Source organism: Geitlerinema sp. PCC 7407 (assembly GCF_000317045.1).
Classification (GTDB): Bacteria; Cyanobacteriota; Cyanobacteriia; order PCC-7407; family PCC-7407; genus PCC-7407.
This window is the reverse complement of sequence record NC_019703.1, coordinates 1050579-1108249: the sequence shown is the minus strand read 5'-3', so window position 1 is coordinate 1108249 and position 57671 is coordinate 1050579. Positions and strand designations below refer to the sequence as shown.

The 57671-nt window shown below is 59.4% G+C and carries 45 protein-coding genes (2 of these 45 cut by a window edge); 22 read left to right on the top strand and 23 right to left on the bottom strand.

The genetic code is table 11. The annotated features are described in order from the left end of the window. From clpB to psbD, 3 genes are all read right to left on the bottom strand, one after another. Positions 1 to 1031 carry the 5' portion of an ATP-dependent chaperone ClpB gene (clpB, locus tag GEI7407_RS04745; protein WP_015170993.1) on the bottom strand. Its footprint begins 1627 nt before the window's first position, so the window shows 1031 of its 2658 coding nt (coding positions 1-1031); it begins with the start codon at positions 1029 to 1031; the stop codon falls past the left edge of the window. Between the two features lie 233 nt (positions 1032 to 1264). Continuing rightward, the gene (gene psbC / locus GEI7407_RS04740) at positions 1265 to 2650 is read right to left on the bottom strand and encodes a photosystem II reaction center protein CP43 (RefSeq protein WP_015170992.1); all 1386 of its coding nucleotides are present in this window, start codon (positions 2648 to 2650) and stop codon (positions 1265 to 1267) included. Further along, complete coding sequence (gene psbD / locus GEI7407_RS04735) at positions 2634 to 3692, bottom strand: photosystem II D2 protein (photosystem q(a) protein) (protein ID WP_015170991.1); 1059 nt, start codon at positions 3690 to 3692, stop codon at positions 2634 to 2636. Before psbD ends, psbC begins: the two co-directional genes overlap by 17 nt. A gap of 425 nt (positions 3693 to 4117) precedes the next feature. On the opposite strand from psbD, the gene GEI7407_RS04730 reads away from it, so the two are divergent. The 3 genes from GEI7407_RS04730 (at position 4118) to GEI7407_RS04720 (ending at position 6927) form a co-directional block, all read left to right on the top strand. Continuing rightward, positions 4118 to 4681, top strand: a complete 564-nt coding sequence (locus GEI7407_RS04730) for a photosystem I assembly protein Ycf4 (protein WP_015170990.1) — start codon at positions 4118 to 4120, stop codon at positions 4679 to 4681. Between the two features lie 248 nt (positions 4682 to 4929). Continuing rightward, positions 4930 to 5760: a peptidylprolyl isomerase gene (locus tag GEI7407_RS04725; RefSeq protein ID WP_051030836.1), complete on the top strand. Its 831-nt coding sequence runs from the start codon at positions 4930 to 4932 to the stop codon at positions 5758 to 5760. 30 nt (positions 5761 to 5790) lie between these two features. Next, a complete protein-coding gene (locus GEI7407_RS04720; RefSeq protein ID WP_015170988.1) occupies positions 5791 to 6927 on the top strand; it encodes a beta-ketoacyl-ACP synthase in 1137 nt (378 codons plus the stop codon). Positions 6928 to 6947: 20 nt separating this feature from the next. Here GEI7407_RS04720 and GEI7407_RS04715 read toward each other — a convergent pair whose 3' ends face one another. The 6 genes from GEI7407_RS04715 to GEI7407_RS04685 form a co-directional block, all read right to left on the bottom strand. Beyond that, positions 6948 to 7940, bottom strand: coding sequence for a glycosyltransferase family 2 protein (locus GEI7407_RS04715; RefSeq protein WP_015170987.1), 993 nt, complete (start codon positions 7938 to 7940; stop codon positions 6948 to 6950). Between the two features lie 129 nt (positions 7941 to 8069). Further along, entirely contained in the window at positions 8070 to 9584 is a 1515-nt protein-coding gene (locus GEI7407_RS04710; protein WP_015170986.1) for a carotenoid oxygenase family protein, read from the bottom strand. A gap of 81 nt (positions 9585 to 9665) precedes the next feature. Beyond that, complete coding sequence (locus tag GEI7407_RS04705) at positions 9666 to 11108, bottom strand: folate/biopterin family MFS transporter (RefSeq protein ID WP_015170985.1); 1443 nt, start codon at positions 11106 to 11108, stop codon at positions 9666 to 9668. A 237-nt stretch (positions 11109 to 11345) separates the two neighbouring features. After that, positions 11346 to 11987, bottom strand: a complete 642-nt coding sequence (gene hisB, locus GEI7407_RS04700) for an imidazoleglycerol-phosphate dehydratase HisB (RefSeq protein ID WP_015170984.1) — start codon at positions 11985 to 11987, stop codon at positions 11346 to 11348. A gap of 99 nt (positions 11988 to 12086) precedes the next feature. After that, the gene (gene fabI / locus GEI7407_RS04695) at positions 12087 to 12863 is read right to left on the bottom strand and encodes an enoyl-ACP reductase FabI (RefSeq protein WP_015170983.1); all 777 of its coding nucleotides are present in this window, start codon (positions 12861 to 12863) and stop codon (positions 12087 to 12089) included. A 783-nt stretch (positions 12864 to 13646) separates the two neighbouring features. Next, on the bottom strand, positions 13647 to 13859 hold the full coding sequence (locus tag GEI7407_RS04685) for a hypothetical protein (RefSeq protein WP_015170980.1): 213 nt from the start codon (positions 13857 to 13859) through the stop codon (positions 13647 to 13649). Between the two features lie 88 nt (positions 13860 to 13947). Between GEI7407_RS04685 and sds the strand changes: the two genes are divergently transcribed. Beyond that, positions 13948 to 14919, top strand: a complete 972-nt coding sequence (gene sds / locus GEI7407_RS04680) for a solanesyl diphosphate synthase (protein ID WP_015170979.1) — start codon at positions 13948 to 13950, stop codon at positions 14917 to 14919. A 35-nt stretch (positions 14920 to 14954) separates the two neighbouring features. Here sds and GEI7407_RS04675 read toward each other — a convergent pair whose 3' ends face one another. Further along, positions 14955 to 15425, bottom strand: a complete 471-nt coding sequence (locus GEI7407_RS04675; protein WP_015170978.1) for a hypothetical protein — start codon at positions 15423 to 15425, stop codon at positions 14955 to 14957. Between the two features lie 413 nt (positions 15426 to 15838). On the opposite strand from GEI7407_RS04675, the gene hetZ reads away from it, so the two are divergent. The 7 genes from hetZ (at position 15839) to GEI7407_RS04635 (ending at position 26037) form a co-directional block, all read left to right on the top strand. Further along, positions 15839 to 16981, top strand: a complete 1143-nt coding sequence (gene hetZ / locus GEI7407_RS04665; protein WP_190274175.1) for a heterocyst differentiation protein HetZ — start codon at positions 15839 to 15841, stop codon at positions 16979 to 16981. Between the two features lie 322 nt (positions 16982 to 17303). Then, positions 17304 to 18128 carry a PatU gene (locus tag GEI7407_RS04660; protein ID WP_150109721.1) on the top strand — a complete coding sequence of 275 codons (825 nt, stop codon included), beginning with the start codon at positions 17304 to 17306 and terminating at the stop codon, positions 18126 to 18128. A 107-nt stretch (positions 18129 to 18235) separates the two neighbouring features. After that, positions 18236 to 20557, top strand: a complete 2322-nt coding sequence (locus tag GEI7407_RS04655) for a DUF3488 and DUF4129 domain-containing transglutaminase family protein (protein WP_041268272.1) — start codon at positions 18236 to 18238, stop codon at positions 20555 to 20557. Between the two features lie 235 nt (positions 20558 to 20792). Beyond that, positions 20793 to 21635 carry a pentapeptide repeat-containing protein gene (locus tag GEI7407_RS19335; protein WP_015170974.1) on the top strand — a complete coding sequence of 281 codons (843 nt, stop codon included), beginning with the start codon at positions 20793 to 20795 and terminating at the stop codon, positions 21633 to 21635. A 185-nt stretch (positions 21636 to 21820) separates the two neighbouring features. Further along, a complete protein-coding gene (locus GEI7407_RS04645; RefSeq protein ID WP_015170973.1) occupies positions 21821 to 23338 on the top strand; it encodes an MBOAT family protein in 1518 nt (505 codons plus the stop codon). A gap of 370 nt (positions 23339 to 23708) precedes the next feature. Beyond that, positions 23709 to 24791 (top strand): photosystem II q(b) protein, encoded by a 1083-nt coding sequence (psbA, locus tag GEI7407_RS04640; protein WP_015170972.1) that lies wholly within the window; start codon positions 23709 to 23711, stop codon positions 24789 to 24791. Positions 24792 to 24978: 187 nt separating this feature from the next. Next, positions 24979 to 26037 carry a glucokinase gene (locus GEI7407_RS04635; protein WP_015170971.1) on the top strand — a complete coding sequence of 353 codons (1059 nt, stop codon included), beginning with the start codon at positions 24979 to 24981 and terminating at the stop codon, positions 26035 to 26037. Here GEI7407_RS04635 and GEI7407_RS04630 read toward each other — a convergent pair. Then, entirely contained in the window at positions 26034 to 27398 is a 1365-nt protein-coding gene (locus GEI7407_RS04630) for an ABC transporter substrate-binding protein (RefSeq protein WP_015170970.1), read from the bottom strand. The genes GEI7407_RS04635 and GEI7407_RS04630 overlap by 4 nt on opposite strands. A 230-nt stretch (positions 27399 to 27628) precedes the next feature. Between GEI7407_RS04630 and GEI7407_RS04625 the strand changes: the two genes are divergently transcribed. Both GEI7407_RS04625 and GEI7407_RS04620 read left to right on the top strand, forming a co-directional pair. Continuing rightward, positions 27629 to 28399, top strand: a complete 771-nt coding sequence (locus GEI7407_RS04625; protein WP_015170969.1) for a YebC/PmpR family DNA-binding transcriptional regulator — start codon at positions 27629 to 27631, stop codon at positions 28397 to 28399. 204 nt (positions 28400 to 28603) lie between these two features. Further along, positions 28604 to 29872 (top strand): FAD-dependent hydroxylase, encoded by a 1269-nt coding sequence (locus GEI7407_RS04620; RefSeq protein ID WP_015170968.1) that lies wholly within the window; start codon positions 28604 to 28606, stop codon positions 29870 to 29872. Here the strand turns inward: GEI7407_RS04620 and GEI7407_RS04615 are convergent. From GEI7407_RS04615 to GEI7407_RS04595, 5 genes are all read right to left on the bottom strand, one after another. Then, positions 29869 to 30711, bottom strand: a complete 843-nt coding sequence (locus GEI7407_RS04615; protein WP_015170967.1) for a slipin family protein — start codon at positions 30709 to 30711, stop codon at positions 29869 to 29871. The two genes, GEI7407_RS04620 and GEI7407_RS04615, sit on opposite strands and share 4 nt — an antisense overlap. 106 nt (positions 30712 to 30817) lie before the next feature. Continuing rightward, entirely contained in the window at positions 30818 to 31696 is an 879-nt protein-coding gene (locus tag GEI7407_RS19330) for a hypothetical protein (RefSeq protein WP_015170966.1), read from the bottom strand. An 81-nt stretch (positions 31697 to 31777) separates the two neighbouring features. Next, a complete protein-coding gene (locus GEI7407_RS19325) occupies positions 31778 to 32818 on the bottom strand; it encodes a hypothetical protein (RefSeq protein ID WP_051030680.1) in 1041 nt (346 codons plus the stop codon). Between the two features lie 160 nt (positions 32819 to 32978). Beyond that, complete coding sequence (locus GEI7407_RS04600; RefSeq protein WP_015170964.1) at positions 32979 to 33869, bottom strand: hypothetical protein; 891 nt, start codon at positions 33867 to 33869, stop codon at positions 32979 to 32981. A gap of 967 nt (positions 33870 to 34836) precedes the next feature. After that, positions 34837 to 36768 carry an EAL domain-containing protein gene (locus GEI7407_RS04595; RefSeq protein ID WP_015170962.1) on the bottom strand — a complete coding sequence of 644 codons (1932 nt, stop codon included), beginning with the start codon at positions 36766 to 36768 and terminating at the stop codon, positions 34837 to 34839. A gap of 352 nt (positions 36769 to 37120) precedes the next feature. Between GEI7407_RS04595 and GEI7407_RS04590 the strand changes: the two genes are divergently transcribed. Further along, entirely contained in the window at positions 37121 to 37759 is a 639-nt protein-coding gene (locus GEI7407_RS04590) for a molybdenum cofactor guanylyltransferase (RefSeq protein ID WP_015170961.1), read from the top strand. Here GEI7407_RS04590 and GEI7407_RS04585 read toward each other — a convergent pair. From GEI7407_RS04585 to GEI7407_RS04560, 6 genes are all read right to left on the bottom strand, one after another. Beyond that, positions 37756 to 39147: a sorbosone dehydrogenase family protein gene (locus GEI7407_RS04585; protein WP_015170960.1), complete on the bottom strand. Its 1392-nt coding sequence runs from the start codon at positions 39145 to 39147 to the stop codon at positions 37756 to 37758. The two genes, GEI7407_RS04590 and GEI7407_RS04585, sit on opposite strands and share 4 nt — an antisense overlap. A 175-nt stretch (positions 39148 to 39322) precedes the next feature. Then, positions 39323 to 39910: a DUF4178 domain-containing protein gene (locus tag GEI7407_RS04580; protein WP_015170959.1), complete on the bottom strand. Its 588-nt coding sequence runs from the start codon at positions 39908 to 39910 to the stop codon at positions 39323 to 39325. Between the two features lie 71 nt (positions 39911 to 39981). Continuing rightward, on the bottom strand, positions 39982 to 41562 hold the full coding sequence (locus GEI7407_RS04575) for a polyamine aminopropyltransferase (protein WP_015170958.1): 1581 nt from the start codon (positions 41560 to 41562) through the stop codon (positions 39982 to 39984). 89 nt (positions 41563 to 41651) lie between these two features. Beyond that, positions 41652 to 41882 (bottom strand): hypothetical protein, encoded by a 231-nt coding sequence (locus GEI7407_RS04570; RefSeq protein WP_015170957.1) that lies wholly within the window; start codon positions 41880 to 41882, stop codon positions 41652 to 41654. Positions 41883 to 41963: 81 nt separating this feature from the next. Further along, complete coding sequence (locus GEI7407_RS04565) at positions 41964 to 42965, bottom strand: hypothetical protein (protein WP_015170956.1); 1002 nt, start codon at positions 42963 to 42965, stop codon at positions 41964 to 41966. Between the two features lie 183 nt (positions 42966 to 43148). Continuing rightward, positions 43149 to 43292 carry a chlorophyll a/b-binding protein gene (locus GEI7407_RS04560; RefSeq protein WP_015170955.1) on the bottom strand — a complete coding sequence of 48 codons (144 nt, stop codon included), beginning with the start codon at positions 43290 to 43292 and terminating at the stop codon, positions 43149 to 43151. Positions 43293 to 43860: 568 nt separating this feature from the next. Between GEI7407_RS04560 and GEI7407_RS04550 the strand changes: the two genes are divergently transcribed. From GEI7407_RS04550 to cysE, 7 genes are all read left to right on the top strand, one after another. Next, positions 43861 to 44796, top strand: a complete 936-nt coding sequence (locus GEI7407_RS04550) for a DMT family transporter (RefSeq protein WP_015170954.1) — start codon at positions 43861 to 43863, stop codon at positions 44794 to 44796. A 55-nt stretch (positions 44797 to 44851) separates the two neighbouring features. Beyond that, complete coding sequence (trmFO, locus tag GEI7407_RS04545; protein WP_051030678.1) at positions 44852 to 46234, top strand: FADH(2)-oxidizing methylenetetrahydrofolate--tRNA-(uracil(54)-C(5))-methyltransferase TrmFO; 1383 nt, start codon at positions 44852 to 44854, stop codon at positions 46232 to 46234. A gap of 126 nt (positions 46235 to 46360) precedes the next feature. Beyond that, a complete protein-coding gene (gene metH / locus GEI7407_RS04540; RefSeq protein ID WP_015170952.1) occupies positions 46361 to 49960 on the top strand; it encodes a methionine synthase in 3600 nt (1199 codons plus the stop codon). Positions 49961 to 50360: 400 nt separating this feature from the next. Continuing rightward, positions 50361 to 50633 carry a hypothetical protein gene (locus tag GEI7407_RS04535; RefSeq protein ID WP_015170951.1) on the top strand — a complete coding sequence of 91 codons (273 nt, stop codon included), beginning with the start codon at positions 50361 to 50363 and terminating at the stop codon, positions 50631 to 50633. 558 nt (positions 50634 to 51191) lie between these two features. Then, the gene (locus GEI7407_RS19320) at positions 51192 to 51848 is read left to right on the top strand and encodes a hypothetical protein (protein ID WP_015170950.1); all 657 of its coding nucleotides are present in this window, start codon (positions 51192 to 51194) and stop codon (positions 51846 to 51848) included. Positions 51849 to 52107: 259 nt separating this feature from the next. After that, positions 52108 to 52587, top strand: a complete 480-nt coding sequence (locus GEI7407_RS04525; protein WP_015170949.1) for a hypothetical protein — start codon at positions 52108 to 52110, stop codon at positions 52585 to 52587. Between the two features lie 194 nt (positions 52588 to 52781). Continuing rightward, positions 52782 to 53549 carry a serine O-acetyltransferase gene (cysE, locus tag GEI7407_RS04520; protein ID WP_015170948.1) on the top strand — a complete coding sequence of 256 codons (768 nt, stop codon included), beginning with the start codon at positions 52782 to 52784 and terminating at the stop codon, positions 53547 to 53549. 125 nt (positions 53550 to 53674) lie between these two features. Here the strand turns inward: cysE and GEI7407_RS04515 are convergent, their stop codons facing one another. After that, positions 53675 to 54253, bottom strand: a complete 579-nt coding sequence (locus GEI7407_RS04515; RefSeq protein WP_015170947.1) for an Npun_F5749 family FMN-dependent PPOX-type flavoprotein — start codon at positions 54251 to 54253, stop codon at positions 53675 to 53677. Positions 54254 to 54578: 325 nt separating this feature from the next. Between GEI7407_RS04515 and nrdJ the strand changes: the two genes are divergently transcribed. After that, positions 54579 to 57671: the 5' portion of a ribonucleoside-triphosphate reductase, adenosylcobalamin-dependent gene (gene nrdJ / locus GEI7407_RS04510; protein WP_015170946.1), read on the top strand. Its footprint extends 1161 nt past the window's final position; 3093 of the gene's 4254 nt are visible here — the first part of the coding sequence; the start codon lies at positions 54579 to 54581; its stop codon lies off the right edge, out of view.

Here is a 57671-nt window from a genome sequence, read left to right as displayed (position 1 = left end):
GTCGGCTGATCGACATAGACCTGCTGGAAGCGCCGCTCTAGGGCTGCATCTTTCTCGATGTACTTGCGGTACTCGTCGAGGGTCGTAGCGCCAATGCAGCGCAGCTCTCCCCGGGCCAGCATGGGCTTGAGCAGGTTGCCTGCGTCCATGGCGCCTTGAGTCGCCCCAGCCCCCACCACCGTATGAATTTCGTCAATAAATAGAATAATTTGACCGCCGGACTCGGTGACTTCCTTGAGCACTGCCTTGAGGCGCTCCTCAAACTCACCGCGATACTTGGCGCCGGCGATCAGGGCTCCCATATCCAGCGCAATCAGGCGGCGATCGCGCAGCGACTGCGGCACATCTCCGCTCACAATTCGCTGGGCCAAGCCTTCGGCGATCGCCGTTTTGCCCACCCCTGGCTCTCCGATCAGCACTGGATTATTTTTAGTGCGGCGAGACAAGATTTGGATCGTCCGCCGAATTTCATCATCCCGGCCAATCACCGGGTCTAGCTTGCCTTCTCGAGCATAGGCCGTCAAGTCTCGCCCATACTTCTCGAGAGACTGATACTTACCCTCGGGGTTTTGGTCCGTGACCTTTTGGTTACCGCGAATGTCGTTCACAATTTTCCTAAGTGAGGGCTCATCTAGCTTAAATTCTTGACATAGAGCCTTGCCGAAGCGATCGTCCTTGGGATAGCTCAGCAGCAAGTGCTCGACAGAAATATACTCATCACCAAACTCTTTGCGGTGGGCCTCAGCCCGATCGAGCAGCGTATCGAGCGATCGCCCCAGATAAACCGCGTCGCTACTACCCGACACCTTCGGCTGGCGAGCAATAAACTCCTCCGTGCGATCGCGCCAGCGCTGCACCTGGATGCCCGCCTTATTCAAAACACTTGCAACCAGTCCCTCCTGCTCCAGCAGCGCCTTCATCAGGTGCTCACTCTCGATCTGCTGCTGGTGGCCCTGCTTCACCAAGTCAGGGGTCCGGGCGATCGCCTCCCACGCCTTCTCCGTAAACTGATTGGGGTTATTCGGTTGCATAAATTGCGGCCCCTCCAAATCCTAAAAGCATCCATCCCTAGGGCAGACTTCACTGGCCCCTACCAGGCATTGTAGGCAACCACCCATTTTCAACAGGATCGGCGCTCACGCCTCCCTCAGTAGGTATAGCCGCCCCTCCATCAGCTAGCCCCAGAAAGCAAGCGACCCCGATAAACTATCAGGGTCGCTGTCATGTTTAGACCAACTGGTATGAAATTGGCGCTAAATCAAAATTAGTCAAGGTCAGACATCGAGAGCACGGGCTCAGTTTCGCGGTCAATACCCTTCTCGAAACCAGCTGCCGCTGCCCGGGCACGACCCGCATGCCACAGGTGACCCACCAAGAAGAAGAATGCCAGCACAAAGTGCGAGGTAGACAGCCATGCGCGGGGAGACACGAAGTTCACAGAGTTGATCTCCGTTGCCACACCACCCACAGAGTTCAGAGAACCCAGAGGAGCATGGGTCATGTACTCAGCCGCACGGCGAGCTTGCCAGGGCTGAATGTCATTCTTGATCTTGTTGAGATCCAGACCGTTAGGACCACGCAGGGGCTCCAGCCAAGGACCACGGAAGTCCCAGAAGCGCATCGTCTCACCACCGAAGATGATTTCACCGGTCGGAGAGCGCATCAGGTACTTACCCAGACCCGTCGGACCCTGAGCAGAACCAACGTTTGCACCCAGGCGCTGGTCACGAATCAGGAAGGTCAGCGCTTGAGACTGGGAAGCCTCAGCCGCCGTCGGACCAAAGAATTCGCTGGGGTAAACCGTGTTGTTGTACCACACCATCGTGGATGCAATGAAGCCCATCAGGGACAGAGCACCCAAGCTGTAGGACAGATAAGCTTCGCCAGACCAGATGAATGCCCGACGAGCCCAGCCAAAGGGCTTGGTCAGAATGTGCCAAACACCACCCGCAACGCAGATCAGACCGATCCAGATATGGCCACCGACCACATCTTCCAGGTTGTCCACACTGACGATCCAGCCCTCGCCACCAAACGGTGCCTTCAGCAGATAGCCGAAGATCACAGCGGGGTTCAGAGTCGGGTTGGTAATGATGCGGACATCACCGCCACCGGGAGCCCAGGTGTCATAGAGACCACCAAAGGCCATTGCCTTGGCAACCAGCAGGAGCGCACCCAGACCCAGGAGGATCAGGTGAATGCCCAAGATGGTGGTCATCTTGTTCTTGTCCTTCCAGTCATAACCAAAGAAGGACGAATACTCTTCCAGCGTGTCAGGACCGCGAACCGCGTGGTAGATACCACCCAAGCCCAGAACAGCGGAAGAAACGAGGTGCAGCACACCTACGACAAAGTAGGGGAAAGTATCAACAACTTCACCCCCGGGACCAACGCCCCAGCCAAGGGTAGCGAGGTGAGAGAGCAGAATAATTCCTTGCTCATACATCGGCTTCTCAGGCACAAAGTGCGCAACCTCAAACAAGGTCATTGCACCCGTCCAGAAGACGATCAAGCCAGCGTGGGCAACGTGAGCGCCCAGCAGCTTACCAGACAGATTGATTAGGCGGGCGTTTCCAGCCCACCAAGCGAAACCGGAAGATTCTTGGTCGCGGTTACCCGCCACCATAGAAGCATTAGAGAGCGTTACCACGGGGCAGTACCTCCTCAGGGAAAGCAAATCCTTCGTGCGGCTGGTCCTGCGGTGCCAACCAGGCCCGGATACCCTCGTTCAGCAAGATGTTCTTCGTGTAGAACGTCTCGAACTCAGGGTCCTCCGCTGCCCGAATCTCCTGCGAAACAAAGTCGTATGCCCGCAGGTTCAGACCCAAACCAATGATACCCACCGAGCTCATCCACAGGCCCGTCACAGGCACGAACAGCATGAAGAAGTGCAGCCAGCGCTTGTTCGAAAACGCAATCCCGAAGATCTGCGACCAGAAACGGTTCGCCGTCACCATCGAGTACGTCTCTTCTGCCTGCGTCGGGTTGAACGCCCGGAAGGTGTTCGCGTTCTCGCCGTCCTCAAACAGCGTGTTCTCCACCGTCGCTCCGTGGATCGCGCACAGCAGTGCACCCCCCAGAACGCCAGCCACTCCCATCATGTGGAAGGGGTTCAACGTCCAGTTGTGGAAACCTTGGAAGAACAGCAGAAAGCGGAAAATCGCCGCTACACCAAAGCTCGGTGCAAAAAACCAGCCAGACTGACCCAGCGGGTACATCAGAAACACCGACACAAACACTGCAATCGGCGCGCTGAAGGCGATCGCGTTGTACGGACGAATGCCCACCAGTCGAGAAATCTCAAACTGACGCAGCATGAACCCGATCAACCCGAAAGCTCCGTGCAGGGCGACAAAGGTCCACAGACCTCCCAGTTGGCACCAGCGGACAAAGTCCCCTTGGGCCTCAGGTCCCCACAAAAACAGCAGGGAGTGTCCCAGGCTGTTGGGCGGTGTCGACACCGCCACGGTCAAAAAGTTGCATCCTTCCAGGTAGGACGATGCCAACCCGTGGGTGTACCACGAGCTTACGAAGGTGGTCCCCGTCAGCCATCCCCCAACCGCCAAGTAGGCGCAGGGGAACAGCAGCAAACCAGACCACCCAATGAACACAAACCGATCGCGCTTCAGCCAGTCGTCGAGAACGTCAAACCATCCTCGCTGGGCCTGTGCGCGTCCGACTGCTATAGTCATCGGATCAAAACCTCTTGCCTTACTAGAATTGCAAGCTTACAGGTGGTTAATACGTTTATTATGATATTCAATATCAGAATTTTTACAATCCGAAACAAGATTTCAGACGAATTCCAGGCCTTTTCAAACTCCCTTCAGTGGTGTGACAACCTGAGCCGATCTCCAAGCAGAGGCCCTCAACAACCTCCTGTTCCGCTCGCAGTTTCATCCTTGCGCACACCAATCCAATCCATTAATTTTCAGTTGTGAAATGAGAGGATGAAACTTTTTATTAAGTTTTCTTGCAATAAATCAAAACGTGCGATAGACGCAGCAAGGTTTCACTTTGCTCATCCTGCAACGTCGATGGTTCGCCGTCCTTGTCCATCATCCTCTAATATTTGTAGGTTTGGTCTTGATAATTTCCCATTGTGTTGAGCAAGCCCATGAGTGCGCAAACCGCGACCAATAAAAAACTTCTAAGACAAGAAATAACGGGTTCACGTCGCTTTAGCAATTATTTCTGGGCCACGGTCATTTCAATGGGGGCAACGGGCTTCCTATTGGCTGGGCTATCGAGCTATTTTCAGGTCAACCTGCTCCCCTTTGCCGATCCAACTGAGCTAATTTTCGTTCCTCAGGGTCTGGTGATGGGACTCTACGGCACCGCTGGTATCCTGCTGGCGACCTATCTATGGCTGGTTATCCTGTGGGATGTGGGCGGTGGCTTCAATGAGTTCAATCGCGAAACCGGTACTGTCAAAATCTTTCGGTGGGGATTTCCAGGTAAGGATCGGCGGGTCGACCTGAACTACAAACAGCAGGACGTGCAAGCTGTGCGGGTGGAAATCAAGGAGGGGCTCAACCCCAAACGAGCAATTTATCTGCGCATCAAGGGCAAAGGTGAGATTCCGCTGACCCGGGTTGGGCAGCCGGTGGCACTGGCACAGCTCGAAACCCAGGGCGCTGAGCTTGCCCGCTTTCTGGAAGTTCCTCTGGAAGGTCTCTAGGTCCGATCAGCTCGTTTCTGGACTGTGAAAACTGTCTTTCTCAGCGAGTTTAGGAACGCTTGGGAACACTGGGGCGATCGCTCTAGGTGTAGGAATTTGTAGCGCTAAAGGGCAGTCAAAAATTCTTGGCACATCGACAAAACCTATATTTTGCAAGGGTTTCAACGCACTTCACCAGAGTCAAACTGGTCGGTGCGCGGATATGGCATATGATGATGTTCGGCTTTGACTGGGTAGGTAAGCAGAAGATGCACGCACGTTTTCAGCAATGGTTAATCTCCTTTGTCGTTCTCGGGACGCTGGTGCTTTCAGGATGCTCTGCTCAGCAGGCGGCTACGCCTCCCGACGCTTCGGCCAGTGCTTCGGCAACGACGCCTGCTGCCAGTACGCTTCCGCCCCGAGCATCGGCAGAGTTGGCGGCCCTGCCTCGACTCAATGGCAAAGCAACGGTCACGATGACGGTGAAAGGTTCGCCGATTGTGATTGAGGTGGATGGCACCAATGCACCGATTACGGCGGGTAACTTTGTAGATTTGGTGCGGCGAGGCGTTTACGACGGGTTGGTGTTTCACCGGGTCGTGCGTGATCCGGAGCCTTTTGTGGTGCAAGGGGGCGACCCCCAAAGTAAGGACCCCAATTTCCCACCCGCTGGCCTGGGAACCGGAAGTTTTGTGGATCCAGAAACGCAGGAAACTCGCTACATTCCGCTAGAAATCGTGCCCCAGGGCACGAATCAGCCAATCTATGGCAAGACGCTGGAGGAAGCGGGAAATGTCTCTAAGGTGCCTAAGCTGAAGCATCGTCGGGGGGCAGTGGCAATGGCGCGCTCTTCGGCTCCCAACTCGGCGTCTGCGCAGTTCTATTTCGCGCTGGCAGATTTGCAGTTTTTGGACGGGAACTATGCGGTGTTCGGCTATGTGACCCAGGGCATGGATGTGGTGGACAAGATCCAGCAGGGCGATCGCATTGAGTCGGCTGAGGTCACCAGCGGCCTGGACAATCTCAAGCAGCCTGCGGGCCAGGCACAGTCCAGTTCCAGTCCTTCTCCGGCCGGGGCGGCTAGCGATAGCCAGCCCTGACGCTTGGGTGTTGCTGGGCACTAGGGACTTGTGACGGTTGTTGTTTCTGGCATTGGCCTGGTGTCCAGTCTGGGAAATCGACGGAGCACCTGGCAGCGAGTTTTGGCAGGGGAATCGGGGTTGCGCTTGATTCAGCCTTTTGCGGAGCTGCCTAGCCGGCCTTTGGGGCTTTGGCGATCGCAGCCTAGCGTCCTCGAAGCGGCTCTGGGCGAAGGTATCCAGGAAGCGGTAGAAGATGCGGGCTTGGCGCTGCCGCTGAGGTCGCTGGGGGTCGTGATCGGCTCAAGTCGCAGCTATCAGGGAGCGTGGGAGCAATTCGCGGAGGCGTTCCAGAGGCGATCGCACGCTCCCGGGGGCGCAGCGTGGCTGGCGTCTTTGCCGCAGTCAGTGGCGATCGCCGCTGCTCGGCAGGTCGGCAGTCAGGGTCCAGTGTTCTCGCCCATGGCTGCTTGCGCTACGGGGGCTTGGGCGATCGCCCAGGGGATGATGCTGATTGAATCCGGTCAGTGCGAGCAGGTGCTGGCAGGGGCGATCGATATGCCGATCACGCCTTTGACGCTGACGGGCTTTCAGCGGATGGGGGCTTTGGCGACAGAGACTTCTCGGCCCTTCGATCGCGATCGCGACGGCCTTGCGCTGGGAGAGGGCGCGGCGTTTTTGGTGCTGGAGCGGGCCGCGATCGCCCGTCAGCGAGGCGCCAAAATCTACGGGCGGGTGCTCGGAGCAGGGCTAACAGCCGACGCTCACCACGTCAGCGCCCCCGACCCCCACAGAGCCGGGGCCAAGGCGGCGGTCGAGCAGTGCTTGCGTCGCAGCGGCCTGACCAGCGCCGCCATTCACTACATTCACGCCCACGGCACCGGCACGCGCCTCAACGACCAGCAGGAGGCGGATCTGATTCAGACGCTGTTCCCTTTTGGGCCAGCAGTCAGCTCCACAAAAGGGGCCACCGGCCATACGCTGGGAGCCTCTGGAGCCCTGGGGGCGGCTTTTTGCTTGCTGGCCCTAGGGCATCAGGAACTACCGCCCTGCACGGGGCTGCAAACTCCAAACTTTGATCTCAACCTAGTGCGCACCCGCCAGCCCGCCACCGGCGAGTACTGCCTGAGTTTCAGCTTTGGCTTTGGCGGCCAAAACGCGGTTCTAGCGTTTGGGGCGGGCGACTAGGGACACGCCACACTAGCAGATTATTCGCCATTGCCGGAGCCGAGCGCCGCCGCAGGCCCCGGAGAAGAGGGCAACAAGGGAATCTGCTGGATGGTTTGGGCAGATTTGGCGGCGGCTTTGGCGCCACCGGCTCGGGCCTGCAAAAGCAGCTGCCACGCTGGCCAGGAGGCGATCGCCGGTCCCATGAGGGCGATCGCCGGTCCCAATTGGCGCTGCTTGAGGGCAACCAGGGACCAGTGCAGCCGGAGGTAGTTGTGAATAGCCGCAAAGGGCGGGACCTGCTGGCGATGTTTATCGCTCACCGCCTGATAAATTTTTTGCTTCATCAGCAGGTTGGTCTCAAAGCGCTTTTGCACTGGGAACCGGCGATTGTAGGCCTGGGGCCACACGGTGCGGTAGGCCAGGCAGCGATTGAGGAAAATCGCATCCCCATACTGCGCAATGCGAATCCACGAGTCGATGTCATCGCAGTTTGTGTCAAGACTGGAGTCCCAGCCGCCCGACTGCAAGAAGGCATCCCGGCGAAAGGCCACCTGTGCGGGCGTGCCGAAGGGCAGCCACTCCAGCAGCATGCCGTAGTGAATGTCTTCCTGGGGCACATAAAAGCTATCGCGGGTGCCAACGCGGCGAGTGCGGCTCAGCTCAACTTCTTGCTCGTTGACCTGGGCTGCCTGGCAGGAACAAATGACCGCCTCGGGGCGCTGGGCGATCGCCGCCAGCATTCCCTCAAGGCAGTCCGGAGCCAGATAGTCATCATCATCGAGGGGCTTGATCCAGTCCCCTGAGGCTTTTTGAACCCCCAAATTTACGGCGGCAGAGTGGCCCTGATTGGTGGCGTTGCGGTGGTACAGAACACGATCGCCCAGGCTGCGCACGTAGGCCTCCGTGTCGTCCGAGGAGCAGTCATCGATGACAATCACTTCGCAGGGCACCGTTTGAGCAAGCGAAGAGGCGATCGCCCGCCGCAGCAGAGAAAGGCGATTGTACGTCGTGATGACAATACTAAATTTCATAGTGTCTTCGCGCGTCCCAGGAGCTCGTGCCTAGTTCTACCGCAGAGCTTAACAGACCTTGACAGTCAGTTGCCGCCCTTTTCGGCAGGAAATCAGCGGGCGATCGCCCGCTGACAAAGCTTCTGAGGCTCAAGCTCCCGCAGACAAAGGCGCAGGACCAAAATACTCCGGCACAAACGTCCCGTGGAGGCCGTAGGGCACATGGTGCTTGAGGCGCAGACGGGCGATCGGCCCCGCCGAGACCTGCTGAGCGTCCAAAATTACCAGCTCCGAGCAATGGTTGGCGCTGTCATAGACCATGGAGAGCAGCCAGCCGTCATCTTCCGACTGAGAAGAAGGCTTGGGCACAAAGATCGGCTCACTGATAAATCCCTTGGGCGCCGCACTCCAAAACTGGCGATCGCCCCCCGCCAAATCCAGCTTCAAAATTCCCTGGAGCGGCCCATTTCCCGTCGGCTCATGGGCTGCCCCCACATACACGTATCGGTAGGGTCGACCCACATAGTCCGGGTGCATCGTCGGGAACTCGCAGCTTTGGACCTCTAGGCGCTCCGAGGTCACAGCCCCGGCCCGCAGGTCCAGCTTGAAGCGCCACAGCTGCCCCGGATCGAGCGCCGCGAAGTTCACCTCCCGAAAGTCCACCCCCGACTCCACCGTCGGCAATGAGTCGTAGCACACCGAGTCCACCACCAGCCCCTCCTCCGTTTCGAAGGCATTGGCGTGGTGGAAGACAAACCCCGAGCGAGCCTCCAAGACCTGCATCGGCGCTTCCGGACGTCGCGGAATCACCAGCATCCGCGTCGGTTTATCCGGCTGAAACTTCACCGCTTCGCCCGCTCCCTGCAATCCCACCAAGAAGGGCAGCGGATTAAAGGAAACCGGATTTTGGAAAAAGATGCAGTAGTTGGGCGTGATCGCAAAGTCGTGAATGAAGGCAAACCCCGGCACCGATCGCGACTGCTGGCGCACCAGGCTGCCGTCAGGGGCAAACTCAAAGACCTGAATTTTGGTCGATAGCCCCGGCTTAATGGAGAAGTTGACCAAGCAGGGCGCCCCGCTCGTGATGTCAGCGCTAGGGTCAAAGCGCGGGTGGGCCGCAAAGCCGTCTCCTGGCTGCAAGAGCCCATCCAGGCGATCGAGTCCTTGGGTTTCCAGGGTCCACGGGTCCAGGCGATGGGGCTCGGCGGCCTCCCAGAGGGCCAGCAGCTTGCCGCCCCAATAAATCACCTGGGTGTTGGCAATATTTTTGAGGCGGGTGTCAAAGGCATTGGCCAGGATACCGCCCGGCTTTGGGGTGCCGAAGACGCCGCGATACAGAAACCGCTCAGCCTGCTGCTCCTCAACAAAGCCCTGGGTGCGGACAAACCGATTTTGGAAGTAGGCCCGTCCGCCCGAAAAGGCGATCGCGCAGATCATGCCATCGCCATCAAAGGGATGCTGCACCGACTGCCCACCGCGATCGAACAGCGCCGGCCCGTTGCGAAACAGCGTCCCCTGAAGCGTCTCAGGAATCTTTCCCTCTATCGAGTCAATCCAGTAGGCCGACTCCTGACGCAGAGATTCGTAGCCTCGCTGCCAGTCTCGACGCTGGAATGCAGGCCCTTGAGGTCCAGTCTTAGATTGAGAAGCTTGAGCGTTTTGCATAGCAGGCGATCGCAGGTTCAGAACAGTTCACAAACAAAGCAGAATTCGTTTTCACCCCAGATAGCGGGCATTTTTGCCGCTCTAGTCCACCGGCTCTTCCAGCGGCTCCGATCGCAGCCTCCCTGGCACCAGGCTCGACAGCGCCGGCACCTCCGGCTGCTCCGCCTCGCTCAAAGCTGCGGGTGCCGGCACTGTCGGCGCTTCCACCACCGGCACATCCTGAGACGCCCCTTCCGGGAGCCACCCCAGCAAAGGCAAGGGCAGCAGAGTGCTGAGATTGGTCAGGGTCACCAGGAGCCAAAGCTTGTCGAAGTTGGTCTCCGTCACGCCCAGCCAGTGGGTCAAGATCGCCCCAAATTCCTGGGACAGCAGGCCTGCTAGGTTCCACAGCGACATCAGCAGGGCAAAGAGTGTCGCCTCGACCCCCGGCGGACAGAGACGCGCCGACAGCACCAAAATGGGCATGTAGGCGATCTGGCCCATCACCGTCAAAATCAAGCTATCTCCCAGACTGAACCAGTGATCGTCAATGCCGAGGCTGCGGTTGGCGTGGGTGACCAATAGCAGGGTGGTCAGGCCCAGCAGCATTGAAATCACGGTCGTCCAGCCCAGGATGACGCGGATCGGAATCGCCTTGAGGAATCGCTGGAACAGCCAAATTCCCAGCAGCGATGCCACGCTGGTCACCAAGCGGACCCGACCCAGAAACTCTGCATCAAAGCCCAGTTCATTGGTGGTGAAGAAGAAAAAAGCGGAGTCAGCGGTCGGCGTCGCCTGCCAAAGAAAAATGAAAGCCGTAGGCAGCCAAATGGACTTTTGAGAAATGGCTCCCCACAGTTGCTGCACCTGGGTAGTGACGCCCGACCAGTCCGAGCCACGCTCTACCCGAGTTTCGCTAATCAGCCAGGCCACTCCAGACACGACCAGGGGAAAGGAGGAGGTAATCAGGAAAACGACCTGAACGCTGAAGTGCTGGAGCAGGAAGCCACTCAGGTAAGCGGTGAGAATGCCGCCCACCGCCGAGGCACCCCAGCAAACCGACTGTAGCGATCCGGCTTCGCTCGCCGACTCCGATCGAGCCCGCTCGACTACCAGCGAATCGACGATCACGTCGCTAACGGCCACCGACAGCGAGCTCAGGGCGATCGCCACGGTTGCTGTCAGAGCGCTATCGACCACCGTCGCCAAAGCGACCCAGGACAGCGTCCCCAACAGTCCCGACAGCACCAAATAGGGCCGCCGCCGATAGCCAAAAATTGGCAATCCATCCGAGAGAAAGCCAAACAGCGGCTTCACGACCCAGGGAATCGCCGCAATTCCCATCAGCGCCGAGACCTGGGCCGGCGTCAGACCCAAGTCGTCTTTCAAGAAGAAGCTCACGGCCAGTCGAGCCAACCCCAAAATCCCCTGGACAAAGTAGACCAAGAGAATGGCGACCAGCTCGGGACTGGGCTCATTGCCAAACAAGACTTTCTCTTTGAAGGACGCTTGAATTTTCTTAATGCTGCCGGGAGAAAGAAGCATCGAAATGTAAAGAAATGTCAATTCTTACCATCATAACCGCCGACTCCCGAGGTCGCAGCCCTCGAAGGGTTGAGAGCTGGCCCCAGAAAGGCGATCGCCTCTTTTATGCCCCCCATGCAGCACTACATGGCTCGCTGCAAGAAAGGCCCAAAAAAATGGGGGCGATCGCCCCCAAGTCCAGCCGTTCAGGCAGTATTCGCTGTTGCGCCTCACCGCGAGCCCCTTGGGCTCGGCGTCCTACAGGACCCCCTTAGAACTGGGAATCGTGTTGGCGCGGCGCGGATCGACCTCGGCTGCCATCCGCAGCGATCGCGCAAAGGCCTTAAAAGTCGCCTCGATAATGTGGTGAGAATTAATGCCGTCTAGCTGGCGAATGTGCAGCGTCATCTGGGCGTGATTCACCAGCGCCACAAAGAACTCCCGCACCAGCTGGGTATCGTAGGTCCCCACGCGCTGGGTCGGAATCTCCAGGCCATAGCCCAAATGCGGGCGTCCCGAAAAATCCAGCGCCACCTGCACCAAAGCCTCATCGAGGGGCGCCACAAAGTGGCCAAAGCGATAGATGCCCTTGCGATCGCCCAAGGCCTGAGCCAGCGCCTGACCCAGCGTAATTCCCACATCTTCGTTGGTGTGGTGATCGTCGATTTCGATATCGCCCACCGCGCGCACCTCCAGATCCACCAAGCCGTGGGACGCAATCTGGTGCAGCATGTGGTCTAGAAACGGAATTCCCGTATTCGCGCTACAGCGGCCCGTTCCGTCCAGATTGATCGTCACCTGGACATCGGTTTCGCCCGTCTTGCGGCTGACCGACGCAATGCGCTCTGTCACCAACCCGCTCAAACTTTGGGAAGGAACCTGGGATTCACGTGTCTGCATAGGAATTTTCGAAGAAAAAATGATCTCGCCCAAGGCGATCGCTCTGAGAATCGCAGCGGGCGATCGTTCTTTTCATTATCGATCGCCCTGCCAGAGACACTACATGCCCATCATTTCGTAGCCCGCATCCACATACAGCACCTGGCCCGTGATGCCGCTCGCCAAGTCGCTGCACAGGAACGCCGCTGCATTCCCCACTTCCAGCTGCGTCACCGTCCGGCGCAGAGGAGCCACCTCTTCCACGTGGTGGATCATGTCCAAAATGCCGCCCACTGCCGAAGACGCCAAGGTCCGGATCGGACCGGCCGAAATCGCGTTCACCCGCACCGCCTGGGGACCAAACTCCGACGCCAAGTAGCGCACGCTAGACTCCAGCGCCGCCTTGGCCACGCCCATCACGTTGTAGTTGGGCACCACGCGGACACTGCCCAGGTAGGTCAGCGTGATGATGCTGCCACCGCTGCGCAGCATCGGCTTTGCCGCCGCTGCGAGGCGCGTCAGGGAGTAGGCGCTAATGTCCAGCGCCCGCGCAAATCCTTCGCGAGAGGTGCCGCTAAAGTCGCCCGTCAGCTCATCTTTGCCCGCAAACGCCAGACAGTGAACCAAGATATCAAACTCGCCCCACTGCTCCTTCACCATTTGGAAGCAGCTGTCAATTTGAGCATCATCTTGGACATTGCAAGGCACAAAGATACTGGGATTGAGGGGCTCCACCAGCTCCTGCACCTTCTTTTCGGTGCGGCCCTTGTCGTCGGGCAAGTAGGTAATCCCCAGTGTGGCCCCAGCCTGATGAAGCTGCTGCGCAATCCCCCATGCAATGGAGCGATTGTTGGCAATACCCGTAACTAAAGCCTTTTTCCCAGTTAGATCTAGCATGAGTCTCTATGCGAACAAGCCAATAACGAGAATACTGGATGGCGGAACCGAAAAATTGGCCCCAGGCCAGAAACAGTAAAGAGGCTGCTCAGCGGGAGAATCCCACCCAGCAGCCTCTCATTTTTGGCTATTTGGCCCGCGGCAGCGATCGCAGCAGACCCATGCCCTATCCCTGAGGGCGACGCCACGTTCGAGCACGCTGCACCAAGGCCAACAGCACATACACCGTCAGCAGATACACCGTGGCCAGGGCAGGAATCAGGAGCGGAATGTCGCGGTAAGTCATGGCAAGATCCGGTTGCAGCAAATAGAGGAGCAAAGGATTCCAAATCGAATGGCAGGCAGACATTTTGCAAATCGCCATGAATTGCAAACACCTACTTTGCTGCACCAAATACCCACTGAAACCGCTGCGATCGCTCGGCAAGTGCGTGGCTCAATCCAGGCTCACAACGCCAGTCACCTCATGCCGAAGCAATCGGTTCGCTGCAAACTGCAATCAAACGAGAACCCCGTGGTTTTCGCTGATCAAGGCATGGATGCTTACCACCAGCACACTCGCTTTAGAAGCGCGGTTCTGGGTAATTAGCTATTGAATTGATGATGAAATCCTTAATGTTAAGGCTAACACAGCATCTCCCTTCGCAGAAGACTCAGGAAGGGTGAGTTTGAACATTTTTTACAAAATTACACTTTCGCCCAAATCCTTGTCCCTCAAGGGGTTTATTTTTTGTTGAGAGCTCAAAAATCACTCCGCGGCCTGATTTAGCCCCCATCCCGTTTTCAAAATCTGTTTTTTGTGTTTGTTGATACAGTTTTTGAACCAATCTTGGCTAGTTTCAGGGCGATCGCCCCAGGCTCCATGGCCGCGACGGGGCGATCGAGCAGGCCGAGGAAGTCCCCCAAAACGCGATCGGGCTCCAAGCCGCTCAAAATGCGATCGCCCTCAAAGCACCGCAAACCAGACTTTTTAAGCCAGAGGGACAAGAAAACCATCGGATTTGTTTCACAACCCAAGGGCTTGACTTAGAATGTGTATAAGATATGTAAAATTTCGTAACTTACTGCCTGAGCCAGCCAGTCCATGACCTCAGCAACATCACTCTTTTCCCCAGTCGAGTCAGATTTGCAATTGCTGACGGAAAACTTAAAAAAGCTGGTGGGTGCCCGACATCCCATTCTGTATGCTGCAGCAGAGCATCTGTTTGGGGCGGGCGGAAAGCGACTGAGGCCAGCAGTAGTTCTGCTGATTTCGCGAGCGACCCTACCGGACCAAGGCGTGACCCCTCGTCATCGCCGCCTCGCAGAAATTACTGAAATGATTCACACCGCCAGCCTGGTTCACGACGATGTCGTCGATGAAGCAGAGCTTCGCCGAGGTGTCCCCACCGTTCACAGCAGCTTTGGTAACCGCGTGGCTGTGCTGGCCGGGGACTTTTTGTTTGCCCAGGCATCTTGGTATCTGGCCAACCTGGATAACCTCGCCGTCGTCAAGCTGCTCTCGGAAGTGATCATGGACTTGGCCGAGGGCGAAATTCGCCAGGGCCTGACGCAGTTTGACACCGGTCTGTCCATCGAGGCCTATCTCGACAAAAGCTATTACAAAACCGCTTCTTTGATCGCCAACAGCGCCAAGGCAGCTGGCTTGCTCAGCGAAGTTTCGCCAGAAATGGCCGACAACCTGTACCGCTACGGCAAGCACATGGGCTTGGCCTTCCAGATCGTTGACGACATTTTGGACTTCACGGGGTCAGCGGAGTCCCTGGGGAAACCAGCTGGCTCCGATCTCAAGAGCGGTAACCTGACGGCACCGGCGCTCTACGCACTGGAGGAGCAGCCTTACCTGGAAGCTATTATTGAGCGCGAGTTCACCCAGGAGGGAGACCTCGAGAAGGCCCTAGAGCTGGTGCAGACGAGCCAGGGTCTGGATCGATCGCGCGAGCTAGCGGCAAGCCACGCCAAGATCGCCGTGGAGGCCCTCGCCGATCTCCCCGCTTCCGATTCTCGGCAGGCTCTGCTCCGGCTGACGGATTACGTCCTGAGCCGCCTCTACTAAAACGCGCGCTCCCTGGGCTGAGCCGCTGGAGTGGTCTAGGCAATGTCGGGCGGGATCGGCGGGGAGCTCAGCTGGATAAGCTGTTCTCGAACCAGGGCTTGCAGGATCGATCGCTGCACTTCTACGCCAGAGTTGGGATCTCCGGGGGTCTCAACAAAGATGATGCTATCGACGCCTTCGAGGGCAAGCATCTGAAACAAGATGTGGGTGACGGGGACCGGTAGCGCCATCAAGCGCGGATCTTGGGCTCCCTTGGCACCGGAGGCGGCGTCGTTCAGGCTGGGAAAGGCGTAGATGACGGTTTTGGTGGTTTCGGTTTGGCCCCGCTGGACCAGCTCGGTCAGCATCCACTGCTGATCGAGGGATTGGCGAATGTAGTATTCCCGGTGGCGCAGCTGGAGCGCAATTTGTTTGAGCAGGGGGGCGATCGCGGCGATCGCCGCAGGAGTGCTGCCGTCCTGGGGCGCTTCTTCTAGCAGCACACTGAGCTGTTGATCGAGATCCATGGGCAACTGAATAACGAACTACCCTCCTCAGTCTAGTCCTCGATTCTGGCAATCTCGCGGATTTTAGCCGTCTTTTCGGGGTCGATGGGCTGCGCTTTTGGGGGCGATCGCGGGCTTTGTGGCTTTTCCCAGCCCTCTCTCGCGGGCGATCGCCCCTTTTTCAGGCCAGCAGCACCCTTTTGAGCGAACAATTCAAAGATTTTTGGCTCAAAAGGGTTAAGTTTCCTGATGAGCCGCAATATCGCTGAACGATCAAGTCACGGGTCTGTATTGGGACGCGTTGCCCGAAGCTGGGCAAAATTTCCCAGTCAGGCTTGGCGGACGGGCTGCGAAAACCAGGCCCCAGAGCCGCCGAAAGCCCTGTGCTAGGGTCTGTGGTAATCATTTGCGACTTCAGGGAGATCTGCAAGCGCGTGGAGGCGACCTTTCAGTTCATCTTTCAGGAACTTCGGCAGTCCACACGGGCTTCTGAGGTCGACTGTCGAGCCGTGGCGGGCCGCCTGAGCGCTGAGGTCTCTCGGATTTGTCTCGAGAGTCAGCGAATTCAAGACTCGGGGCAATCGGAGGCCTGGGCGATGACCCTTGCGCGCCATCGCCTGCAGCAGTGCTTGCGCTACTATCGCCTCAAATCTCGTCAGGGCCGGGTCGAGCTGCACAGCACCCTCAGCGCCATTGTCTATCGCTACATCAGTCCGCCCCAAGCCCACGCCAGCTATCAGGCCCGGGTTTTACTGATTGAGGACTTTTTGCAGAGCTTTTACCTCGAAGCTCTCAATGCCTTTCGGCGCGAAGCTGAGCTGGGCGATCGCTACTCGCCCGCCACGCTGCTGGAGCTGGCCGAATACATGGCCTTTTGCGAGCGCTATGCCAAGCGCCCCATCCCTTTGCCGGGGCGGCGCAAGCAGCAGCTCGTCATCTTGCGCGCCCAAACTTTTTCGCGGCAGCAGCCCCAAGAGGCTCTTGTGGATATCGAGCAGGCCGCCGAAGGCGCCATCCCAGAGGACGACCAAAGCTGGGGAGCGGCCTCGCTCCAGCAGGTCCGCGACCAGATGGTAGCTCAGGACAACGATGCGCCAGAAGCCACGCTGCGCACCAAGGTCATCAATGAGCTGACGGCCTATCTCAAGCAGCGCAAGCAAGCCGACTGCGCGGAGTATTTTCAGCTGCGGCTCAAGGACTTCTCCGCTAGCGAGATTGAGGCGCATATGGGCCTGACGCCCCGAGAGCGGGATTACTTACAGCAGCGCTTTAAGTACCATCTGATCCGGTTTGCGCTTTCCCACGAATGGGAGTTGGTTCATCAGTGGCTTGAGGCAGACTTAGAGAAAAACTTGGGTTTGACGCCGCAACAGTGGCAAGAGCTTCAGCAACGCATCACGGTATCCCAGGCAAGGTTGCTGGAGCTGAAGCAGGCTCGACAGCCCGATGGGGCGATCGCCCAAAAACTGGGTTGTAGCTTGACTCAGGTGCAGCGTCAGTGGTCCAAGCTGTTAGAACAGGCCTGGGAAATTCGTAACCAATTAATATCCGGAACAGGGGCATCGACCGATGAATAGGGAACCAGAAGCGTTTCAGCAAAGTTTTTTGAGCTGGTTGCTACAGGACTCTCTCCCGCTTCAGCCTCCTTCGGGAGAGCACTCCAGCCCAGACGAGTTTTCGGGTGCTCACGATCGCGCCACGAACCTTCCTCCCGAAGCGTTCCCTTCGGTGCATCCTGTGGCTGCGGATAATGACGCTGATTCAAACGCCTTTCATTCCCCCCATGCTGAGGCGCTAGACCCCCTAGAGGCAGAAGTTAGCAGCTTTGGTCCTCTCGAGTTGTCGTCGCTCGAAGGCGACTCGCTATCAGTGGGGAATCAACCACTCAAATCAAGAGAAATGTCCACCGTACAAGATCGTTTTCACGCCCTAATCAAACGTCGGTTGCAAACCGATATCCAGCGCCACCCGCCTTTGTTCCCGTGGGAGACGCAAATTTTGGACTATGAGCCCGAATCTGACGATATTCTGTCAGACGTCCGGATTCCCCAAGAAGTTCCAGCGGCTCTGTGGCTAAAGCAGCTTCAGACGGCGCTTCCTGTACCAGTGCCTGAAATTGTGCTGGGTCAAATTTTGGAGCGTTGCCAAGCCATCATGCACAGTGCTTTGCAAGAGGGCGCCAAGCTCGTTCAGGCGGTGGAGGCCCTATTTCCCGGCCAGGCCCCCACGCTCAATCATCTGGCGGGCCTGGTGCTAGTGTCGCCGCTGCGATCTGGGACAGCGACTCTGTCAGAAACGGCGCGGGAGCATTTCCCCCGCAGCTATGAGACAGCGGATCCGGCTCAGCAGATGGTGTTGTCCTTGTTGGCAGCTCGCGAGATTCTTTCGTCGCTGCGCATTGCAGTTGGGGCCGATCAAGCGCAGGCCGAGCGGCAGTGGCTGACGGCGCTGGGCCCGGTGACTTTGAGGGTCCAGTACCTGCTCCAGGACGGTCTGCCCTGGCTGCGGGTGGAAGGAGCGCTGCCCGGCAGCGGTAGTTTGCAGCTTCAGGGCGCTATGGCGGAGTCGTTTTCCCAGTGTGGGGGTCCGGGCAATCTGTGCGTTGAGCTGGCCTATCCCCAGGTGGGCGAGGAGTACGCGCTGGAGGTGGAGCTTTCGGATGCGGAGGAAGCTTTGCCGCTGCGGATGATGATTGGGGTGACGGGCAGCGCTGGGGCGAGGTAGCGGAGGACGCGATCGCCTTAGACACGCTAGGATAGCGCCAGCGTATTGATTGCGGACTTGCGATCGATGCGCTGGCGCTGCTTGTTGATGAGGACTGTCTCAGGCCGATGGCTAATCCGTCAACCTCCCCGCGATCGCCCCGTTCTTCACTGCTGGATCGGTGGCAACGACAAATCAATGCTGGTGAACTCCCAGAGCCTGAGGATTCGCTGCCCTTGCGGGTGATGGCTCAGGCGCTGGTAGTGGTGGGTATCATTGCGCTGGATGTGGCCGCAGCGAATGCGGCAGAGGCGACGGGCCGCAGTTTTTGGGCGGTGCCTCTCAGCATTTTGGGGGCGGTGTGGAGCTGGCAGCACCGGCGCGATCGCAACATCGCCATGAAGTTTTGCCTCGCCATCGGAATGCTGATTTCCTTGGGGGCTTTTTTTGCGCGGCTGGTGGGCGAGCTGAATGATACTCGCCTGGTGCTGGCCGAGCTGCTGGTGCAGCTTCAGGTGCTACACAGCTTTGATTTGCCGCGCCGCAAAGACTTGGGCTATTCCGTCGTGATCGGTCTGATTTTGCTGGGCGTGGCTGGCACCTTGAGCCAAACGCTGGCTTTTGGGCCGTTCCTGCTGCTGTTTTTGGCGATCGCCCTACCGGTGCTGGTGCTGGACTATCGCTCCCGCCTCGGCCTAGTCACCCAGGTCCTCCATCCCAAAAATCTCCAGAAGACCCTCGGGCCAGACCTTTCGACCAAGCGCTTGGGCCTGTTCTTTTTGGCAGTGGTCAGCTGCGGCTTGGTCATTTTTGCCTGCTTGCCGAGACTGCCCGGCTATCAGCTGCGATCGTTCCCGGTCAGCGCGCCGGTGGAGTTCCAAGGGGAATTTGACGGTCGTCAGGTGATCAATCCGGGGTATTCTCGCGGCCCCAATCAGGATGCAGAAGAAGAGGGCGGTGGCGGCCAGGGCAACTCGCCTGCCGAAGGGGCGGGCCAAATGGATCCCACCTACTACTACGGCTTCAATACCAAAATCAACCAAAACCTGCGGGGAGAGCTCGAGGAAAAAACAGTTTTGCGCGTGCGATCGCAGGCAGAGGGCTTTTGGCGCGTGCTGTCCTTCGATCGCTACACCGGCCAGGGCTGGGAGGTGTCCCGCAATGACCAGGTGACAAACCTAGAGCGACCCCGCTGGTCCTATCAGTTTTATTTGCCGCGCACGGCTCCTCTGCGCCGCCATCGGGAAGTGATCCAAACCTACACGGTGGTTTCGGATCTGACGAACCTGATCCCGGCCATGACGCAGCCCGATGAGCTGTACTTTCCCGTCGACAAAATCGCCGTGGATCCAGAGGGCGGCTTGCGATCGCCCCTGACCCTGCTAGAGGGGGTCACCTACACCGTCGTTTCCGATGTGCCCTTCCGCGATCGGGCGGCTTTGGGACAAGCAGGGACGAACTACCCTGCGCTCGTTGAGCGGCAGTATCTGGAGGTGCCGGAGGCGATCGCCGATCGGGTGCGATCGCGAACCGAAGAAATCATCGCCGCCTCCCCCAAGCCCCTCACCAATCCCTACGAAACCTCGCTGTACCTGGCCCAGTACCTCAAGCAGCGCTACAGCCTCCAGCCCGATCTCCCCTTCCTAGAAGCCCAAGAGGATTTGGTTTCAGCGTTCCTCTTCGAGTACGAAGGCGGCTATCCCGACCACTTCTCCACAGCGCTGACCATCATGCTGCGCTCCGTCGGCATTCCCGCCCGCCTGGTCGTCGGCTTTGGCCCCGGTCAATTCAACCCCTTTACCGGCCTCTACATCGTCAAGAACACCGACGCCTACGCCATGACCGAGGTTTACTTCCCGCGCTACGGGTGGTTTGCCTTTGACCCGATTCCCGGCCACGAACTCACGCCGCCCTCGATCGAAGAGAGCCAAGCCTTTAGCCTGCTGCGCAAGTTTTGGCAGTGGGTCGCTGGCTTCTTGCCCTCGCCGGTGAGCGGCTGGCTATCGCGGGTTTTTGGCGTTTTGGGCCAGGTCATTGGGGGCGTCATTGCCTGGTTTTTGCAGCTTCTGTTCCGCGGCTGGGTTGGCCTATTTGCGGGTCTTTTGCTGCTGGTCGGCCTGAGCTTCTTGGGCTGGTTGGGCTGGGGTCGCTGGCGCAGCTGGCGGCGTCAGCGCTGGCTCGCCAAACTACCGCCTATGGAGCGGCTCTATCAGCAACTCCTGGGGCTGATGGCCCAGTGGGGCTGGCAAAAGCGGCCTTCCCAGACTCCCTTGGAGTACGCTGAAACCCTACGCCAGCGATCGCACACGAGCGGTCCTCAGGTGGCCAACACGGCCAACGACATTATTCACGCCTACGTCAGCTGGCGCTACGGGGGTCGAAACTCTGAGGACATCTCCAGCCTTCAGGCCCGTCTGAAAAATCTCAAACGACCTCGCCGCTCCTCCTAAAGCTGCTTCACACGGTCCCCTCAGCCTGTCCGCGTGAAGATGTATGGAATCTTGCGCTAGGGCTCTCCCAAGAAGGAAGGTCAGACCTTAAGCTAAAAAGTGTGAGAGGAGTCGGGCGATCGCCCCCCACCAGCGTTCGGTTCCCCAATAGGGTTCACTACCGGTCTACCACCTTCAACAGCCACATAGGGTAACCACGCACCGGATAACCGTGATTCTCTGAGCGCATCAACCTATGAAACCTATTTTTTGGGCTGCCACCGGCCTAGTCTTCATCGCCAGCCTTGGAGCCCCTGCCAAGGCTGACTCCCGCGCAGATGTGCAGCGACTTATCAACACCAAGCAGTGCCAAAGCTGTGACCTGCGCAGCGCCGATCTGACCGCTGTTGACCTCCAGGGCGCCGACCTCCAGGGCAGCAACCTGGAAGATGCCATCCTCAAAAACAGCAACCTCGCCGGCGCAAACCTCGAGGGCGCAAACCTGAAACACATCAACTTGCGCGGTGCGAACCTACAAGGCGCCAACTTGCAAAAGGTCCAGCTCGGCAGCGCCAACTTGATCGACACAAACTTAGCCGGTGTCAACTTCGAGCGGGCCGATCTGCGAGGAGCCGACCTCGAGAATGCCATCCTCGCCAACGCCGATCTGGCCAACGCCAATTTCATCGGCGTCAATCTCGAAAACGCTGTCCTGAGCCAGACAAATCTCAAGGGGACCAACCTGATTGGCAGCAACATCGACGCCGCTTCCTACCTGTCTCCCGAGGTTGAGGCACAGATTCACGCCATTTATCAGGAAGTGCTGGGGCGTCCGGCAGACTACCGCGGCCTAAAGACCTGGGCCGACCGACTGGGAAGGGGCTGGTCAGTGCGCAAGGTAAGACTCAAGGTCGCTTCTAGCCGCGAGGCGCAGGTTCTGATTAGCCAGATGTATCAAAGCTCTCTGCAACGGGAGGCCGATCCCGCAGGACTGCGTACCTGGTCGCGCTGCCTGGGCCGGGGCTGGTCCCTAGAGAAGGTGCAGCAGGAAATTGAAAATAGTCCTGAGGCCCGCAACCGCAAGAGTTCCTGGATGTAGCAAAGAGGGCCGGAGCCCTCGCACAGCCTCCGGCATGCCGACCAACTTGAGAGAATCGAGAGCTTTGGGGCCGCTTCCCTGATGTCCTACATCGACAGGCGCAAATTGCTGTAGAGTGCTAGCGATCGCCTTCTGTTGGCGCATCCTGCCCTCATTGCCAGACCTAGCGCCCTTCAAACCGGCCCATGACTCTTCTTTCTCTGCTCTACGCGCTTTTTCTCGGTGGCGTCATCACCCTATTTTGGCTAGCCCAGCACCAGTCCCAGCGGCTGTGGGTTCTGCTGGTTGCCAGCCTCATTTTCTATTCGGCATCCCAGCCGCAGAACTTCTCAGGGCTGCTCGTCACCTTGGGGCTGCTGATGGGATTTACGGGGCTCAACTTCGGGCTGGGTCTGGTCCTGAGCCGCCCTTTAGACTGGCGCATTTCCAACGAAAACTGGCAGTTTGCCCAGCAGGACTGGAACCGCAGCCGTCTGGCGCTTCTGTGGGCAGGTATTGCGCTCAATCTTCTGCTGCTTTTCAGCTACAAATACATTCCCTTCGTCTTGCGATCGCTGGGCACTCTCCTCAACTTGCCAGCGGCCGCAGTCCAGGCTGACTGGATTAGCGAAAGCCTCGTTGTTCCTCTGGGCATTAGCTTTTTCTGCTTCGAAAATATTGCGTATCTCGTCGATATTTATCGAGGCGCCCCAGCCACCCAGCAATTTCTCAAGTTTGCTAGCTACAAATTCTTTTTCCCTAAGCTGATTTCTGGCCCTATTACTCGCTATCATCCCTTTGCGAAGCAGCTCCAAACCCTCAAAATACCGACGCCCAATCAAGTTGTAGAAGGCCTCTGGCTAATTGCCTGTGGCGCTATCAAAAAAGGACTACTAGCCGACAATCTGGGCACTGTTGTTGACTTGATTTTTGGTAATCTCCAGCGGGCCGGCAGCAGCGATCTTTGGCTCGGGGCGATCGCCTATGGATTCCAGCTCTATCTGGACTTTAGCGGCTACGTTGATATCGTTTTGGGCAGCGCCCTTCTGCTGGGTTTTAGCCTGCCGCCCAACTTCAATTTTCCCTATCTCAGCACCAGCATTGCGGACTTTTGGCGGCGCTGGCACATGACCCTCGGCGACTGGCTGCGCAACTACCTGTACTTCCCCCTCGGGGGCTCTCGCCAAGGCCTCGGCCGCACCTGCGTCAATCTCATGATTGTGATGGTCCTGGCGGGCATCTGGCACGGAGCCGCTTGGGGCTTCATCGTGTGGGGAGCGCTCCATGGCGTGGCCCTCGCGGTTCATCGCCTCACCGATGCCCATGCAAAAGGCTCCCCGTGGGCTCAGGCCTTTTGGGCCAGTCTGCCTGGCACGTTGGTTGCTTGGAGCCTCACCCAGGCGATGGTCTTTATCACCTGGATTTTCTTCCGGCTGCCCGATCTTCGAGACTCGAGTCTGGTGATCCGTCGCCTGTGGGGCCAAACAGCAGACGCTCAGTTTACGCAGAAGATTTATGTCGAAGCCCTCAGCATGTCTCCGGCACAAATCTGGGTGATCTTGGGGACGATCGCCGCTGGAATGGGCTTTGCCTATACGCTGCAGCGCGGGCTCAAACTCCAGCTCAGCCCCCCGATCAAAGCCATGCTGATTCCCCTATGCATTTTCATCGTGTGGCTGCTGGCACCACAGGGCGGTCTTCCCTACATTTATTTCGACTTTTAGCGCTTCGATAAACAATACAAAACTAAATATTTTTGAGAGCGATCGCTCAGTTTCATCTCTGGAAGACCTTGAAGAAAAACGGCCAAAAACCTTTTCAATCAAGATTTTTCAGAGTTTATTTTTAATGCCTATTTACAATCTGTAAACAAGTTGCGAGAAAACCTCAAAGTTTCTGTAAAAGAATCAAGATAATTTTTCGAAAACTTCAACCATGTACAACTAAGTTCGCAAAATATATACACTACTTAACTGATAAACAAGAAAAGCTAATGTAAACTTCTAAAACAAGCGGGCAACATATTTTGACCTGCTTGATTTATTCCTCTTCATTCATTTCTGTCCTTTCGTTCAAAGGCACTAATAACTCATCATGACTACAACACTCCAACGTCGGGAGGGTGGTAGCCTATGGGAGCGTTTTTGCAGCTGGGTGACCAGCACCGACAACCGCCTGTATGTGGGCTGGTTCGGTGTGCTGATGATCCCCACGTTGCTGACCGCAACCGTTTGCTTCATCATCGCTTTTGTTGCAGCACCCCCCGTCGACATCGACGGTATCCGTGAGCCCGTTGCTGGCTCCCTGCTGTACGGCAACAACATCATCTCTGGTGCTGTTGTTCCTTCTTCCAACGCTATCGGCCTCCACTTCTACCCCATCTGGGAAGCTGCTTCCCTCGATGAGTGGCTGTACAACGGCGGCCCTTACCAGCTCGTCGTTTGCCACTTCCTCATCGGCATCAGCTGCTACATGGGGCGTCAGTGGGAACTGAGCTACCGCCTGGGCATGCGTCCTTGGATCTGCGTTGCTTACAGCGCTCCGCTGTCTGCAGCTTTCGCAGTGTTCCTGATCTACCCGATCGGCCAAGGCAGCTTCTCTGACGGTATGCCTCTGGGCATCAGCGGCACCTTCAACTTCATGTTCGTGTTCCAAGCTGAGCACAACATCCTGATGCACCCCTTCCACATGCTCGGTGTGGCTGGTGTCTTCGGTGGTTCGCTGTTCTCCGCCATGCACGGCTCTCTGGTGACCTCTTCTCTGGTGCGTGAAACCACCGAGAACGAGTCTCAGAACGCTGGCTACAAGTTCGGTCAAGAAGAAGAGACCTACAACATCGTTGCAGCCCACGGCTACTTCGGTCGTCTCATCTTCCAATACGCTTCTTTCAACAACAGCCGTTCTCTGCACTTCTTCCTCGGCGCTTGGCCGGTGGTAGGCATCTGGTTCACGTCGATGGGCATCAGCACCATGGCGTTCAACCTGAACGGTTTCAACTTCAACCAGTCGGTCTTGGATAGCCAAGGTCGAGTGGTCGGCACCTGGGCTGACGTGCTCAACCGCGCGAACCTGGGTATGGAAGTGATGCACGAGCGCAACGCTCACAACTTCCCCCTTGACCTGGCTTCTGGCGATGAAATGCCGGTTGCTCTGCAAGCTCCTGCCATCCACGGCTAATAAGTTTGCATCTACTCGGTTCGCTACACCGTAGATAACCGATGACGCCTCCCCTAGGGGAGGCGTTTTTCGTTTGGGGTAGCTGGGCGAAAGGGGAGCAGCGATCGTAGAGTGGGGGTCAGCGATCCCAAGGCGAATGTGGTGCTAGAGTCGCTGAGAATTCGGTCTAGGAGAAAACGATAAGTTTATGGCGCTATTACTGGCAGGCGATATTGGTGGCACAAAGACGATTTTGCGGCTGGTGCAGAGTGATGCGGGCAGCGGCGATCGCCCCTTTCGGCTGGTGCCACGCTACGAAGCACGCTACCTCAGCGGCCATTATCGAAGCTTGGTCCCGCTAGTGCGAGACTTCTTGGCGGCAGCGGCCCAGGAGACGGGCGAAACCCTCCATCCTCAGCGAGCCTGTTTTGCGATCGCTGGCCCTGTGGTCAACAATACCTGCAAGCTAACCAACTTACCTTGGGATCTAGATGGCGATCGCCTCAGCCAAGAGCTCAATATCGATCAAGTCACGCTCATCAATGATTTTGCAGCGGTCGGCTATGGAGTCTTGGGCCTAGAGCCGTCGGATCTGCATACGCTCCAGGCGGGTGAGTACCAGGCCAACGCACCCATTGGCGTGATCGGAGCGGGAACTGGCCTGGGCGAAGGCTTTTTGATCCCCCAGGAAGGCGACTATCAAATTTACCCGTCCGAAGGGGGGCATGCGGACTTTGCACCCCGCTCAGAGCTGGAGTTTCAGCTGCTGAGGTACCTGCTGGACAAGCACAATATTTTGCGGGTTTCGGTGGAGCGGGTGGTCTCTGGCCAAGGCATCGTGGCGATTTATCAGTTTTTGCGCGATCGCGGCTCGGCCAACGAGTCGCCCGACGTGGCCCAGACAGTGCGCACCTGGGAAGCAGAAGCAGGCCAAACGGACAAAAGCACCGATCCAGCAGCGGTGATTTCTCTAGCAGCCTTGGCCGGACGCGATCCCCTATCTGGCCAAGCGATGCAGCTGTTTGTGCAGGCCTACGGCGCTGAGGCGGGCAACCTCGCCCTCAAGCTTTTGCCCTATGGGGGGCTGTACATCGCCGGGGGCATCGCGGCCAAAAATCTGCCGCTGCTACAGCAGGGGGATTTCCTGCGATCGCTCAATGACAAGGGCCGCATCAGTTCTCTGATCAAGAAAGTGCCGGTCCACGTCATCCTCAACCCTCAAGTCGGCCTGATCGGAGCCGCGCTCTACGCAGCCCGCCGGACCTAGGCTCCGCGATCAGACTCCGCCGCAGCGGGGGAGGCCGTTTGGGCACGGCCAAAAATCAGGTCAATGCGTTGCTGGGCGGTCTGGAGGGCTGCTTCGGCCGAGCTCTGGCGCAGCACCGTCGCCTCGATGGCCCGCCCCAGGTTCTCGGAGATGCGGCTGTATCCCGGAAACAGGGGACGCGATCGCCCAAACTGGCTCTGCTCCAGGAAAACCTTGAGGGCTGGCTGGTCCGCCACAAAGGCCTGGTAGGCGTCGCTCTGGCGAGACCTGAGATTGACCGGCAAGTAGCCTGTGCCCAAGGCCCACTCAGTTTGGAAGGCCTCACTCAGGACGTACTCGGCAAAGGTCCAGGCCGCCCGCTCCCGCTCCGGCGTGGTCTTGAAGAAAAACAGATTCTCGCCGCCCACTGCCGTAGCAGGCTGCTGGGCCTGGGGGATCGGCATGACGGCGTAGTCCACGTCGAGGTCCTGAAGCTGACCCAGGGTCCAGGGGCCAGTGAGCTGCATGGCCACCTTCCCCGCCAAAAAGGAATCGAGCTCATAGCCCCGCTCCGGCTGGGAGAGGACCGCTGAGCCATCCTCAACTAGGTTTTGCCACAGCTGCAAACCGGCGATCGCCCCTGGATTGAGCAAATTCACGTCCTGAGGCCCCACCGTGGGCGCGGCCAGATTGGGCGCAAACTCACCGCCCGCGCTCCACATAAACGGCAGCCAGGTAAAAACCACCCACTCACTTTTTCCCAGGGACAGCAAAATGCCGTGCTGGTCGACTCGGCCATCGCCATCTAGGTCGCGGGTTAGCTGGCGGGCCGCCTGACGGAGCTCCTCCCAGGTTTCCAGGGGTGGGGAAATGCCCGCGGCTTCGAGGAGACTGGGCCGATAAAACAGGCCCAAGTTATTGGTGGCGAAGGGAATCGACCAGGTTTGGCCATTGAAGCGCATGGATTCGAAGAGGGCGGGATCGATCTGATCGCCCAGGGGCGAGGTTTCGAGCCATTCATCCAGCGATCGCAGCGCGCCCAGATCCACCAGCTGCCCCGTCAGAGAGGCCGGATACCAGAGCATGTCCGGCGAAGCGTTTCCCACCACCGCCGCCAAAATTTTGGGCATTTGCTGATCGCCCTGGCCAATGTAGAGCGGCTCGACCTGAATGTCTGGATGCTCTGCATTGAAGCGGTCCACCAGCCCTTGCAGGACGTCCCGGTTGGGGGGCGGATTCACGCCGTGCCACAGGGTCAAGCGCGTCACGCCCGGCGGCGGGGCACTGATGGGCTGGCAAGCGGCGATCGCCCCCAACAGCAGCACTCCCGCCAAGACCACTCCCAGCCAGCGCCCTAGGCGAGCCAGTTCTCGATGAGCCATAGCATTTTCCCAGACACTCTGTGGCCATTGTCCCCTGGGTCGGGATCCCTCGCCTAGGGCCTCCCCTGGGAGCCCAGCTTGGCCCACCGGGAGGGGATCACTCTGTGGCAGACTACAGGTAGAACCTGGCGCGCCTGCTCCCACCAACCGGGGGGATGGGGCCTGTAAGGCCGGAGCGCGCTGCGTTTATCCCTAAAACTTTACGGTTTTGAATTCCAGTTCATAGCGCTATGGCAGGACACAGTAAGTGGGCGAATATCAAACGCCAAAAAGCCCGCGTTGACGCCAAGAAAGCGACCGTTTTCACCAAAATTTCTCGGGAAATCATCGTCGCGGCTCGCAGCGGCCTGCCGGATCCCGATGGTAATTTCCAGCTGCGGACCGCCATCGAAAAGGCCAAGGCGGCTGGCATTCCCAACGACAATATCGAGCGGGCGATCGCCAAAGGCGCTGGCACCCTCGGCAGCGAGTCCGCTCTCGAAGACATTCGCTATGAGGGCTACGGACCGGGCGGGGTCGCCATTTTGGTCGAGGCCCTCACCGACAACCGCAACCGCACCGCCGCCGATCTGCGCGCTGCCTTCAGCAAGAACGGCGGCAACCTGGGCGAAACGGGCTGCGTGAGCTGGATGTTTGCCCAAAAGGGCGTGGTGACGGTCAAGAATGTGGTCGATGAGGATCATTTGCTGGAAATTTCCCTGGAGGGAGGCGCGGAGAGCTATGAGCTGATCGAGCTCGAAGACGAAGACCAGCCCGGCGCTGAGGTTTTCACCGAGCCGACCCATCTGGAAGCCCTCAACAATGCGCTGCGGGCGGGCGGCTACAGCGTGACCGACGCTGGGTTTCGCTGGATTCCCGGCAATTCCCTGGAGGTCACCGATCCCAACCAGGCGCGATCGCTCCTCAAGCTGATGGATGCCCTTGACGATCTTGACGATGTCCAAAACGTCACGGCCAATTTCGAAATGTCCGAGGATCTGATGGCCGTCAGCATGGTCTAGAACCGCCGCTGTTCGCTGTGTTTGGCTTGCTGAGGTCTGAAATTCACGACACAATGAAAAGAAGTATGAAGCACTCTCTCCTGGTGCCGAGCCAGTTCCCATAGGCGCTCGGGATTTGGCCGGGAGGCGTTGGCTTCTGAGGCTTGGGCCTTCGGAGCCGGGGTGCTCTGGTTTTGCTTGCAGGTCTCTTTTCCCTTGCTACCGATGCCGCAGTCTCCTTTTCGTTCTGCTTCTGCCCAGCGCCTTGCTGATGCCCCACCCAGCGCTCTTCCAGACTACGACTTGGTGATCGTGGGCGGTGGCATTACAGGATTGACCCTGGCCTGCGCGCTCCAGGACTCGGGGCTGCGGATCGTCGTGGTGGAGGCCCAGACCCAGACAGCGGCGATCGCCCGACAGCAGGTCTACGCAGTCTCGTTGCTCTCCAGCCGAATTTTCCAGGGGATCGGCGTTTGGGACCAGATTTTGCCCAAAATCGCGACCTTTCGTCAGATTCGTCTCTCGGACGGCGAGCATCCAGGCGTTGTGCGCTTTTCGCCCCGAGATTTGGGTACCGGGGCGCTGGGCCACGTAGCCGAGCACCGAGTCCTTTTGCAGGCGCTGCAAGAGCATCTGGCGCAATGTCCCAGGGTGCAGTGGCTCTGTCCAGCGAGCGTCACTCAGATCCAGTACCAAGCCCAGGAGGCTGAGCTCACGCTGGAGGTCGAGGGTGAAGTGCGATCGCTGCGCACCCGCCTGGTCATTGCGGCGGACGGGGCGCGATCGCGCCTGCGCCAGTGGGCTGGCATCTCCACCAAGGGCTGGCAGTACTGGCAGTCTTGCATCACCTGCGACGTCAAACCGGCTGACCCCCACAGCGACACTGCCTATGAGCGCTTCTGGCCCGGTGGACCCTTTGCGATTTTGCCGCTGCCCGAGGGGCGCTGTCGGATTGTGTGGACGGAGCCCCGCGCAGGGGCGGAGGCGCTGATGGCGCTAGACGAGCAGGCTTTTTTGGGCGAGCTGCGGCGACGCTACGGCGACCAAATGGGGCCGCTAGCGCTGGCAGGCCCGCGGTTCATGTTTCCGGTGCAGCTAATGCACAGCGATCGCTACGTGCAGACGCGCCTCGCCCTGGTGGGGGATGCTGCCCACTGCTGTCACCCAGTGGGCGGCCAAGGCCTCAATATGGGCATCCGGGATGCGGCGGCCCTGGCCCAAGTGCTCCAGGCCGCCCACCAGTCCGGCGAAGACATCGGCAGCCTCGGCGTCCTGAAGCGCTATGAGCGGTGGCGGCGCTGGGAAAACTGGCTGATTTTGGGCTTCACGGACATCCTCGATCGCCTGTTTTCCAATGCCTGGCTGCCCCTGGTGGTGCTGCGGCGGCTGGGGCTGTGGCTGCTGCGCACCCTCCCGCCGGTCAAGGGCTTGGCGCTGCGGCTGATGACGGGGCTTCTGGGGCGATCGCCCCATTTAGCACGGCCGCGCCCCTAACCCATTTCGGACTCACTTTCTGGGCGTTCCTGGGGCGATCGCTCCGGCATCATCACCTTGGCGAGGCCCGAGCCCTGAGGATTTTGGCGCAGCGCCTCTGACCACTCTTTGGCCAAGGTCACGATGTCCGACGGCAGCATAATCAGCGTTGTCGTGTTGTTCTCAGCGCCGATCTCGGTGAGCATTTGCAGGCGGCGCAGCTCCAAAGCTGCCGGATGCTCTGTAATGCGCTGGGCTGCCTCGGCCAGCTGCGCCGAGGCTTCCTGCTCGGCCGCCGCCTTGATCAGGCGCGCTCGTTTTTCGCGAACCGCCTCGGCCTCCTTGGCCATTGCCCGCTGCATCGCCAGGGGAATCTCGACATCCTTCATTTCCACGCGCTCGATCACCACGCCCCAGGGCTCGGTGATCTCATCGACGATTTCTTGGACCCGCGCATTCACTTTGTCTCGATTTTGCAGCACGTCATCCAAAATGTTTTGGCCAACCACGTTGCGGAGAGTCGTCAGCGCCGTCTGGTAAACGGCGACCTGGTAGTTTTCCACTTTGTTGATGGCTTTGACGGGGTCAAGAATTCGGTAGTACAGCACCGCGTTGACCTTGACGGTCACGCTGTCAGCGGTGACCGTTTCCTGGGGCTGGATGTCGACGGTTTTGGTCCGAACGTCGACCTGGACTTTTTGGTCGACCCAGGGAACCACCCAGTATAGGCCCGGGCCCATGGTGCCTTTGAGGCGGCCCAGCCGGAAAATAACGCCCCGTTCATACTCTCGGTCGAGGCGCAATCCCTTGGCACCTACCATGAGGATTGCCGCCAGTAGCACACCTAATAGCTGTTCCATCTCGGTGCCCTCGAAGATACTCCGATTCTAGGCTCCGATTTTGGAGTCGTTTCGGTTCTTGGCGATCTTCTTTACCTTCGAGACCTTCGAGATGATAAGAGCGAAGCTAGGCTGCCAGAAATAAATGCAGGGCCACGATCGCTGCCAAGATCCCAACCAGCAGCAGATAGCCCAGGAGGTTAATCCACAGGCCGTAGCGATCGCTGGGAATCGTTTCGTCAGGATGCAGCGAGATCAGGCGAGCAAGGCTGCGGCGCACAAAGAGTCGTCCTTTGCGGCGATCGTCAAAGTGAAACAGGTGATCGGTGTTTTGGTAGCGGACCTTGAGGCCGCGGCGGGAGAAAGAAACCTTTTGCAAGTCGTCGATGGAGGAGGCAAATTGCTCCTTGAGGTCGCGACGGCCTCGCTTGGTCACGGCCCAGAGGCGCTGGTTGGTCAGCAGCAACAGGGTGGGCTTGCCGCGATAGCGCCCGCCCACCGCGTCCAAAACTTCTTCGCCGGGGGCCAGCTGCTCGGTGAGGGCGGCAGCCACGCGAGGGATTAGGTCTTGGTAGGTGATCCCCAGGGTGCCGAGACGGCGAAGGCGATGCTCATAGTCGGCCGATCGCAAGCGGATGGGCGGCGGGGGCGGCGCTGAGGGCGGGTGCAGCGCTGTCTCGAGGGACTCAGCGTCTAGCAGGGTGTCCCCTTGGGGCTGGACATCAAGCGTTTCCACCCAGTCGGGCTTTTTTTCGCCGAGCTGGCGACCGTAGATTGTCACCTCACTCAGTAGAGGCGAATCGAGGTTTTCGAGACCCCGGCGCACAAAAGACACCCAACGCCCTTGAGACGGAGCCTCTGCTCCCTCAAGCAAGATGTATAGACGCTGGCTTTCGAAGGTGGTTTTGACGCAAATCCCCTGAGGTTGGAGGTGGCGATTCATTAGGGTGGCGATCGCCCGAGGGTCTCCCTGTCTTGCGCGGTCCACAACGGTGAGGTGAGTCATAGTCGGGACGGAGGCGGTAACGAATTTGCTACCCAGAATACTCTACTTCCGCACATCCAACGGTAGAGGGAATATTGACTTTTATGGCTTGGCAGCAGCAGCCGGCGGTGGGGCTGAACGCAGCTTTGTTAGCTGATCTCGGGCTTCTTGATAGTTTTGCTGATAGAGCAGTCTTTGCTCTTGGACTTGGGCCGCGGCCAGGGTGTTGTCGGGGACGACGACCAAGTGGGCGATCGCCGCTTGCCACATCTGGGCGACTTGGTCCCACTGCTCGGGCGTCGTTGCTTGCTGGCTGAGGGTTTCAGCCTGCTGGGCCTGGCGCAGCGCGGCCTGGAGATTGGCCTGGGCTAGCTCTTCGGTGGCTAGCCGGTCCTGGACATCGGTCAGCAGGGGCCGGACCTCGGCGATCTCGGCTTCCACGGGCGCGTGACTCACGACGGGTATGACCGGCAAGGACTCTAGGCGATCGGCTGTGGTTTGTAGGGACTGACGGACCGTTTGCAGGGTCGCCAAGTCGGCGATCGCCTCCACATTGCCCACCTGGATGCGGAGATTTTGACTCTGGCTCACCGCGCGCAGCTGGCGCGACCAGTACCACGCAAAGGTTGCCGCCGCCCCCGCGAGGCCCAGCAGCAGCAAAAGGGCGATCGCTGCCCGCACCTTGGCCCACAGACGCGACGGGGCTCCCGGCGGCGTCACCGGCACGATCGCCAAAATTTCGTCGGCGCCCGTCGGGGTGAGCTGGGACGGCAGAGCGATCGCCGAACTGGGGTGCTCTGGCTCCTCGGCTTCGGTCACATTGTCCGGGACCGAGGCGATCGCGTCCGGCGTCATCGCAGCAGACAAATCCGGAACGCTGCCATTGCCAGACTCGCCAAGATCAATCGGCTCTTCCCACGCTGGCGACGGCTTACCTTGCTTGGTGCCGTAGAGCCGCACCGCTCGGAAGGTCGTGTACTCAGCCCCGAGCTTGTCCCGCAAGCCGATCAGCCCCTGCTGAACATAGGCGCTCAGGGCCTGACGGTTGGGGACCTGGGGACCTTCTAGAAAAAGATGTAGACACTCATCGCGCAGCGTTGCCGTCGCTGTAATCCCCTTCGGCTGGAGATAGCGATTGAGCAATGCAGCTAACGCGTCGGGTTCACCCTGTTTGACGCGATCAAATAAATCAGCCTGAGTCATTTCGCAGAGGCGGTGGAGGCACTTGCCTCCCAGGATACTACGGCCTTTTGAGGGGGCGCACTATATCAAGATTTGCCAGAATTTTGAGATTCTCCGCCCGCTAGGGCAAACTCGTCAAAGCCCGCTGGCGAGCATATTCACGGTTTTTTTGGTATTCCAGCGCTTTTTGCTGGGCGATCGCCGCCTTGGTGCTCCCGGACGGCACCGCCTGCATCGCCGCGATCGCCTGGCTCCAGTGCTCCGTGACCGTCTGCCACTCAGCCCCCGTCCGCGCCGACTGGGTCAGGCCCGCCGCCTTCATCGCTGCCGCCACCCCCTGCTGAAACAGCTCCTCCGAGGCCCCGGTTGCCCGCGCCGCCGTCACCAAGCTCACCGTTTGCACCGCCGGCCCAGGCTGGACTTCCTGGGACAGCAGCCAATGACGGGTTCCCCCCGCCATCAGCAGCGTCACCGCCGCGATCCCCAGCAGAGGGCGCTGCCAGACCGCCAGCAGCTGCTGTTTTCTCAGCAGACGGAGCACCGGAATTTTGGGGCGATCCGGCGGCACCGCAGCGGGGGCACCAGGAGCTTCTATCGCCGGAGACGGCAGTGTCTGGGGCGTCGCGGCAGATCCCCCAGACTCCAGCGTCGACAGCGACGTCGGGGCAGGCGACCCGATGAGCGAGGCAGGCATCTCGTCCTCGTCGTCCCCAGGTTCTCCCCACAAATACACAGTCTCCATCCAGGCAGGCTTTTTGCGACCCACCCGGCGACCATAGATCACCGCGCTATGGATCACTTCACTGCCCAGCAAATGCACATGGTCGTAGACCAAACCGACCGAGGTGGACTGATCGGGCTCTACGGGCGCCTCCACCAAGACATGTAGGCACTGCCCACGAAACGTTGCATTGACGTTGAGACCATGGGGCCGCAGATGACGATTGAGGAACACCACGATCGCTTTCAACTCGCCCTGCTGGGCGCGCGCCGTCAAACTAGCGTCATTCATCGGGAAACACGGAGTCTGAGGAAGAAGCGATCAATCAATTCTGCTACACAGCATAGCCTGAGAAATTCTCAGTGCTGACGAATTGCTGACACTTTATTCCTCGACCTCCAGCGGCGGGGATCGCCCTTACCAAGCCACCCGAGCAAACCACACCAGCAGTCCCGATCCCACACTCAAAATCACCACTTGCATGGCAATGAGTCGTATAATCCAGCGAATTGTCGGGGACATTTGCATGCGAGAGAATCCCCCAAAACGAGTGGATAAGAAGTTATTCATTAGATCAAATTCTGGGTTCTAGAGGGTTGCTAGCTGCTGTCATTAACAGACATTTCAGCTGCAATTTCAGACCATAGACCGATACAAAAACCAACGATGCTCTTTCATTCCCCTGGGCATGAATCTCGACCAGTGCCCATCGACTAGAAAGGTTGTGAGCGCAGCCAAACCCAGGTAAACAAGGGGTTTAGGCTTGCATCAAGCCGTTATTTGCTGATTTCTAGGAGCATTTGTCTCATCATTCGCTTCCTCGAAAGCTCAGTATAGCGCGACGTAGATCTAGAAATTACCGAGGAAATTCTGAGGCAGTTGGCAACAACGACGCATAGAGAGTATGGGCTTCATTGTCAGCAAGGTAAAACGGCTTTTCTGTGACTGTCATCACAGAAGTCAAAAAGTTTAAACTTCTCTGATATTTTCTTTTTTCTTAAGCTGTTAAGTCAGTCAATGAGCGGCATTGAAGAATTTTGAGGCTCTGGATCAATTCTGAGAAAAACACGATTTCAAATGAATTTTTGTGATATCTCGAAATATTTCACTTCTTTAATATTTTTACGTAAAAACACTGGGCTTGGAGAAAAAGAAAGCGCTTTCTGGGCTGAGCAAAGTTTTTGGGGCGGGGCGCAGAGATCGTTATAGAACTGCTCAAAGGGCGATCGGATCGCGATCGCCTGATAGGTCCCTCGGGCTAGGCAGAGCGCGATCGCGTTTTGGCCACGCTCCCCGCCGCTAGGGGCAGCGGCGCGGGCAGCGGCACCGCAATTTTGTAGCCCTGGGCGTAGTCGATCCCCAGCTCCATCACCTTGGCAAGGATGCTCTCTGTCTCCACAAACTCCGCCACCGTCTTGATCCCCATCAGGTGGCCAATCCGGTTGATGGCTTCTACCATGGCCACATCCACCGGGCTGCTCACGAGGCTTTTGATAAAGTTGCCGTCGATCTTGAGGTAGTCCACCGGCAGGTTTTTGAGGTAGCCAAAGGAGGACATGCCGCTGCCGAAATCATCTAGGGCAAAGTAGCAGCCGATGGCCCGCAGCTGGTCAATGAGCTTCACAGCCCGCGTCAAGTTTGAGATGGCGACGGTTTCGGTAATTTCGAAGCACAGCAGGGAAGGCGCGATGTCAAAGCGGGCGAGCTGATGGCGCACAAACTCCACGAACTGGTCATCGTTGAGGCTGGCGCCGGACAGGTTGACGCTGTACAGCCAGGAGGTGCCAGTCTCGGTGGTAAGGCCGCGCTGGCAGCGATCCTGGTGTTGGCGGCAGAGGGTGGTGAGGACCCAGCGATCGATGGCCTGCATCATGCCGTAGCGCTCCGCCGCTGGCAAGAAGGCGGAGGGAGGCACTAGGTGCCCCGCCTCGTCGGGGAGGCGCAGCAGGACTTCGTAGTGGGTTGTGGCAGCGGCCAGACACTGGCTAATCTCGCGATCGGAGGTGTCTGCCAGGGTAGCAACGGGCACGATGGCCTGATAGTAGAGCTTGAAGCGATCGCGCTCTAGGGCATCGGTAATCTGGGCCACCCAGTGAACCTGGCCCTGCTTTTGCAGCAGCTCGCGATCGCCCATCTCATAGACCTGAATGCGGTTGCGGCCTCGGTTTTTGGCTGCGTAGCAGGCCGCATCCGCCGTATTGAGCAGCGCAGCGCTGCTGCCGCAGCCCTTGGTCACCGCCGTCAGGCCAATGCTCACGCCAATGGCAAAGACCCGCCCCTGCCAGCAAAAGCGCAGAGCCGCAATGCTCGATCGCAAACGCTCAGCCACCTGACGGGCTTCCTCCAGGGAGCACTGCTGGAGCAAAATGCCAAATTCATCGCCCCCCAGGCGAGCCAGCAGGTCACTGGTGCGCAGGTGTCCCTTAAATAAATTGGCAACCTGGCGCAGCAGCTCGTCTCCCGCTGCGTGACCGCAGGTGTCGTTGACGATCTTGAAGCAGTCGAGGTCGAGGTAGGCCAAAATGGGCGGGCGATCGGCGATAGAGGCGTCCCCAGAGACGTCGGCGATCGCCTGTTCGAGGCACTGCTCAAATTCGCGGCGGTTCAGCAAGCCGGTCAGCGGATCGTGGCTCGCTTGCCAAGACAAGCACTGATTGAGCAGCGAGATTTCCTGGGCCTGCTGCATCAGCTCTGCCCGCTGAGCCGCCAAGAGCTGGGACTGAGCGATCAGCAGCGCCTGGAAGTCTAGCAGGCGCAGTTGGTGGTCTTCAGAAACAATCACAATAGGTTCGTAAAGGTGAGCTGTAGGACGCTGAAGCGCTTTTTGGACAGCATCTTCGATGGGACTCGCCGCCGACAGCAGCAGCGGAGCCTGGCAATTTTCTGCTGCTTCTAGGAAGATCTGAATGGGTCGCTTTAGAAAGAGCTCGAGGCTGTAGGGACGGCTCATGCGCTCCATGAAACGCTGACGAGAGATCATTCCCCGGAAGCCCTGATTTTCGGTAATCAAAACTCCTGGCAACTCCGGGCATCGGGCCAGTTCTCGGGCAATCACCTCGCCAAAGGTTTGGGGAGTAACCTGAAAGTCATGACAGGCCAGGTCTCCCAGCTTTGTGCGAGGAATAACGCCGGGCAGGGGAAGGTGCGCCAGAGTAACTATCCCGCTTGTAGAACGCTGCGAATTCAGCATACCGACCGAATGTTATAGCAAGGTTATGCCTGGGGGAGACGCGATCGCCCATTAAATCAGCGAAAACAGCCGCTTTCTGGGCATCAGAGCCGATTTTCCAGGTCTTAGGACTTTTCTTACGTCTCTATAAGCTTTGTTGTAGCTTGAAGGGCATTTTTTCGACTTCCTAAGCTTTGTTGTGATTGCGCTACAAATGCCCTTAAGTCATTTGTTTACTCTATTAGCCCCGCTGGAGGGTTGGCGCTAGGAAACGCAGTCAAGATGCCTTTCCAGAAGAGAGGATCAACGATAGGCGATAACGCCGGGGGCATGGGCACCACAGAAGAGTCGGCCAGGGAGAGAGGCGATCGCGATGGAGTCGTCAGCAGTGCACACCCAAAATTTTCTCAGCGTCCTGATTTTGGCGGGGGGCAACAGCCGCCGCATGGGCACCGACAAGGCGCTGGTGCCGGTGGATGGCGAGGCGATGCTGGCCCAGGTGTGCCGCGTGGCTCGGGGCTGTAGCGATCGCGTTTTTGTGCTGACGCCCTGGGGCGATCGCTATCAGGCGGTGCTGCCCCCCGACTGTCAGGTGCTCAGCGAGGCGCGATCGCCCGGGGAAGAGGCGCCGGGGCCGCTGGTGGGCTTCGCGGCCGGGCTGCGGCAGCTTTCGAGGGAGTGGGTCTTGCTGCTGGCGTGCGACCTGCCTCGCCTGGAGGGGGCGCAGATGGGAGCGTGGGCCGCCCAGCTGCCCCAGGTTCCGGCGGAGGCGATCGCCTGGCTGCCTCGCCTGGGCGATCGCTGGGATCCCCTGTGCGGCTTTTATCGGCGGCGGTGTCTGGCCAGCCTGGAGGCCTTTATTGAGGGGGGCGGGCGATCGTTCCAGCGCTGGCTGGACCGCGAAGTCGTCGAGGTGCTGCCCGTGGACGATCCCCAGTGGCTGTTTAACTGCAACACCCCCGACGATCTGCGCATCCTGGCGGGAGGCGATCGCCCCCCGCCCCCTGCCTAGGTTCCCGCGTACTGGATCCGGTAGATCCGGTTGTTGGCCTCCTCCGTCACCAAGAGACTGCCATCGGGCAAGGCCAGCAGCCCCACCGGGCGGCCCCAGGTATCCGGCCCGCTGGGATTCACCAAGAAGCCCGTCAAGAAGTCCTCGTAGGCGCCGGTCGGGCGATCGCCCTCAAAGGGCACAAACACCACCTTGTAGCCCGTGCCTTCATTGCGATTCCAGGAGCCCCGAAAGGCCACGAAAGCGCCATTGCGGTACTTCTCCGGGAACGTCGTCCCGTCATAAAATTGCAGCCCCAGGGCCGCCGAATGCGACTGGAACAGGACATCCGGCATCTTGGTCTGGGCCGCTAGCTCCGGCTGCAAGCTTTGGCCATTGGCGGCGCGGTTGCGCGGATCCAAGCGATCGGGCTCGAAGTAGGTGTAGGGCCAGCCATAAAACTCCCCTTGCTGAATCCGAGTCAGGTAATCCGGCACCAGATCGTCTCCCAGGCCATCGCGCTCGTTGACCGTCGTGTATAGCTCCTGAGATCGCGGATGAAAGTCCAGGCCCACCGGATTGCGCAGACCGTAGGCGAAGGTTTGGGCCTCCGAGCCGTCCAGGTTCATCACCTGCACCGAGGCGCGGGGCAGCGGCTCCGGCTCAGCGTTCGAGCGCGAGCCCACCGACACATAGAGCTTTTGGCCGTCTGGGGCAGCCACCACGTTGCGGGTCCAGTGCTGGCGGTAGCCGCCCCCTGGCAGGTCCGCGATTTTTTCGCCGGTGCCGGTCAGGCGGCCCTGGCCCTGCTGGTAGGGAAAGCGCAGCACCGAGTCGTGATTGCCCAAGAAGAAGGAGCCCCCCGCGAAGGCCATGCCGAAGGGGATATCCAGGCCGTTGCCGCTCTCCGCAAAGACCTCCTGGACGTCTGCGACGCCGTCTTGATTGGTGTCACGCAGCCGCCGAATCCGGTTTTGGCGGGTTTCGGTCACCAGCACGTCGCCCTCGGGGGTCAGGGCCAGCCAGCGCGGCGCGTCGAGGCCTTCAGCAAATACGTTCACCGTGAAGCCCGCTGGCACCCGCAGGGTGGGATTGCTGGGGATGGGAATCACGTTGGGCGGACGAGCAGCGCTTTCGCTGGCGTAGGGCGCGGGCAGATCGTCAGGCGTGATGCGAATGGGCGTGGGGGAGAGGGGCTCCGTGGCGATCGCCTTGGCCGGGAGCGTCGTCTGGGCAGACACCGGCGAGGCCGCCAAAGACGGCTCGGGGGACGCTGGCGCTGGCGCCATAGAGGATTCGGTGGGGGCGCTCTCACAGGCGATCGCGCCGCTGATCAGGGCCAAGGCCAATCCCCGCCCCAAAGGAACCATCCAGCGGGACGAAACAATGGGAAAACTCACTCGAAACATAGTGGATAGGGCTCTCTCAACATCAAAGGGGCCGCTGCGCTACTGCCCAGCCAGCCGGGATCGCCACCAAACCAAGCATCGTACAGGGGAGTCGCCCTGGAGGCGTCTCTCCTTTCTAGAGTGCCGAAGAGCCCGCAGTTTTGCCTGTCTAGCCCAAGATAGATTCGCGATCGCCCTATTCGCGATAAACGCTGCGACCCTGACCCGGCAAGATCGTCAGCGACGACGGACGGATGCGCTTGCCGACAGTCACCTCAGGCTCCCCATTCCAGATTTCGACGGACAAGACCTTGTCGTCGGGGCCTTCATAGTCGAAGTAGCGGCATTTCTCGGCCTGTCGCTGGCGCGTCTGGCCAATGCGGCTCATCATCGCCACCCCCGCCTCGACGCGCCGGTACGAGTCGCCCAGGTAGGTGATTTGGCGCGGCGGCTCTGCGCCCAGTTCCAGATCGGTGGTCACCTCTAGCAGGGCCACCTCCACGCGATCGTCTTCTTCGACCGACAGCCAGCTCAGGCGATCGTCGTCTTGTAGCAGGTACTCCGTCCAGGTGTAGCCATTGTCGTTGTAGTCAAGCCGTCCCTCGACCACCCAGTCTGTCGCCAGGTACTGCACAATGTCCCCCACCTGCAAGTCAAAGACCGTGCGGGCCGCCGTGGGCAGAGACGCCTGGGGCGGAGCCCCTTCCAAGCGCTGCTGTCGCCAGTAAAGAAAGGCGCCCCCCACCACGACAACCACGATCGCCAGCAAAAAAAGCGACAGCATAGAGACTTATCTCCTCTCCAAGGCATGTGTTTCAAGATTGTCGATCGCAGTCACGATCTCCGGCACTGTTTTTAGTAATACACCGCCCAGTGAGGATCGCTCTGGTAGCGGACGATGACCGGACGAGCCAAGCGGTTGATTTCGACAGGCTGGGGCTGCATGTCCTTGGGCAGGACGAAAATCTGGGCCAGCAAGGGCTCGGTCAGAAAGCGAGTCTCCACCGGCAGCGTCAGCGCCGAGAGGTCCAGAGGCGATCGCGCCGCCAGCACAAACCCCCACGGTCCAAAGCTCGGCACGTCCACACTGTAGGGGTGCACAGCCATGCCTACCGACTGGAGGGTGGCGGCGATGCAGGCCATCACCTTGGGCGCAAAAAACGAGCTCGACGCCTGGGTCACCATCACCCCGTCCGGGGCCAAGCGAGACACGAGCTGTTGATAAAACCCCTGGGTGTAGAGCTTGGCAATGGTGTCGCGATCGGGATCTGGAAAGTCCGCAATGATCACATCAAAGGTCGTGGGCAGCTTGGGCACCGCGAGAAAGGCATCGGCAAACTGCACCTCGACCCGCGGATCCTCGAAGGCCCCCTGATTGGAGCGCCGCAAAAAAGGATGACGCTGGGCCAGCTTCACCACGGTGGGGTCCAGCTCCAGAACGACCACGCGCTCGACCTCCGGCCACTTGAGGACCTCCCGCAGGGCCATGCCGTCCCCGGCCCCCAGCAGCAGCACCTGGCGGCGGTGGGGATTGGCGCTCATCACCGGATGCACCAGGGCCTCATGGTAGCGGTACTCATCGAGGGTCGACAGCTGCAAGTCCCCATCCAAAAACAGCCGCACGTCCCGTCCCATGCGGGTGACGACGACGCGCTGGTAGGCCGACTGGAGCCGGGTGACCACGGGCGCCCCGTAGAGGCTGTTTTCGAGGCGATCGCTCAGGGGCACGGACAGCGGCGCAAACACCAGCAGGGCGATCGCCACCGCCAGCCCGTAGTGGCTCCAGCGGCGCAGCCGGGGAAACTCGCGCCCTAGGAAAAACACCATGAACGCCGGCAAAGACCCGATCGCCGCCGCTGACGGAAACAGGCCGATCAGCGGCAGCAGCAGCACCGGAAACGCAATCGATCCGCACAGCGCCCCCACATAGTCCAGGGCCAGCACCCCCGAGAGGGCATCCCGCAAGCCTTTTTCCTGCTCGACCAGGCGCGTCAGCAGGGGCACCTCCATCCCGGCCAAAGTCCCCAGGATCACCGTCGCCAAAAAGAGGCCCGGCCACAGGGTCCCCCCGGCCACAAAGAGGGCAAACAGCCCCAGGGGCAAAAAGGCCGTCAAAGGCGCGATCGCCAACTCCACCTGCAAAAAGCAGCGCAAAAGCTGGCGCTGCTGCTGGGGGCGATCGCCCTGAAGAGCGACAAATCGGCTCAGGTAAGCCCCTAAGCCCATCGCCGCCAAGAACACCCCCACCGCCACGCCATAGGCCAGGGCCTGATTGCCCACCAGATAGCTAGCAAGGGTCCCCAAAAGCAGCTCCGCAGCCAGACCGCAGCTCGACGACACCGCCGTCGTCAGCAGCAGCAAGCGCCACTGCTGACGCGTGAGGGAATGCGGCTCAGGGGCAGCGTCCAAAGAATTTAACGGTTCGATCGCAGACATAAATTGGGCAGCTATCTTAAATCAGGATTGAGGGCTTCTCGGCAAGGTTGCGCAGGAATCTTGTCTTGTGCCATCACCGGACACAAAGGCTACTTGCCAACCCCCGGACCGCCCCCCTGAAAGCCGCCGTACACCGTGCGACTCGGCAGCGGCACCCAGACGCTGTTGTGGTAGTGGCCCGACAGGCGGGTGCCGTGGCGCGGCCAGTAGGCCGCCTGGGCTTCTTGGCCCAGGTGCAGCGCCGAGCGCTGGGTGTAGCTTCCGTAGATCGCTCCCATGGCGATCGCAATGGCTACGACTGCAAAAAGTTTGGTGAGCATGATTTCCCTTCCCCTTGACCCAAAATTTTTGAATGGGCGACTTCGCGCAGTGCGGGCGATGGCTCCTAAAAGCGATCGCCCCTAGCTCTGACGCAGCGTGATCACGTCCACAGGCTGGCGAGTCACCGCCCCGTCGCGCACCGTCAGACGCGTTGAATCCACCGGAGCATCCGGCATCACCGTCGCATAGAACCCATAGGAGCCCCGGGGCTCCAGGACAAAAAATGCGTCTAGGTGACCGGTTGCTCGATCCAGCTTGCCGTCTTCATCTTTGTGGAGCGTGAGCTTCACGGTCTCCGGCCGGGCGTAAATCTGGTCGCCATCGCCATTTTTGAGATAGAGGTTGACCTGGAGCGACTGGGGAGACGTTTCATCAGAAGCCACGTCCACGCTAACGCGCACCAAGCGGTTGGGGCCACCCACCACGGCGCGATCGCCCACGTCGCTGTCGTCTATCTTTTTAGCAATCACTTTTTTGCCGCTTTGGCCCACCGACAGGGACGCCAGCACCGCCAGCACCAGAGAACCAAAGAATCCCCCCCACAAATAGCGGCTATCGATAACGCCTCGGCTCACCTGCACCCGGAAGCTCACAGGCTCCTCGATTTCTTGCCCCGAGGTCAGGCCATACTCCAGCACATTCACCGCGATGGTCACAGGTCCTGTCTGGTCTTTGGTGGCAGAGCGTACGTCTAGGCCACCCCACAAGTCGTCCTCCGCCCAGGAACCAGACTCTCCCTCTTCGTACCAGGTCCCCGACTCGCGCCAGGCCTGCTTGATCGCCGAACCGAGCGGCGCGCCCTTGGCATCTAGGATCTGAATTTCGTAGGTGAGCCAGCGGTTGTCTGGGATGACGGCCTTCACATCGATCCGCGTGGCCCCCAGCCAGGCGCGCGGCAGCTTGATGGGCGCCAGCTCTGCCGGTTCTTCGGGTTCAGCAGACACGGTCGTGTTGACCACCGACTGGCGCAGAAACAAAGAGGTCAAACCCGCCACAAAGATCAGACCCACCGCAGCCCAAGCAACGTAAATCCAAGGATCGCGGAATTTCGCGGTACGGAGGGGCCGGATATCGACTGCCATAGCGGTTTCATCAGAGACAATGGCTACCAATCCACACTGCCACAAAGAAATTCGCGTGCAAGGGATTGTTGCAATTTTTTCCACTCACCGCTGACCGCACAAAAAAACTGGGGGACGTAAATCCCCCAGTTCTTGCAGCTAAGTTAACGATCTCAGGCCAGCTTGGTTGCGATGGAACAAAAATTACATCAGGCCGAGCTGGGACAAGATGCCTTGGCCGGTGACCAATTCGGTGATCAGGCCAACAACGAAACCCAGCATGGCAAGCCGGCCATTCCAGGTCTCAGCGAAGTTGGTAAAGCCGAACTTGGGCTCTTGATTTTCCATGATTCTGGCCTCCTGGAGAAAACCTTATCTGTTATGAAACTTAACGCAGGTTCCGGGCTTTCGCAATATTTCTTAAACCAAAATCACCAGATCTTGACTGATTTCACACTTTGGGCATATCAAAAGGCGATCGCCTCGCCCAATTGCTCAAGGCTGAGTGGAGGCTGGCTTGGCCCCTAGAGGTCGCTAGAGGCCAGAAGTGCGAAGGTTTGTAGCTTTGGGGAACTCCTCCCAGGGGGGCGCGTCCGGAAGCCAGACAAAGAAACCCCAGCCGAACCCGGCCGGGGCAGTGAGTCTATGAGTCTGTCTGAAAATAGAGTCCCCACTTTTGGGTACTTTTAACGCTTTTGATTCGTAAATTTCTGGCGAGTTTGGTGCTGAAACCGCGAACTTTTCTTTTGGGAAGCCGCTTTCGCCCCCAGGCTCGCTTTCGTTTTGCGGATTGAGCAGATGGCTTTTGGGCCGGGCACTGGCAGGGGCGATCGCGCCCCAAAAAACCGCTTCACCGCCAGGGTGAGCACCCAGCGTTTGCGTAGGATACTGGGGACACTCATCACCCAGAGCGCCCATGGATGCAGACTCTCAGGCCCCCCGCTGGCAGATTTGGCTGGTGCTGGCGGGGGGCATTTTGGCGGTTTCGACCGCAGCGATTTTTGTGCGGCTGGCGATCGCCGATGCGGGGTTGCGATCGCCCGCTTTTACGCTCTTTTTGGCGGCTTCGCGGCTGGCGATCGCGGCCTTGATTTTGCCGCTGCTGAGCCTGGGCCAACCGCCTCGCCGCCTCGCTTCGGCGGATTCTGTGGTGCTTGCTCGGTGGGCGGGGTTGTGTTTGGCGATTCACTTTGCGACCTGGATCACCTCGCTGTCCTATACCTCGATTGCTGCGTCGACGGCTCTGGTCACCACCAACCCGCTGTGGGTGGCGCTGATCGGCTGGCTGGTCTGGCAGGAGCGGCTGTCGCGGCGATCGCTCCTGGGGATCGGGCTGGCCCTGGCGGGCGGCTTGCTGATCGGCTGGGGCAGCAGCGGCGGGGCGAGTCCCGGCAGCGCGCCCCTCTTGGGCAATGGGCTGGCGCTGGTGGGGGCGATCGCAGCCAGTGGTTATATGATCCTGGGCCGCGAAGCCCAGCATCAGGGTCTGAGCACGCGCGCCTATGGGGCGATCGCCTACAGCACCGCTGCGCTCTTGCTGCTGCCCCTGCCCAGCCTGCTGGGCTTGGCCTACCGCCAGCTACCCGCCAGCGTCTACGGCTGGGCGCTGCTAATGGGGATCGTGCCCCAGCTCGTGGGACACACCAGCATCAACTGGGTCCTGCGCTGGGTGTCGCCCACCTGGGTTTCCCTGGCGATTTTGTTTGAGCCGGTCGGCGCCAGTCTGCTGGGGTACTGGCTGTTTGGGGAGCGGCCAGACCTGTGGGTGGGGTTTGGCGCAGGCCTGCTGCTCCTTGGCGTGGCGATCGCCCTTCTCGGTGCGCCCACATCTCCCCCCAAAGCCTCCGCCTAGACACCCAAACCAGAGCGGTACAATGGAAAATCTCTGGTTTAGGGCAACGGGCACCATGGCATCTGAGCAACAACCCATTCACGTCATCGGCGGCGGACTCGCAGGCACCGAAGCCGCCTGGCAAATCGCCCAGGCCGGGGTCCCCGTGATCCTCCACGAAATGCGGCCGCTTCAGGCCAGTCCTGCCCACCACAGCGAAGAACTGGCCGAACTGGTGTGCAGCAACTCCTTTGGGGCTCAGGCCACCGATCGCGCCGCTGGTCTCCTGCACGAAGAGCTGCGTCGCCTGGGCTCGATCATCATCGGCAAGGCCGACGAGCACGCTGTCCCCGCCGGGGGTGCCCTGGCCGTGGACCGGGGCCAGTTTAGCCAGGACCTGACCCGCACCCTGGCGGAGCATCCCCTCGTAGAGCTGCGGCGCAACGAAGTCACCGCCATCCCCACCGATAGCATTGTCGTTTTGACCTCTGGCCCCCTGACCAGCGCCGCCCTCGCTGAGGACCTGCAGCGCTTTACCGGCATGGCCTACATGAGTTTCTTTGACGCGGCCAGCCCCATTGTGATCGGCGAATCGATTAATCACGAGGTAGCCTTTTTCGCCTCTCGCTACGATCGCGGCGAAGCGGCCTACCTGAACTGCCCCCTCAGCCGGGAACAGTACCTCCACTTCTGGCAAGAGCTGTGCCAGGCCGAGCAGGCCGAGCTCAAGGACTTCGAGCGCGAAACCGCCAAATTCTTTGAGGCCTGCCTGCCCATCGAGGAAATGGCCCGGCGCGGTGAAGACACCATGCGCTACGGCCCCATGAAGCCCGTCGGCCTGTTTGACGCGCGGCTCGGAGACTTTAAAGATCCGGCAAATCGGGACAAGCGGCCCTACGCGGTGGTGCAGCTGCGCCAGGAAGACAAGGCCGGTCAGCTGTGGAACATGGTCGGCTTCCAAACCAACCTCCGCTGGGGCGAGCAAAAACGGGTTTTCCGGCTGATTCCGGGCCTGGAGAATGCGGAGTTTGTCCGCATGGGCGTCATGCACCGCAACACCTTTATCAACTCGCCGGAGCTGCTGGATGCCAGTCTCCAGTTTCGCAGTCGGGCCACGCTGTTTGCGGCGGGGCAGCTGGTGGGCACGGAGGGCTACACCGCCGCCGCGGCGGGCGGCTGGCTAGCGGGCACCAACGCCGCCCGCGTCGCGCGGGGACTCGATCCGCTGGTCTTGCCCGCGACGACCATGATGGGCGCTCTGTTTGCCTTCATCAGCTCCGCCTCGCCGAAGCATTTCCAGCCCATGCCGCCCAACTTTGGCATCCTGCCCGATCTGGGTCAGCGGATTCGCAGCAAACCGGAGCGCTACGGGGCCTATCGCGATCGCGCTTTTGCCGATCTCGCGGCTTGGCACACCAGTCTCGACGGTTCTGCGCCTGGCCTGCTGGTCAACGCCTAGGAATCCGGCAAAATATAAAAGCGTCTAGATTTGGGCTCTTTGGGAGTCTGTCCTCTTGGCATCGCCAAATTCGCATCGCCAGACGCGATCGCCCGTTTCCATCCTCAACGCTCGTTTCCAACACCGATGAAAAGCCTCTTTCTCGAACGCCTCTACAGTCCAGAGCGGCCCGTCATCGTCTTCGACGGCGCCATGGGTACCAACCTACAGGTTCAAAACCTCACCGCCGAGGACTTTGGAGGCCCCGAGTACGAAGGCTGTAACGAGTACCTCGTCTTTACCAAGCCCGAGGCCGTCAAAACCGTCCATCGGCAGTTTCTCGAAGCCGGGGCCGACGTGATTGAGACCGACACCTTTGGTGGCAGCACCTTCGTCTTGGCAGAGTACGACCTCGGCGATCGCGCCTACGAGCTCAACAAAACCGCCGCCGAGCTGGCCAAGTCCTGCACCGCCGAATTCTCCACCCCCGACAAGCCCCGATTCGTCGCGGGCTCCATCGGCCCCGGCACCAAGCTGCCCACCCTCGGCCACATCGACTACGACACCCTCAAGGAGGCCTTCACTGTCCAGGCCCAGGGGCTCTACGACGGCGGCGTCGATCTCTTTATTGTGGAGACCTGCCAGGACGTCCTGCAAATCAAAGCCGCCCTGAATGCCATCGAAGAGGTCTTTGCCGAAAAAGGCGATCGCCTGCCCCTGATGGTCTCTGTCACCATGGAAACCACCGGCACCATGCTGGTGGGCTCCGACATCAGCGCCGTCCTGGCCATCCTGGAACCCTACCCCATCAACATCCTGGGCCTCAACTGCGCCACCGGCCCCGACCGGATGATGGAGCACATCAAATATCTCTGCGAGCAGTCCCCCTTTGTGGTTTCCTGCATCCCCAACGCCGGCCTGCCTGAGAATGTCGGCGGCCACGCCCACTACAAGCTCACCCCCACCGAGCTGCGTATGGCGCTGATGCGGTTTGTGGAGGACTGGGGCGTCCAGGTGATCGGCGGCTGCTGCGGCACGCGGCCCGACCACATCGCCCAGCTGGCAGACCTCGCCCAAACCCTCACCCCCAAGGCGCGGGAGGTCCGCCAAAGCAACCTCAACGGCAGCGCCGCGACCCAAGAGCGCACCGCCCTGCACTACACCCCCGCTGCGGCCTCGATCTACAGCGCTCAGCCCTACGAGCAGGACAACTCGTTCTTGATCATCGGGGAGCGCCTCAACGCCAGCGGCTCCAAGAAGTGCCGCGACCTGCTAAATGCCGAAGACTGGGATGGCCTGGTGTCCCTCGCCAAGGCCCAGGTGCGCGAAGGAGCCCACGTCCTGGACGTGAACGTGGACTATGTCGGCCGCGACGGCGTCAAAGACATGAACGCTCTGGTCTCGCGGCTGGTCACCAACGTGACGCTGCCCCTGATGCTCGACTCCACCGAGTGGGAAAAGATGGAGGCGGGCCTGAAGGTAGCGGGGGGCAAGTGCATCCTCAACTCGACCAACTATGAGGATGGCGAGCCGCGATTTTTCAAGGTGCTGGAGCTGGCGAAGCGCTACGGCGCCGGGATCGTGGTCGGCACCATCGACGAAGAGGGCATGGCCCGGACGGCCGAGAAAAAGTTCCAGATTGCCCAGCGGGCCTATCGGGCAGCGGTCGAGTACGGCATTCCTGCCTACGAAATCTTTTTCGATCCGCTGGCGCTGCCCATTTCCACCGGCATCGAGGAGGACCGGGCCAACGGCAAAGCCACCATCGAGTCGATCCGGATGATCCGGGAGCACCTGCCGGGATGTCACATCCTATTGGGGGTCTCCAATATTTCCTTTGGCCTGAACCCGGCGGCCCGCATCACGCTGAACTCGGTGTTTCTCCACGAGGCCATGGGCGTCGGCATGGACGCGGCCATTGTGAGCGCGGCCAAGATTCTGCCGCTGGCCAAGATCGACCCCGACCATCGGGAGGTGTGTCGCCAGCTGATCTACGATGAGCGGCGCTTTGACAATGGCATTTGCGTGTTTGACCCGCTGACGGCGCTGACGAAGCTGTTTGAGGGGGTCAGCAGCAAGGATGCTCGCTCTGGGCCAGCGATCGCCGACTTGCCCATCGAGGACCGCCTAAAGCAGCACATCATCGACGGCGAGCGCATCGGCCTCGAGGACGCCCTGAAGGTAGCCCTGGAAACCTACGCGCCCCTGACGATCATCAACACTTTCTTGCTGGACGGCATGAAGGTGGTCGGGGAGCTATTTGGCTCGGGCCAGATGCAGCTGCCCTTTGTGCTCCAGTCGGCGGAAACCATGAAGGCGGCAGTCGCCTACCTAGAGCCTTTCATGGAAAAGGCGGACTCGGGCGACAGCAGCAAGGGCACTTTCATCATCGCGACGGTGAAAGGCGACGTCCACGACATCGGCAAAAACCTGGTGGACATTATCTTGTCCAACAACGGCTACCGGGTGATCAACCTGGGCATCAAGCAGCCGGTGGAGAACATCATCGAGGCCTACGAGCAGCACCGGGCAGACTGCATTGCCATGAGCGGTCTGCTGGTGAAGTCGACTGCCTTCATGAAAGAAAATTTGGCGGTGTTTAATGAGCGGGGCATCACGGTGCCGGTGATTTTGGGTGGCGCGGCCCTGACGCCGAAGTTCGTCTATGAGGATTGCCAGCAGACCTACAAAGGCCAGGTGATCTATGGCAAAGATGCTTTCTCTGATCTTCACTTTATGGATCAGCTGATGCCTGCCAAGGTGGCGGGGCGCTGGGATGATGCCCAGGGCTTCTTGGATGAGGCGGGGCAGCCAGTCCGGGAGCGCAGCGAGACGGAGACGGTGAGCGAGCAGACGCTCAAGGACGAGACTGAGGCGATCGCCGTTGAGGATACCCGCCGCTCTGAAGCCGTCAGCGCCGATATTTCCCGGCCTACGCCGCCTTTTTGGGGGACTCAGATCCTCGGGCCGGACGATATTTCGTGGGAAGAGATTTTCTGGTATCTCGACCATCAGGCGCTGATCGCCGGTCAGTGGCAGTTCCGCAAGCCCAAGGAGCAATCACGGGAGGAGTACGACGCGTTCCTCGCGGAGAAGGTCTACCCCATTCTGGAAACGTGGAAGCAGCGCGTCATCGAGGAGAAACTGCTCCATCCCCAGGTGGTCTACGGCTACTTCCCCTGCCAGGCGGAGGGCAATTCGCTGCACCTCTACGATCCGGCCCTCGGCGCTGAGCTGGCTGGATCGGCTCCGGTCGCGACCTTTGCCTTCCCGCGCCAGAAGTCTCTGCGGCGGCTGTGCATTGCGGACTTCTTTGCGCCCCAGGAGTCGGGCCAGGTGGATGTCTTCCCGATGCAGGCGGTGACGGTGGGGGCGATCGCCACGGAGTACGCTCAGACGCTCTTTGCAGGCAACCAGTACACCGACTACCTCTATTTCCATGGTCTGGCGGTGCAGATGGCTGAGGCCTTGGCCGAGTGGACCCACGCCCGGATTCGCCGGGAGCTGGGCTTCGGGGCTCAGGATCCGGACAATATTCGTGACGTGCTGGCCCAGCGCTACCAGGGCTCTCGCTATAGCTTTGGCTACCCGGCCTGCCCCAATATCCAGGACCAGTCCACCCTGCTGGAGCTGCTCCAAGCCGATCGCCTGGGCCTGCACATGGACGAAAGTGAGCAGCTGTATCCTGAGCAATCCACCACGGCCATCGTGACATACCACCCGAGCGCCAAATACTTCAGCGCTTAGCGCGCCGGAGTTTGCTGTTTGGTGACCCTCCCTCCCCCTCAAAACGGGAGGGATTTTTTGTGTTTTTTTCGCTGTTTGAAGTCATTTCGAACAGCGGTTTGGCCCCTGCAAACAGGCTAGGTGCCTCCCGCGACAGAGCCCTGCGCCAGCCGCTCTCTCTGCCGGAGAATCTCCTAAGAGAGAGATTGGGCGATCGCCGATGGGTCTATCACTCTAGGGTGATTTGATTTGTATTTTCTCTAGCTTTAATGGCAGTAACAAGCGATTCATTCTTGCTTGTGGGCTGTTAGTTTTTTCGCTATTCCATTGGTCAGTACTCACAACTTTTCTGTTGTCAGTTTCTTCGCCAATCGGATAGCCCTCTAGCACAGCGGCCCCGCAGAGACGCAGAGGAAATAGTATGACTGATCAAAAATCAGATAATAAAACGCCTTTGACTGCTAATCCGGGCGATCGCATTGATGATGCTAAAGATCTTGACGAAAAGTCAGAACAGCTGGCTGTCGATTCGCCCGATATCACCGGCGATCACATTCAAGTTCCCACCTACTTTGTGGTAGATGAACCCAACGGTGAGCAAAAAGCGCTGCATCACGTGAAGGACGCCGAGGAAATTTCTGACGTTATTCGTCAAGCTCGAATGGACGAAAACGGCGATCGCAAGTGGTGGTAATCCGCTTGTAGCAACAAAACTGCTCTTTCCGCATAACTTCCTAAGTGACCTCTCTAGCCGCCGTCAGGGCGGCTTTTTTGTGGCAATTATGTAAATCTGACAAAAGCTTCTTAAAGGCTGAGTTTCACCAAAGATTCTAGAAGTAGACGACAAGCGTCTATTTAAAGTAACTTCCGCACGTTTTCTAGATTCCCTGAGCTATCTGCAAGTTACAGTAGATATTTTTTGACAAATTAGTAATTCCTTAGAAATTCTTAGATCAACAGCGATCAAATCAAGCAAACAAACTACCAATAATCAAATTCAAACATTCCAAAAAGCACTCAACTATTCCATCAGACAGAGGCAGCATTCTATTCTCAGGATAGAGGAGTTTCTAAGAGCGATCGCCTAAGGTAGAAAACAAGGAAATGAAAGTTCCTTTTTAGCAAAGCTCTCTGACAGATTTATCTCAAAGATTGTCTTTATTCAGCGTTTGTTCATCTACTTTTAGCGATTTCTGACTCAAGACCTTCGCTTCCAAATTCCTCATCAATCATCACGATTCGAGATAGAAAAATGGCTAACCAAGATCCGTCCAAGATTCCTCCCCAGCAAACCAACCTCCAGGGCAGCACCGATGCCCGTCCCGCCACGCGCAGCGAGGTTGCCTACCGAAACGGCTACGTCCAAGGTCAAAATGCCAAAGACCGCAACTTAGTCGCCGAGGAGCGGCTGGCCCACGAACGAGCTCGCTACAATCTGCAAGCTTCCCGTGACAATGAGAATGCAGCGCGGGGTCTCCTGCTGGGGATCTTTGTGATGGCGCTGCTGGGCTTAGTGGGGGGTGCGCTGTTCCTCTTCAACCAGCGCGAAGAAAATAACCTACCCACGATCATCCCGGTTCCTCAAAACAATCAGCCGCAAAACCAGGCAGCTCCTCCCAGCCCGCAGCAGGAGACCACGATCATTGAGCGGACCATCGACCGGACCCAGGAAGTCATTCCGGTGCCCGCTCCCCAGCCTCAGCAGCCCGCCGAGCAGCCCGCGCCCCAAGCGCCCAACATTGACATTAATATTCCCAATCCGGTGCAGCAGTCCGGTGGTGAAGCCCAGCAGCCGGCTGAGGCTCCCGCCCCGGCAAACGAGGCTCCCGCAGCGGAGCAGCAAAGCGCACCCGAATCTCCCAGTAGTCCTGCTCCAGCGACGGCTCCTGAGCCCGCTCCGGCAAACTAAGTTGGCTTACTCTCTCCTGACAAAGTTCCTCAAAATTTCAGCCTGGTGACTTCGGTCATCGGGCTTTCTGTCTGGGAGGTGGCGTTTGGGAAGAGCGCTCAGGCTGCCGAAGGGACAGTGTCATTGGATACGCCAGCGTTACGGAGCAGGAAACTTTTGGGGCAAAGAGAGCGTCTATAGGACTTGCGAAACATAGGCGCGATCGCCCTGAAAGCGAAGGCTTGTGTGAGGGGTGCAACCAATGCAAGGAGGTTTTCTCATGAAACGAGTCGGAAAATTGTCGGGCGGACTCGCGATCGCCAGCTTGGCCCTAGGGGTCATCGGTTCAGCAGCGATCGCCCAAACAGCGACCTATGGGACCCTTGCCCTAGAACCCGGATTCACCAAGGTCCAGGCGTCTGGCTCCACAGGCGGGACGATGGACCTGCCGCGCATCGCCAACCGCGATCGCGACGGCCAGCGCTGCCTGGGCTACAGCCGTGACTACCAAGTTCCTGACCACCTGATTACCATCGCGCCGGGCACAGGCCCCATCACCCTAAAAGTCGAGAGCGGCAAGGACAGCACCCTGCTGGTGCGCGGCCCCAACCAAAGCACCGTACGCTGCGGCGACGACACCGAAACCAGCAAAGACGCCAGCATCAGCGGCTCCTTTGAGGCAGGCACCTACGAAGTGTGGGTGGGCAGCCTTCAGGCGGGCGATCGCTTCCGCTACCGCCTCACCGTCGAAGAGCAGTGATCTGCGCTCCCAAAAACCAGCGCTTCTTTGCAAAGACGCCAAAGACCTCTAGAGACCTCTGAAGACCAACGTCTAAATATCACCCTCCACCCCTGGGACTGATGTCCTGGGGGTTTCCTGACAGAGCGATCGGGGTCTTTCGCCTAGGCGTTAAAATAGTGAGTGGCTTCTGTCACCGCAGGTGGTAACCACTCGTGCTGAATACCCTCCGGACTGACTTTCGCATCATTTTCGAGCGGGACCCCGCTGCTAGAAACTGGCTGGAAGTTCTCCTTTGCTATCCAGGGCTGCAGGCTCTCACTTTTCATCGATTTGCCCACTGGCTGAGAAGTCTCGGTATTCCCCTCATTCCCCGCATGATTTCTCATCTAGGCCGGTTCATCACCGGGATTGAGATTCACCCAGGCGCCCGCATTGGTCGGGGCGTCTTCATCGACCACGGCATGGGCGTCGTGATCGGGGAAACGGCCATCGTGGGCAACTATGCCCTGATCTACCAGGGCGTGACCCTGGGCGGTACCGGCAAGGAAAGCGGCAAGCGCCACCCCACCCTGGGCGAAAACGTCGTGGTGGGTGCCGGGGCCAAGGTGCTCGGCAACATCGAGATTGGCGATAACGTCCGCATTGGCGCGGGCTCTGTGGTGCTGCGGGATGTCCCCTCAGACTGCACCGTGGTGGGCATACCGGGCCGAATTATCTATCGCTCGGGCGTCCGGGTGAACCCGCTGGAGCACGGCAGCCTGCCGGACTCCGAGGCCCAGGTGATTCGCTCCCTGGTCGATCGCATCGAGCAGCTCGAGCAGCAGCTTGAGTCGCTTCAGCAGTCGGTCAGGTCGTCGCCAGCGCTGACGGAGGAGCGGCTGATGGCCCTGGTGGGGGCTGGGGACGCCCTAGAGAAGTCGCCTCAGTGCCAGCTGCGCGATCGCGAAATCGAAGAATTTTTGGGCGGTTCGGGCATCTAATCGCCAAAGTTATGGCTCCAGATGACGGCGGGGACCCCTTCGGGTGTCCCCGCTTTTTTTGCGGCTTCCATGTGGGGCCAGCCGCTCGTCGAAGCGCTTTGGGGGGGCTCTAAGCTGTCTCTAGCTCAGGGATTGATGGACTGCACCACCCACTCTTCGTGTTCGAGGTGGTAGCGCCAGCGATTTTGCGGCTCGCCTCGCAGCTCTAGGTGATCCACCCAGGTCGGCTCGAGCTGAAGCAGGCAGAAGTCGGCGACAGGAACGTCGGGGTCTGGCAGGGGCGGCGCAAAGTCAGCGGCCTCTGCGCGGGCGTAGCCGGGATGGGGCCAAGCAAACTGGATTCGGGCGTTGTCTGAGAGCGATCGCCAGCTGTCTTGGCGCTCCTGCTGACGCTGCGGCTCCGGCTCTGCCCCATCGATCACGCCCAGGCGCCCCGACAGCCGAAACTGCTCCCGCGTCTTGGGAAAGTACCAGCACACTTCGGCCCAGGGCTGCTGATGCAGCTGGCTGATTTTTTCGCTGCGGCTGTCGGTGACAAACTGGAGCCGGTTGTCGCCTTCTCGAAAGCCGCGAAACACCACGGTTCGGTTGGCAGGGCGCCCGTCGGGCCGGACGGTCGCGAGCTGAAGATAGCGGGCGTAAACCAGGGAGCGGTTGCGGTGCAGAGCCCGACTCAGGGGCGATCGCCAAGGCGCAAGGGTCATTCTGTGAAGTTCAACGTTGCACAAACAGAACCCAAGTATCTTAGCGAGATTCCCAGAAAAGGGGCATTTGGCCGCCAAACTCCTGTCCAAGCCCCGGCTTTCGGCCTATTTTTCTCCAGCCAATCGCTAGCCAAATTGGTATCATGACTCCTTTGCTCTGGATGCACTGCCAGGGGTGACGCCCTTCAGCCAGCGCCTTTGCATTTTGCTTCAGAGCCCTTCATCCCGATGGGTAATTGAGTTAAAGTTAAGTTTCTTGACGCTAGCGATAGCGTCTAAACCGGCATTATTGACGCTTTTCACCATACATACCAAGAGTTTCCCCATGGTCCAAGAGCTTGAGCGATCCCGTCAGAGTGGGGAGTTCCCCGAGAACGCTCCCACCGCCTATCCGGTGTTCTACCGCACCTACAGCCGCCGCACCGACAATGGGCGCGAGACCTGGAATGCAGTGTGCGATCGCACCGTTCGCGGTCTGACCAAGCTCGGCAAGCTGACCGCCAAAGAAACTGCCCTCCTGCTCAAGATGCAGCAGGAGCAAAAAGCCCTCCCGTCGGGCCGCTGGATGTGGGTTGGCGGGACCGAGTGGCTGGAGCGCCCCGAAAACTTCTCGGGCGCCTACAACTGCACCAGCACCAACGTCATCGACTGGCAGGCCTTCGGCCTGATGATGGACCTCGCGATGATGGGCTGCGGCACCGGCGCCATTCTGGAGCCGGAGTACATTCGCCAGCTGCCAGTCATCCGCAACCGCATCACGGTCCGCTCCCAGGGAGCCATTGGCACGACGCCCGCTGCAGAGCGCCGAGACCTTACCGAAGTTCTGATCGACGGCAACCATGTCACCCTCCACGTGGGCGACAGTCGCCAGGGCTGGGTGAAGTCCTACCAGACCATTCTGGAGCTGTCCAGCGATGAGCGCTTTGACGCAGAGGTGACGGTCACCGTTGACCTGAGCGATGTGCGGCCCTCGGGCGAGCGCCTAAAGGGCTTCGGCGGAGTCGCCAACCCCGTGAAGCTGCCAGAACTCTATGAGCGCTGCGCCAATATTCTCAACAAGGCGATCGGCCGCCAGCTCACCTCGGTGGAGTGCTGCCTCCTGATCGACGAAGCAGCGGTCTGCATCGTGGCCGGAAATGTCCGCCGAAGCGCCGGTATGCGCCAGTTTGCCGCCGATGACGCGCTGGGAGCAACGGCCAAGGACAATCTGTGGCAGCAGGATGAAGCGGGGAACTGGCGCATCGATCCAGAGCGGGACGCGCTGCGGATGGCCAACCACACCCGCGTTTTCCACCACAAGCCGACGCGCGAGGAGTGCGTGGAGGCGGTGCGCAAGCAGTTCTATTCGGGAGAAGGGGCAATCCAGTACGCGCCGGAGGCGATCGCCCGCTCCAGCGCTGATTTGCTCACGCACCCCGATATTCGCCAAGAGTTCCTGGAGGTCTACACTTCCCTGGGCAAAGAAGAAGCCCGCCGCTGGCTGAAGAATTTCCGCCCGGAAATGAGCGATCGCGAGGTGGAGCACCGCCTCCAGCGCTACGGCCTGAATCCCTGCGTGACCGCAGATACCTGGGTCCACACCGGCGACGGTCCTCGCCAAGTCAAGGACCTGATCGGGGTTCAGCACAGCACCTACGTCAATGGCGAGCTGTTTAGCACCACGCCTGCTGGTTTCTTCTACTCCGGCACCAAGGACGTGCTCAAGCTGACAACCCAAGAGGGCTACAGCCTGCGCCTAACCGGCAACCACAAAGTCTTGAAGGTGACGGCCCAGACCCAGAAAGCTCAATACACCGACTGGGTGGCAGCTGAAACCCTCCAACCCGGCGATCGCGTTTTGCTGCACAACCACCGGGGCCTACAGCCTTGGGCTGGCCAAGGTACCTTGGCCTCTGGTCAGCTGCTCGGCTCTCTAGTCGGCAGCGACAGCTTGGCTCAGGCAGTGGTGGCCAAGCCCGCTTTAGTCCGCACGCAAACCCTCACCCGTAAAGCCCTCAATTCTGGAGAGGTTGCTAGTCTCGCCACGGAGTTTGGCGTCATCCTAGACCAACCAGCCGTCACTTCCGCCATAGAACAAGGGAGCTACGAGTTTTATCAAGGCTTTTTGCAGGGGCTGTTTAGTGCCCATAGCCGCATTCAGAGCAGCCCGACCGGAAGCGTCAGTGTGCGTCTCGCTCAAAGCAGTCTGGCGGATCTGCAAGCGGTGCAGCGAATGCTGGGACGCCTGGGAATTGTTTCTGCGATTGACGCTAGGTCAGGAGCTCAGCCCGAGTTGGCGATCGCCAATGACAACCTCGCGATCTTTGCAGCACTCATCGGCTTCCAGGACCCTGCAAAGACAGCGCAATTAGCCGAGGCTTCGGCGCAGTATGGGCGCGAGCGGTTTACCGCGACAGTGGCTAGCGTTGTGCCTGATGGTGTCGAGGCGGTCTACGACTGCACCGTGCCCGGTCCGGCCCGATTTGACGCCAATGGCCTAGTCGCCCACAACTGCGGAGAAATCCTGGGGGCTGATTTCCACTGCGTTGCGGGCTCCACACTGCTGATCACCCGCGATGGTCTGCACCCCATTCAATCTCTGGTGGGACAAGCGGTGGAAGTATGGAATGGTCGCCGCTGGAGCCAGGTGGTTCCTGTTCAGACAGGGCGAAACCGTCAGCTTTATCGAGTCACCTTTGGGGATGGCACATCGCTGGATGTGACCGCCAAGCACCGCTTCTTTGTGGGCGATCGCTTTAGCAGCACCTACACCGAAGTGACTACCGAGGAACTGAGCGATCGCCTCACCAGCCATCCCTACGCCTTGCACACAGAGCCGTTCAAGATTGACTACCGCGACGGCAAGTTTGTCGATCCCACCTGGGCCTATACCCTCGGTCAATTGGTCGGTGATGGCTCGCTGTGCAAATCCCATGGCAAGCCCCAGCTTCAGTTGCGGCTTTACGGGGTCAAGAGCTATCAGAGCCTTGCCTTGGCAGGACGGACCTCCGGCACGCCGCGCTACTACGCCCAAAACCCAGAAACGCCCTGCTTGCTGTACACGGGCTTCCACGAAAACTTTGATCCGGAGCAGGTACGCGCCCTCAAGGGCGAGGCCCAAGCCCTTGAAGCCCTAGCAAGCTGGAACCGCGAAGGCATCTTGCATTTCATCGCCGGACTCATTGATGCCGATGGCTCGGAGACTTCCTCTGGCGGCGTACGGCTCTATGTTTCTGACTATGACCGAGCCTACCGCCTGTACCTGCTGCTGCTGAAGTGCGGCATTGCCTCCTCGATCAACCTCATGGCCAAGGCCGGCAGCAAAACCAACCTGGGGGTCCGCAAAAAGGATCTGTGGTATCTGCAAATTACCGACTGTGCCGCCATTCCCTGCCAGCGAGTGGATACCTCCAGAGGCCATGCGCCCAAGATCAAGGGC

What these genes read in the sequence shown, in the direction of transcription:
- GEI7407_RS04660 (WP_150109721.1), top strand. Translation starts at nt 17,304, where the DNA reads ATGTCCACCGTACAAGATCGTTTTCACGCCCTAATCAAACGTCGGTTG.
- sds (WP_015170979.1), top strand. Translation starts at nt 13,948, where the DNA reads ATGACCTCAGCAACATCACTCTTTTCCCCAGTCGAGTCAGATTTGCAA.
- GEI7407_RS04525 (WP_015170949.1), top strand. Translation starts at nt 52,108, where the DNA reads ATGAAACGAGTCGGAAAATTGTCGGGCGGACTCGCGATCGCCAGCTTG.
- GEI7407_RS04710 (WP_015170986.1), bottom strand. Translation starts at nt 9,584, where the DNA reads ATGCAAAACGCTCAAGCTTCTCAATCTAAGACTGGACCTCAAGGGCCT.
- GEI7407_RS04705 (WP_015170985.1), bottom strand. Translation starts at nt 11,108, where the DNA reads ATGCTTCTTTCTCCCGGCAGCATTAAGAAAATTCAAGCGTCCTTCAAA.
- GEI7407_RS04625 (WP_015170969.1), top strand. Translation starts at nt 27,629, where the DNA reads ATGGCAGGACACAGTAAGTGGGCGAATATCAAACGCCAAAAAGCCCGC.
- fabI (WP_015170983.1), bottom strand. Translation starts at nt 12,863, where the DNA reads ATGCTAGATCTAACTGGGAAAAAGGCTTTAGTTACGGGTATTGCCAAC.
- GEI7407_RS04600 (WP_015170964.1), bottom strand. Translation starts at nt 33,869, where the DNA reads ATGAATGACGCTAGTTTGACGGCGCGCGCCCAGCAGGGCGAGTTGAAA.
- GEI7407_RS04565 (WP_015170956.1), bottom strand. Translation starts at nt 42,965, where the DNA reads ATGGCAGTCGATATCCGGCCCCTCCGTACCGCGAAATTCCGCGATCCT.
- GEI7407_RS04515 (WP_015170947.1), bottom strand. Translation starts at nt 54,253, where the DNA reads ATGACCCTTGCGCCTTGGCGATCGCCCCTGAGTCGGGCTCTGCACCGC.
- GEI7407_RS04550 (WP_015170954.1), top strand. Translation starts at nt 43,861, where the DNA reads ATGGATGCAGACTCTCAGGCCCCCCGCTGGCAGATTTGGCTGGTGCTG.
- GEI7407_RS04620 (WP_015170968.1), top strand. Translation starts at nt 28,604, where the DNA reads ATGCCGCAGTCTCCTTTTCGTTCTGCTTCTGCCCAGCGCCTTGCTGAT.
- GEI7407_RS04560 (WP_015170955.1), bottom strand. Translation starts at nt 43,292, where the DNA reads ATGGAAAATCAAGAGCCCAAGTTCGGCTTTACCAACTTCGCTGAGACC.
- GEI7407_RS04570 (WP_015170957.1), bottom strand. Translation starts at nt 41,882, where the DNA reads ATGCTCACCAAACTTTTTGCAGTCGTAGCCATTGCGATCGCCATGGGA.
- GEI7407_RS04585 (WP_015170960.1), bottom strand. Translation starts at nt 39,147, where the DNA reads ATGTTTCGAGTGAGTTTTCCCATTGTTTCGTCCCGCTGGATGGTTCCT.
- GEI7407_RS04635 (WP_015170971.1), top strand. Translation starts at nt 24,979, where the DNA reads ATGGCGCTATTACTGGCAGGCGATATTGGTGGCACAAAGACGATTTTG.
- GEI7407_RS19335 (WP_015170974.1), top strand. Translation starts at nt 20,793, where the DNA reads ATGAAACCTATTTTTTGGGCTGCCACCGGCCTAGTCTTCATCGCCAGC.
- GEI7407_RS04730 (WP_015170990.1), top strand. Translation starts at nt 4,118, where the DNA reads ATGAGTGCGCAAACCGCGACCAATAAAAAACTTCTAAGACAAGAAATA.
- GEI7407_RS04590 (WP_015170961.1), top strand. Translation starts at nt 37,121, where the DNA reads ATGGAGTCGTCAGCAGTGCACACCCAAAATTTTCTCAGCGTCCTGATT.
- GEI7407_RS04580 (WP_015170959.1), bottom strand. Translation starts at nt 39,910, where the DNA reads ATGCTGTCGCTTTTTTTGCTGGCGATCGTGGTTGTCGTGGTGGGGGGC.
- hisB (WP_015170984.1), bottom strand. Translation starts at nt 11,987, where the DNA reads ATGCAGACACGTGAATCCCAGGTTCCTTCCCAAAGTTTGAGCGGGTTG.
- GEI7407_RS04685 (WP_015170980.1), bottom strand. Translation starts at nt 13,859, where the DNA reads ATGGTTTTCTTGTCCCTCTGGCTTAAAAAGTCTGGTTTGCGGTGCTTT.
- GEI7407_RS04655 (WP_041268272.1), top strand. Translation starts at nt 18,236, where the DNA reads ATGGCTAATCCGTCAACCTCCCCGCGATCGCCCCGTTCTTCACTGCTG.
- GEI7407_RS04575 (WP_015170958.1), bottom strand. Translation starts at nt 41,562, where the DNA reads ATGTCTGCGATCGAACCGTTAAATTCTTTGGACGCTGCCCCTGAGCCG.
- GEI7407_RS19330 (WP_015170966.1), bottom strand. Translation starts at nt 31,696, where the DNA reads ATGACTCACCTCACCGTTGTGGACCGCGCAAGACAGGGAGACCCTCGG.
- trmFO (WP_051030678.1), top strand. Translation starts at nt 44,852, where the DNA reads ATGGCATCTGAGCAACAACCCATTCACGTCATCGGCGGCGGACTCGCA.
- GEI7407_RS04615 (WP_015170967.1), bottom strand. Translation starts at nt 30,711, where the DNA reads ATGGAACAGCTATTAGGTGTGCTACTGGCGGCAATCCTCATGGTAGGT.
- GEI7407_RS04715 (WP_015170987.1), bottom strand. Translation starts at nt 7,940, where the DNA reads ATGAAATTTAGTATTGTCATCACGACGTACAATCGCCTTTCTCTGCTG.
- GEI7407_RS04725 (WP_051030836.1), top strand. Translation starts at nt 4,930, where the DNA reads ATGCACGCACGTTTTCAGCAATGGTTAATCTCCTTTGTCGTTCTCGGG.
- psbA (WP_015170972.1), top strand. Translation starts at nt 23,709, where the DNA reads ATGACTACAACACTCCAACGTCGGGAGGGTGGTAGCCTATGGGAGCGT.
- GEI7407_RS19320 (WP_015170950.1), top strand. Translation starts at nt 51,192, where the DNA reads ATGGCTAACCAAGATCCGTCCAAGATTCCTCCCCAGCAAACCAACCTC.
- GEI7407_RS04630 (WP_015170970.1), bottom strand. Translation starts at nt 27,398, where the DNA reads ATGGCTCATCGAGAACTGGCTCGCCTAGGGCGCTGGCTGGGAGTGGTC.
- GEI7407_RS04645 (WP_015170973.1), top strand. Translation starts at nt 21,821, where the DNA reads ATGACTCTTCTTTCTCTGCTCTACGCGCTTTTTCTCGGTGGCGTCATC.
- metH (WP_015170952.1), top strand. Translation starts at nt 46,361, where the DNA reads ATGAAAAGCCTCTTTCTCGAACGCCTCTACAGTCCAGAGCGGCCCGTC.
- GEI7407_RS04535 (WP_015170951.1), top strand. Translation starts at nt 50,361, where the DNA reads ATGACTGATCAAAAATCAGATAATAAAACGCCTTTGACTGCTAATCCG.
- GEI7407_RS04675 (WP_015170978.1), bottom strand. Translation starts at nt 15,425, where the DNA reads ATGGATCTCGATCAACAGCTCAGTGTGCTGCTAGAAGAAGCGCCCCAG.
- GEI7407_RS04595 (WP_015170962.1), bottom strand. Translation starts at nt 36,768, where the DNA reads ATGCTGAATTCGCAGCGTTCTACAAGCGGGATAGTTACTCTGGCGCAC.
- psbD (WP_015170991.1), bottom strand. Translation starts at nt 3,692, where the DNA reads ATGACTATAGCAGTCGGACGCGCACAGGCCCAGCGAGGATGGTTTGAC.